The sequence below is a fragment of the Acidovorax sp. SRI_002 genome (genome assembly GCF_057586455.1).
The window spans coordinates 1-56,507 of the sequence record NZ_JBYCZW010000008.1; the positions used below are offsets into that span (position 1 = coordinate 1).

Below are 56,507 nucleotides of genomic sequence, written 5' to 3' on the forward strand. Positions count from 1 at the left end.
ACCACGAGGCAAGTGCTCCAGCTGCAACCCCTGGACGGCAAGAGCGCCCAACATCATGAGATGCTGGGTTTTACCGGAACGCGGCCGGAGCAACACGGGCACACACAGTGCTGCAAGCGCATGTCACATGCACAGCACTACCCATGTGAAGAGACGAGCCCACTGAAGCAGCGCCGAAGATCCCCAACAGGCTTATACGGCCCCGCCCCGATAATCTTGCTCTTATGGCACTTATCACCTTACTGGACGCCCAACTCGCATTTGGGCATGTTGCATTGCTGGACCACGCTGGCTTTTCTCTGGAGACTGCGGAACGTGTCGGGCTAATCGGCCGCAATGGCGCAGGCAAATCCTCGCTTCTCAAAATTCTTGGAGGCCTGGCAAAACCTGACGACGGCTCGCTCCAGGTACAGCAAGGAGTGCGGATTGCATTTGTGGCCCAGGAACCTTCCCTGGACGCTACCGCCACCATCTTCAAGTCGGCATCCGAAGGGTTGCAGCGTGTCATCGCGATCCGCGACCAGTACCTGTCGGGTGCGGAAGGACTGGACCTGGATGCATTGCAGTCGGAGATTGAAGCGTATGACGCCTGGAACTGGGAGCAGCGGGTGGAGGAAACCCTGCAGCGACTGCACCTTGATCCGGACGCGGTGGTCGGCACGCTGTCGGGCGGGACCAAAAAACGCGTGGCCTTGGCACAGGCGTTGGTGGCACGCCCAGACGTACTGTTGCTTGATGAGCCGACCAACCATCTGGATCTTGATTCGATTGAATGGCTGGAGGACCTTCTGCTCGACTTTCCCGGCAGCGTTGTCACCATCACACATGATCGATCGTTCCTGGACCGGGTCGCTACGCGAATTGTGGAACTCGACCGAGGCCAGCTCCGGTCTTACCCCGGAAACTTTGCGCAATACCAGATACAGAAAGAAGAGCAGCTGGCGCAGGAGGCTGTCATCTCAGCCAAAGCCGACAAGCTTTTGGCACAGGAAGAGGTCTGGATACGCCGTGGCGTCGAAGCACGCCGTACCCGCAGCCAGAGCCGCATCAGCCGCCTGGAGCATTTGCGTGCGCGCCGCGAAGCACGTCGCGAGGTGGTCGGCAGCGTTCGCATGGATGTGGCAACCGGTGGTTCCAATGGCTACCAGGGCAAGATCGTCGCTGAACTGGCCGGGGTGGGCAAATCGTTCGGCGACAAGACCATTGTTCGCAACTTCACGGGGACCATCCTGCGCGGCGACAAGGTGGGACTGATTGGCCCCAATGGTGCAGGCAAGACCACGCTCCTCAAGATGATCCTTGGCGAGCTCGCGCCTGACGAGGGCACCATCCGCCAGGGAGCCAACCTGCAAGTTGCGTATTTCGACCAGATGCGCCACGCGGTCAATCTGGATGCCACGCTGGAAGACTTCATCAGCCCGGGCAGCGAATGGATCGAGATTGGCAACCAGCGCAAACACGTGAAAAGCTATCTGAGCGATTTCCTGTTCTCTCCGGCCCGCGCGCACTCTCCGGTTCGCTCGCTATCGGGTGGGGAACGTAACCGCTTGCTGTTGGCGCGGCTGTTCGCCCGTCCTGCCAACGTCCTAGTGCTGGATGAGCCCACCAACGATCTGGACATCGACACGCTGGATCTCCTAGAAGAGCTGCTGGAGAACTATGAAGGTACGGTCTTCCTCGTCAGCCACGACCGAACCTTTCTCGACAACGTCGTCACCAGCACCATCGCATTTGAAGGCGATGGACTGTGGCGAGAGTACGAAGGCGGCGTGCAGGACTGGCTGCTGCAATCCAAGCGCAGCAGGGCTCTCAACGCTTCAGCACCCGCCACCAAAAAGGTTGATGCGGAAATTTTGAGTCAAAATGCCGATCAGCGCTTATCCAGCAAGCCCGAACAGCTATCAAAAAAGAAGCTTAGCTACAAGGAGCAGCGCGAACTGGATCAGCTCCCGGCGCAGATCGCCAGCCTGGAATCCGAACAGCAGGCGCTCCAAGAGGCACTGGCAGATGGGACCCTCTACAGCACCGATCCGGCGCGGGCAGCAGTCATGACCGCGAGGGCGGGCGCGATCGAAGACGAGTTGATGGCCGCACTGGAGCGCTGGACAGCCCTGTCCGCATAGCGTTAGCCGGTCGGGGAACATAGCGCGGCCCGCAGGAAACCATTCAGCCTGCAGCGCTCAAGGGCCGCGTTATTCCATCAGATGCGGTGGTGCAGCCGATCCGTAGCGCCGCGCAGACGGGTGATCAGCGCAGGCGCGATCTGCCCCAGCGGCAGAACCTCATCAGCAGCGCCATGGGCAATGGCCTCACGCGGCATGCCAAAGACAATACAGGTCGCCTCATCCTGCACATAGTTGTAGCTGCCGGCGTCCTTCATTTCGCGCATCGCAGCCGCTCCATCATTACCCATTCCAGTGAGCATGATGCCGAAGGCGTTGCGTCCAACCACTGCGGCGGCAGATTTGAACAGCACTTCCACCGAGGGCTTGTGACGATTCACGGGCGGACCATCATCCACCACCGCCACATAGTTGGCACCACTGCGTGCTACATGGAACTGGGTGCCACCCGGCGCGATGTAGGCATGGCCAGGCAAGATGCGCTCGCCATTGACCGCCTCTTTGACCGTAATCTGACACAAGCCATTCAAGCGGGCAGCAAAGCTGGTGGTGAACCCTGGAGGCATGTGCTGGGTAATGACAATCGCGGGCGAATCCGCCGGCATTTGCACCAGCACCTCCTTGATAGCCTCCGTCCCCCCTGTGGAAGCACCAATGCAGATCAGCTTTTCGGTGGACAGACGGCCCAGGAGAGCCGAGGCTGGGGGCGCAACAGCAGCCCCGGCGCCGCCCCCTGCTGGCGCAGCGTCACGCACGGGTGCACGGCGGACCTGGGCGACCGCAGCCACACGGATCTTGTCCACGATCTGCGCAGCGAGATCATTGAGGCCGCTGGCCAGCCCCACCCGGGGCTTGGCCACAAAATCGACGGCACCCAGTTCGAGCGCTTTCATGGTCACCTCGGCGCCCCGCTCCGTCAGCGTGGAAATCATCACCACTGGCATCGGGCGCAAGCGCATCAGACGCCCCAGAAAATCGATGCCATCCATCCGGGGCATCTCAACATCCAGTGTGATGACATCAGGATTGAGCTCGCGGATCATCTCGCGTGCCACCAAGGGATCGTTGGCCGTGCCAATGCACTCCATGTCCCGCTGCCGGTTGATGATCTCGGACAGCAGACTACGGACCAGCGCCGAATCGTCCACCACGATCACCCGGATTTTCCTGCTCATTAACTCACGCCTTCCTCAAAACAGATCGACAGAACCGCCCGAGGTAGTCTTTGCCACAGTAGCTGCATTGCCACGCACTTCCTGGGCCACCAGGGTTTCGGGATGTGCGTGTGCCAATCGCTTGACCATGGCCTTCCCCGTGATGGGGAAAAAAACCACCTTGCGCGGATAAATATCCAGTACATCCTCGGAGACGATGGGAATCCGCTCCGTGTGCAGGTAGTTCAAAACAAAATTGGTGTTGCGCTCACCGACGTTCATGGTCGTGAAGTTGTGCATGACCTGCGCACCGCCAAATATCTTGGCCTGCATGGTCTCGCGCCGGGCGCCCAGCTTGAGCATCTCGTTGATCAGCAATTCCATCGCGTATGAACCATAGCGGCCCGACGCATCCGCCACGTCACCATCGGGCAGCATGAAATGGTTCATCCCTCCCACATGCGCGCGGCTGTCCCACAAGCAGGCGGCAATACACGACCCCAACACGGTCATGATGATCATGTTCTCGTCGCCCACGAAATACTCACCAGGAAGCACCTTCACAGCGTTGTGCTGGAAATGATGGTCCAGGTAGAAAAAGGATGCCTCCCCAGGCTTGCGGCTGCGCGCTTTGAGATCTTGCAGCGATGATTCCCTTGCAGGACCTGCCCCCGCAGAGTAGATGTCCGCACTCAACGGCGCAATGCGAGGGGCACGGCGCCGCTCGGACGCGCCAGAAGAGGCGGCGGCCGGAGAAAGAGAGGATCCTGATGGAATATTGGTCATGGGCTAGGTGCGAGGCAACATGGCAGGTCAGCGACGCTCGTACACGGTCTTGCCACGCAGCGTAAACAGGTCTCTGGACTCGCTAAAGTTTTCGGCATGCCCCACAAACAGCATGCCCCCGGGTTTCAGGACCCGGTGAATCCTTTCCAGCACGCGTCGCTGCGTGGCGGCGTCAAAGTAGATCATCACATTGCGGCAGAAAACCACATCGAAGGGCTCTTTGAACGGCCAGTCATCCCGGATGAGGTTCACGCTCATAAAGTCAATCGCGCGGCGCAACTCCGGCTTGGCCCGCACCATCCCCAGGTTGCCACCCTTTCCCCGCAGAAAAAACTTTTGCAGGCGCTCCGGGCTCAGCCCCTTGAGACTGTCAAGGCGGTACACCCCTTGCGCCGCCGTCGCCAGCACGCGGGAATCAATGTCACTGGCAGTCAGCTTGAAAGAAGCGTTGGCTCCCAGCGCCTCGAACGCGGTCATGACAATGGAATAAGGCTCTTCTCCGGTGGATGCCGCGTTGCACCAAACCTTCCAGCTGGCAGACGGCTTGCTCCGCAGGTGCGAAGCAAAAATCTCAAAGTGGTGCTGCTCGCGGAAGAACGCAGTGAGGTTGGTGGTCAGGGCATTGATGAACTCCTGCCACTCCGGCCCGTCGTGCGTCTCCAGCCATCCCAGATAGTCGTGAAAGCTGCTGTGGCCCGTGTCCCGCAAGCGGCGTGAAAGGCGGCTATACACCATGGCGTGCTTGCCATCGTGCAAGCTGATCCCGGCCCGTTGATAGATCAAGGCCTGCACCCGCGCAAAATCTGCATTGGTCCAGACGAATTCACGCCCTTGAGCCAGCGGCCCCGACGGCGCTGCAGCAGCGGCAAACGCTGGATCCGCCCTGCCAACGGGAGGCCGGGCTGTTGAAGAGGCACTGGTGGGTTGGGCCATATTGATCGTCCGACGGGAAATCCTGTTCGCTCCTAGAGATCTGCAAGCCACACCTGAAATCTGGCAGGTGCCGGGTCCACCACGTTGGTGACGGAGGAGTCCTACTCGTTGGCAGTCACCAGCCCCATGTCTACGCCGGACATGAGTTTCTCGATGTCCAGCAAAATCAGCATCCGCTCCCCCACCGACCCCAGCCCCAGGATGCAGCTGTTGTCGATGGCGCTTTCGATATCAGGCGCCGAACGGATGCTCTCAGGTGTCAGCTCCATCACATCGCTGACGGAGTCCACCACGATTCCGACCACCCGGTTGCGGAGGTTCAGAATGATGACCACCGTGAAGCTGTTGTAGTCGGCTTGCGCGCAGTTGAACTTGAGCCGCATGTCAACGATGGGCACGATGGTGCCGCGCAAATTGACGACACCCTTGATGAAGTTAGGGGCGTTCGCAATCCGTGTAGGTGGCTCATAGCCACGTATCTCCTGCACCTTCAGGATGTCGATACCGTACTCTTCCTGGTCGAGACGGAAAGTCAGATATTCACGGGTGCCCGTTGGCACCGCCTCTGCTGTTTTACCCATCACACTCATGGTGCTTCTCCTTTCGTGACAGCGCCGTGCCCCTGGGAACGGCCGCTTGAATCTAGTGGCGCGCCCTGCGCACCAAACCGCCTGTGTCCAGAATGAGTGCGACCGTGCCGTCACCCAAAATGGTGGCCCCCGATACGTTGGGAACCTTGCGGTAGTTCGACTCCAGGTTCTTGACCACCACCTGGTGTTGGCCCAGCAACTCATCAACCAACAGCGCCACACGGCTGCCATCCGCCTCGACCACCACCATGATGTTGCTGGATTTGTTGGGATCGAAACGTGGCACCTGGAAAATTTTCTCCAGCGCAATCACCGGCATGTATTCATCGCGCACTTTCACCAGTTGCGAACCTTGGGCCACGGTGCTCACATCGTCTGCATTGACCTGGAAGGACTCCACCACCGAAGACAGCGGAAGAATGTAGACCTCATCACTCACCCCCACGGACATGCCATCCATGATGGCCAGCGTCAGTGGCAGGCGCACAGAAACCTTCATTCCGTAGCCTTCAGCGGAATCGATTTCGACCGAACCATTGAGTGCAGCGATGTTGCGCTTGACGACATCCATTCCCACTCCACGCCCGGACACATCCGTCACCTCGTCAGCCGTGGAGAAGCCGGGCGCGAAGATCAATTGCCAGACCTCCGCGTCGCTCATCTGCTCGGACACTTCAATGCCACGCTCTTGGGCCTTGCTGAGAATCTTTTCGCGCGAGAGCCCACGGCCATCGTCGCGTACCTCAATCACGATCGAGCCGCCTTGGTGAGAGGCAGACAACGTGATGGTCCCGTGCTCGGATTTGCCTTTGGCCAATCGGTCTGCGGGCATCTCAATACCGTGGTCGCAACTGTTGCGCACCAAGTGAGTCAGCGGATCGGTGATCTTTTCCACCAGCCCCTTGTCCAGTTCGGTGGCTTCGCCCAGCGTCACCAGTTCCACCTTCTTGCCCAGCTTGTTGGCCAGGTCCCGGAGCATGCGGGGGAAACGGCTGAAGACAATGGACATCGGAATCATGCGGATCGACATGACCGACTCCTGAAGATCGCGGGTATTGCGATCCAGGTCAGCCAGCCCTGCCAGCAACTGCTGGTACGCCCCAGCATCCAGGCCCCGGCTGTTTTGCGCCAGCATCGCCTGGGTGATCACCAGTTCGCCCACCAGATTGATGAGCTGGTCGACCTTTTTCACATCGACCCGAATGGTCGTGGACTCCATCTGCGCCTGCATGGCAACCTTCGGCTCGCTGGCCTTGGGGGCTGCAGCAACCTTCACAGCTTGGGTTGGGGCCTGCGCTGCGTGAGGTGCATCCGCACGTGGGGCGCCAGGCGCTTCGCTGAAGAAACCGTAGGCCTCACCCCCAGCGGCGCCAGCAGCAAGGACCGTTTCTTCATCCTCGTCAGCGGCAACGCCCGACGCTGGCGCCGCAGCGTCACGGATCAGCACCTGTTCCTTGGCCACATGAAAGGCAAACAGGTCGAGCAGATCGTCGTTGGTGGAGGTGGTTTCCACCGCGAAACTCCGCGTATTGGCCTGTGGACTTTCTATGTCACGGATCGCCCCGAGGCCCGGGATATCCCGAAAAAGCTCCTTGATGGCATCCGCCTGCTCCAGTCGATCCAAGGGACCAATCTGAATCTCCAGGGTCCGCGCCTGTCCGGCCACCGCCGGTGTCACTACCTTCGGTGCCGGCGCTGGTGCTGCAGCCTGTGGAGCCGGAGTTGGAGCAGGTGCGGCCGGCGGCGGGGGCGGAGCGACAGCAGGGGCATCCCCGGGGACCAACCCTGCAGCAAGTTCACTAATGCGACGCACCAGTGAGGTGGTGGAAACAGCTTCGCCCTGCCCACCTGCTTGGTGGCGGGCCAGCAGGCTCCGCGAGGCGTCGGCAGATTCGAGGAGCACATCCACCATCTGCGGAATGGGCTGGAGCTCGTGGCGGCGCAAGCGGTCCAGGAGAGACTCCATCTGGTGGGTCAACTCCGCAACATCCGAGAATCCAAAAGTGGCTGAACCACCCTTGATGGAATGGGCGCACCGGAAGATGCCATTGAGTTCTTCGTCATTGGCGCTACTCAAATCCAGATCCAGAAGCATCTGCTCCATCTGGTCCAGGTTTTCGCCCGCTTCCTCGAAAAAGATCTGATAGAACTGGCTCAGGTCGAAGTCAGCACCTGCACCCGATCCTTCTTGGTAAGTTTCCGCCATCATGGGCTCCTGTGTACTTGGTGATCCCGGACAACCCGACTCAGCGGATCACTTTCTGGATAACTTCAATCAGGCGATTGGGATCGAAGGGCTTGACCAACCAGCCGGTCGCGCCAGCAGTACGTCCCGCCTGCTTCATCTGATCACTGGACTCGGTGGTGAGGATCAGAATGGGAATGGTCTTGAACTTAGGGTTCTCACGCAGTTTCCGAGTGAGCCCGATCCCGTCAAGCCGGGGCATGTTCTGGTCAGCGAGCACAAGATCAATATTGTGGCTCTCGGCCTTTTCCAGGGCATCCTGCCCATCCACCGCCTCCACGACGTGATAGCCGGCACCCGTCAGAGTGAACGACACCATTTTCCGCATGGACGGTGAATCATCTACGGCAAGGATCGATTGCATGTAAGGCTCCAACTGACTTAAATATATAGGTTAACCAGTGATGTAAAGATCAGAACAGGTCCACCGAACCGGCATCCATCTCGCTCTGCGTGACAGGGTTAGGCCGGTCGGGCGCCATCTCCGCAAAGGGCGCCGCTTCTTCGCCATCTTCATTGCCCATGGCTTCGGAAGCCAAACGAAACGCGCATCCTTGAAGCACCTTGGTCGTGTGCCATATCAGCTGGGACGCCATATCCTGGAACTGCAACTCAGTCACTGCACTGCGCAGCGCAGCGCGGGCAGCTACCAGCTCCGGGGAATCTGCAACGGCAGCATCCGTCAGCACCGCGTTTGCCTCCCCAAAGCGTTCCAGCAGGTTATCGGTAGCATGGTTGAGCAGTCCTTCCAGGCGATGCAGGTCATGCATAACGACCAGCAACGAATCCTGCAGTTCTGCCGCCACCATGACGGGAACCTGGACAGCAGGTCCTCCAGACGTTGTTAGCGTAGATTGCATCGTTTCTCCATCGCGGCACGCAGCAGCAAAGCACGCAAAAACACAGAACTACGACACCCGCACAGTGGCCCCAAGCCCGTGTGCACCGTGGTGTCAGCGCCCATTGGACGCTGACGCTGAAACCATCCCAATCGGACAAACACCCTTGTTTGTTCCAATTTGTATCCTATGATAGCGCTCCTATGGTCACCATAGCATCAGACCAGACCCTCAACATCCTGCATCTTGAAGATTCACTGGCAGATCATGAGTTGACCGCATTGACCCTGCGGCGCTCCGGTCTCCACTGCCACCTCCATCGGGTGGATTCGCTCTCCGAATTCCAGCGGCTCACAGATATCCAGCCGTTCGACATCATCTTGGCAGATTACCGGCTGCCCGGCTTCACGGCATTGGACGCGTGGGCACATGTGGTGCAAAAGCCGCAACACCCCCCCTTTATCCTTCTGTCGGGAGCCATCGGCGAGGCAGCAGCTGTAGATGCGATCCGCCTGGGCATTGCCGATTACCTGCTTAAAGACGACCTTCAGCGGCTGCCGCATGTCATTGCACGCGCCCTGGAGGTTCATGAAGCCCGTCAGGCGCGCGAACTGGCTGTCTCGCAACTGGAAGCCTCGGAGCGCCGACTGGCTGACCTGACGGAACATCTGCAAACCTCGATCGAACAGGAACGTGCGTCCATTGCCCGCGAGATCCATGACGATATCGGCGGCGCACTGACCGCCGTCAGGTTCGATGTGGCATGGATCGGACGCCATTGCACCAATACGGAGATGCAAGAGCATGCAGCCTCAGCGGCAGAGATGCTGCAGCATGCCATTGGAGCAAGCCAACGCATCATGATGAACCTGCGCCCCCCGATTCTTGAACAGGGACTGGTGGCAGCGGTGCAATGGCTTGCCGCCGGATTTGAGCGTCGCTCGGGCATTCCCGCCCGGGTTATCAGCAGCAGCGAATCTATCCGGGCCACCGCAGATATTCAGCTGGTTGCCTATCGCACAGCGCAGGAGGCGCTGACCAACATCTCCAAACACGCACATCCCCGCACAGTGCACATTGACCTCTCCGACAAAGAGGATGTCCTGACATTGGAAGTGACTGACGATGGGCAAGGCATTGACCCCTGCATGCTCGAAAAACCAAAAGCCTTTGGGCTCAAAGGCTTGCATGAGCGTGCCCGGACCGTGGGGGGATGGCTGGACATCAGCAGTCGGCCCGGCCAGGGCACGTCGGTGATCCTGTCCATACCGCTAACATCGCACCCAACACCACCAGCTCCAGGAGATGCGCAGTGATTCATGTGGTCCTGTGCGATGACCACGCCGTCTTGCGGCGTGGAATACGCGACACGCTGGCCGACGCGCCCGACATCCAGGTAACTGGCGAGGCCGGAGGATATTCCGAGTTGCGCGAGGTCTTGCGCTCCGCCGCCTGCGACGTATTGCTGCTGGACTTGAATATGCCGGGCCGCAGCGGCTTGGAGGTGCTCACCAGCTTGCGCGAAACCCATTCCGCCATCAAGGTGCTGGTGGTCTCGATGTATCCAGAAGATCAGTACGCCCTGCGCTGCCTGAAAGCTGGCGCGCAAGGATATGCCAACAAGGCAGGGGACCCGGTCGAGCTGATTGCTGCCGTGCGGACCGTCATGCAGGGACGCAAGTACCTCACGGCAGAAGTGGCGCAGATGCTCGCGGACAGCCTGGCACAGCCTACGCCGGAAGCGCCACACACGGCCTTGTCGGAGCGGGAGCTGCAAACGCTGGTCAAAATCGCGTCCGGACGCAGGCTGTCGGACATTGCAGAAGAGCTGATGCTGAGTCCAAAGACAGTGAGTGTCTACCGTTCACGGGTGCTGGAAAAGCTCAAGCTGTCCAACAATGCGGAGCTTACCGTCTACGCCATCCGAAACCAGCTGGTCTGAACCTACCCCCAGCGCCACCTATGACTACCGCTGAGCAGCAAACAGATCGACTGCCTGCTGCATGAGCGCGAGCACGGGTTGCTCCAGTAGCGGCAGTGTGGCCACAATACCCAGCATGCCTACCGTCAACGTCACGGGGAAACCGACCGCATAGATATTCATTTGTGGTGCCACGCGGGAAATGATGCCCAGCGTCAAATTGACAAACAGCAACAGCGCAATCATCGGCAGAGCGATCCAGAGCGCGCTGGCGAACAGCGACGAGCCCAGTTCATAAAGGCGCATCTGCCCGAGCGCATGCAAAAAGTTTCCATCGACAGGAAAGCGGTCAAAGCTTTTCACCACGGCCATCAGGATCAGCAAGTGACCATTGATGACCACAAAAAGCAGCATGGCCATATGCCCAAAAAACCGCGCAACGGCGCTGATCTGCGCATTGGACGACGGATCAAAGAACGACGCGAAATTCAAACCCATCTGCAAACCGATGATTTCACCCGCCAGTTCCACGGCCGCAAACACCAGCCTGACAGAGAAGCCGATCGCAAGGCCCACGGCCACCTGCTGAGCAACAGCACCAAACGCCTCACGACCATTGACGCTGATGACCGGCTGATCACCCAGCACACCCTGCGCGCACAGTGCCACCAGAAACGCCAGTCCAATTTTGACGCGCATGGGAACTGTGCGCATGGAGAACACCGGCGCGACCGAGAACACGGCCAGCACGCGCAAAAAGGGCCACAGAATGGGCGAAAGCCAAGCCATCAGCTGAGCCTCGGTGAAAGTGATCACACGATCCTCAACGGGCTTCGAAGCGGGCGTCTGGAGGACCCGGCTTCAGGAAAAAACCCATAGCTCGCCCTCTCACCGGGCTAGCCAATCATCGAAGGAATCGATTCGATGGTCCGGCGGATAAAGTCCACCAGGGTGCTGAGCATCCAGGGGCCTGCAATGGCAAAAACCACCATCGCAGCAATGAGCTTGGGAACAAACGCAAGCGTCGCTTCGTGGATCTGGGTTACGGCCTGAAAAATGCTCACGAGCAATCCCACCGCCATGACGACCCCGAGCACGGGCATCGAAATCATCAGAAGCAATGTCAGCGCATCACGCCCGATGGTCAGCACCATTTGTGAAGTCATTGGCAGCTCCTTCAGGGTACAAAACTGGCAGCCAGCGAGCCAATCAGCAGGTTCCAGCCGTCCGCAAGCACAAACAGCATGAGTTTGAACGGCAGTGCCACCAGCACCGGAGACAACATCATCATGCCCAAAGACATGAGGATGCTCGACACCACCATGTCGATCACCAGAAACGGAATGAAGATCATGAACCCGATCTGAAACGCCGATTTCAGTTCACTGGTGACAAATGCAGGCACAAGCACCCTGAGGGGTGCAGTTTCTGCGGTCACACTGGAATCCAGTCGCGCCAAGCGGGAAAACAGGGCAAAGTCAGACTGCCGGGTCTGCTTGAGCATGAAACTGCGCATCGGCGCTTCGGCCTTTTCCAGAGCCTGTTCAAAACTGATGGTGTTATTGGTGTAAGGCACATAGGCATCCTGGTACACACGGTCCAGGGTAGGCCCCATGACAAAAAAAGTGAGAAACAGCGACAGCCCGATGATGACCTGGTTGGGCGGCGCGGACTGGGTGCCCAGCGCCTGGCGCAACAGCGACAAAACAATCACGATCCGGGTAAAGCCGGTCATCATGAGCAGCACCGCTGGCAAGAAGGAGAGCGCCGTGAAGAACAACAGTGTCTGAATAGGCACCGAGTAGCTGTTGCCAGACGGACCGCTCCCCACCACCAGCGGCAGGGACCCGGCAGACGCCTGCGCGAAGGCCAGGTCATGCCCCATGAACCCCACAGAAGCGACCGCTCCCAGCAGCGCCACGCGACGGGTGAGCGATACATCAGCCATTGGCGGTGCTTCCTGGGGCGTTCACGGCGGACGCGACTGCCTGCGCGAAAGAAGGCTCCGCTCTGGGTGCCGAATGGGGGGCAGCTGACAGACCAGCAGGAAACACATGCAGACAGCTCACTTGCTGAGCGGTAACGCCCAGCACCAGCCAGGTTCGCGCATGCTCGGGCCCGACTTCCACCGTCACCACGCGCTGATGGGGGCCGACAGCCACTGCGGACAGTACCCGGGACGCGGCTCCCACACCAGCGCTGCCTGCAGCCTGCCGCTGCTGCAACCGGCGGACAAGCCAGGGCAGTAGAGCCATGGCCCCCACAAAAAGGACGACCACGACCAGCGTCTGGGTCATGCTGCCACTATCCACGACTGACCCGCCGCAAACGCTCGGAAGGCGTCACCACGTCCGTGAGGCGAATACCAAACTTGTCATTCACAACCACCACCTCGCCCTGGGCAATGAGATAGCCATTGACCAGAACGTCCATCGGCTCACCCGCGAGGGCATCGAGCTCCACGACCGAGCCTTGCGCGAGCTGAAGGATGTACTTGATGGGTACCTTGGTGCGCCCAAGCTCCACCGATAACTGGACGGGTATGTCCAGCACCATGTTGATGTCGTTGACCGTGCCATCGCCACCACCGGAGAAAGGGCGTACAGGCTCACCAGACAACGGGCCACCTTGCTCCCCGTCGCCAGGCTTGTCGTCGGTGCGCTTTTGCTCTTCAAGCGCCTCGGCCCAACCCGCAAACGGGTCGTCCGCGCCAGCATCCTTGTTATCTTCTTCAGTTGACATCTTTTTCTCCCAGCCAGCTCATGTCGGCATTGCGCAGGCATTCTTCGATACGAATGGCGTACTTGGAATTGTGCGTTCCGTACTGGCACTCAAAAATGGGGACCCCACCAATCGATGCGCGAATGCGGGGTTCTCGGTCCAGCTCGATGAAATCGCCAGGCTTCATGGCCAGCAACTGCTCCACGGTGGCGTCGGCGCGTGCCAATTCGGCCACCAGGGTCACTTCGGCTGCCTGGATTTCCCGGGTCAGCACGCGGACCCAGCGGCGATCCACTTCAATGGAGTCGCCCTGGGTGGACGAATACAACACGTCACGGATCGGCTCCAGCGTCGCGTAGGGCATGCAGATGTGGATGGCGCCCGAAAGGTCCCCGATTTCCAGCTGAAACGCCGTGGATACGACGATTTCGCTGGGGGTGGCAATGTTGGCAAACTGCGGCTGCATCTCAGACCGCTGGTACTCCAGCTCCAGCGGGTAAATGCCCTGCCAGGCCTTTTTGTATTCAGCACAGATCACGTCCACCAGGCGGTTGATGACCCGTTGCTCCGTGGGCGAAAAATCCCGACCTTCAATCCGTGTCTGGAACTTGCCCACGCCGCCGTACAGCGTGTCGATGATGCCGAAAACCAGCGAGGGCTCGCACACGATCAGTCCGCTGCCGCGCAGCGGACGGATGGCCACAATGTTGAAGTTCGTGGGTACCGCCAGCTCGCGCAGAAAGGCGCTGTAACGCTGCACGGATACCGTGCCCACCGAAATTTCAGGACTGCGGCGGATGAAATTGAAGAGCCCGATGCGGAAGTTGCGTGCAAACCGCTCGTTGACGATTTCCATCGTCGGCATACGCCCGCGGACGATGCGCTCCTGGCTGGAAATGTCGTAGTTGCGTACGGAGCCCGCCTCCGCGACCTCCTCGACCGACTTCTGGCTCTCACCAGTAACCCCTTCAAGAAGGGCATCAACTTCTTCCTGGGAAAGAAATGAATCACTCATGACTGGTCCTCGCCCGGGTCATTGGATGATGAAGCTGGAAAAAAGCACACGGTGCACCGGGTTGCGCTCTGTGCGCCGACGCGAAGGCCGGTCCTCCGCATCCTCTTCCTTGTCGGCCGCCGCAGCGCGTGCACGCTCCGTAGGAACCGTGTAACCCAGGGGGCGGGAGACTTCCCGCAGGATGTCTGCAGCCAGCTTTTCCTTGCCTTCCCGCTGCAGCAGTTCAGTGGAAGTCCGCTGGGAAACCAGCATCAGGATGCCGCTGCGTATGGAGGGCAAATACAGCTTCACCTGCTCTGCTGTCTTGGCATCTTCCAACTCCAGGGTGATACCAATCTGGGCAAACCGGTCACCGCCAGGGTCTGCCAGGTTCACCACCATGTTCTCCATGGGCAGGAACGTGGGGGCCACCTTGGGGGCCTCCTTGCGGACTGGTGCAGCCCCATCTTCTTCGTCGGCATGGGAGCGGCTGGAAATGAACCAAGCCGCCGCGCCGCCACCAATCACCAGCACCGCCACCACAACGCCGATGATGATGATGATGAGCATCTTCTTGCTTTTGGCCGGGGCCGCTGCGGGAGTATTGGCTGACACGTTGCGGATTCCTTGCGGTGGGAGACGGGCCGGGCCCGCGCAATCCATGGGCGAGCAAAACCGGATGGCCCATTATTGGGCGGGGCTGCAACCAATAATAGCCAGAATAAAAGCCCAAAACCATGGCATTCACTGCGCTATGGACTCTGCACGCAAGCACCGGAACGGCGTTCGGTCGCGCTGCAGCGGCAAGACCTGATGGAATGCAGGAGTAGCCACCGCTGCAAAGCAACCTATCAGAAATGCTCTGGGGTAGGGAGTAACACGGTACTCGCGTACCGCCAGCAGCAGCGTAAAGACGCCGCGCGAGCGAGTTCCTGACCGGGGGGGTGACGCGGGCGGCAGGCGGGTAGCCCCGTCTGCCCGCCGGGCTCACACAAAGACGTCTACTGCGCGATCCGGGGCGCCACCGCGCAGCAGTGAAGCCGTGCCAGTGGGCGCTGCAGCGACCACCTTCGCCTGGCGAGCGCCATCGCGCTGGCCCTGCCGCTCAGCCCCACCCGCATCGTCACGCTGCCCCGCCGAGGTGCCAACCGACATACCCGACAGCACGAGGCCCTCACTGCGCAACAGCTCACTCAATTGCGCCATGCTGCGGTCCAGCAGCTCACGGGTCTGCGGCTGGTCGCTGCGGAACGTCACGTGGGCCTCATTGCCCGACAGTGACACCGACACCTCTACCGGCTGCCCGTCGCGGTTGAGCGTCAGTTCCGCATTCTGTGTTTTCTGGTTGACCCAATAAGCCACCTGCTCGGCGACCTGCTCCTCAACACCTGCCTGTGCGGGGTCGGCAAACACCGTTGCCCCATCCAGGGAGCCCGGCTCCACCGGCGCAGAACCGCTGCCGCTATCCAACCAAGCCCCGGCGCTGGAACGCCCCTCGCCAGAGCGGCCTCCAGCGTCCGCACCCTCCCCACCTCGCGCGGACGCTACCGGAGACAGCAACCCCTCTGCAACGGAGGCGACCACAGCGCCACCCGCCGGGTCCACCATGCCCCCAGGACTGCGATCCGATGCGCCAGCAACTGGCATCCCCACCATTCGCTCGCTGGCCATCTGCACCGCAGCCAGGGCCACGCCTTGATGGCCCGGCAACTGCTGCGCAGCGCCTCCTCCGAGGGAGCGACCTGTAGACATTTCCACTGCATCTGCCTTCTGGGCCAAGGCACTTTGCATGCGGGAGAAAATCCGACCCTGCGCCATCCCGCCGACCGGCGGGAGCCCTTCCTGCAAGTCTGCCGAAGTGTCGAGCCTGGCTGTTTCAGCCACGATGCCTTGCGAAAGACCGTCCGTTCCAGGAAGGATTCCCGCCAGGGACGCCAGCCCCCCTTGGGCGCTACCACCCTGCGCTTCCAGCCCCAATACCGCTCCGGTCTGCGCTCCGGCACTCAAAATGCTGCCGCCCTGCCCGCGCTCTGCCGCAGCAGCATCAACCCGCCCATTGGCGCCGGGCACCAGCAAACCCTGCCAGGCCGCCATGGCGGAGGCCTCCATGGCCGCCTTTGCAGCGTCCGACAAAGCCACATCGGAAGGAGCGGCACCCGAGGCCGCCAGATCCAGCGGAGCGCCATCGCCTCCGCCCATCGCCCCATCGCCCAAAGCTGCCAGCAGCGCCAGAAAGCCGCCAGCGCCCGGTTCGTTAGCGTCCGGGGTCTGCGCTGTGGAGCGGTGCCGAGCGGCATGGGCGGACTGGGTGCCCTGGGGAGAAGAAATTTTGGTGGGTTCCATGGTCAATACTCCCGGCCCTCAGAGCCCTGAATCGCACTGCGGTACTGCAACGCAGCCCGCTCATCGGTTTGTTTCTGATCTCTTCGCATTTCGGCCAACTCCAGGTCGTGGCGCCGCTTTTCCATGACCTTGCGCAGGCTTGCCAGACGCAATTCCGCCTCCAGCAAGGCGCGCCTGGCGGCCTCCACCCGATGGGCGTGGTCTCCCACCACACCATTCTGGACACCCGCCGCGTGGCCCAGGCGGTCCATGAACTGGTAGTGGTGGTACATCACCTCGGGCTTCATCGTGGTATCGGCCTTCATGCCCCAACGCGCCTGGGTCTCTCGGGCGTAATCTTCCAGCTGGTCGAGCTGGGCACGCGCCGCCTGCTGCGCAGCCAACATGTCCTGCAGCGCCTGGCGCGCGTCGTCCCGCTTGCGGGAGGCGACTTCCACAGCGACGGCGAGCGAGTTCAGGCTGGACATGGCTGACTACCCCAGGTGTTCAATGGTCCAACACCGCTGCCATGCCCGCCACGCTCTGGTCCATCGAGGCGGCCTCGAACATGTCCTGCTGCAAGAAGGCGGCCATCTGCGGCTGCAGGCGAATGGCTTCGTCCAGGGCGGGATCGGAGCCGCTCATGTACGCACCGACCTGCACCAGATCCCGGCTCTTCTGGTAGCGCGAATACACCGCCCGAAAGCGTCGCGCCAGATCAAAATGCCCGCGCGACACCACGTTGTGCATCACGCGGGATGCAGACTGCTCAATGTCGATGGCGGGGAAATGCCCCGTCTCGGCCAAAGCCCGCGACAGCACGATGTGCCCATCCAGAATCGCACGCGCCGCGTCAGCGATCGGGTCTTGCTGGTCATCGCCCTCAGACAGCACCGTGTAGAAAGCCGTGATCGAGCCAACCCCGTGCAGCCCATTGCCACTGCGCTCCACCAGTTGCGGTAGCTTGGCAAAGCAGGAGGGCGGATAGCCCTTGGTGGCGGGAGGCTCACCGATGGCCAGCGCAATTTCGCGCTGCGCCATGGCATAGCGGGTGAGCGAATCCATGAGCAGCAGCACATGCTTGCCCTTGTCCCGAAAGTGCTCGGCAACCGCCGTGGCATATGCAGCCCCCTGCATGCGCAAGAGCGGCGGCGCATCAGCAGGCGCCGCCACCACCACCGATCGCGCACGGCCATCCTCACCCAAAATGTCTTCCACGAATTCCTTGACCTCGCGCCCCCGCTCGCCAATAAGCCCCACCACGATCACATCTGCCTGTGTGTAGCGGGCCATCATGCCCAGCAAGACGCTTTTGCCCACCCCTGAACCGGCAAACAAACCCAGGCGCTGCCCACGCCCCACGGTAAGCAGGGCATTGATGGCGCGCACGCCCGTGTCCAGCGATTCGCGCACAGGGTCCCGGTCCATGGCATTGATCTGGCGGCGCCCCATGGGCTCAGACACCACGTCCTGCACGGGCCCGCCATGGTCCAGCGGCAGTCCCTGCGCATCCACCACCCGGCCCAGCAGGCCTTCGCCCATCGGCAAGCGCAGTACACCCGCACGCTGGATGGCCCGCGCGGGCTCGCCGAGACGGGGGATGGGGATGTAGGGCGCAGCGGGCACCACACTGGCACCACTGGAGAGTCCGTGGATATCTCCCGCAGGCATCAGAAAAGCGCGGTCCGCAGAAAAACCCACCACTTCTGCCAGCACGGGGGCATGCCCCGGCATCTGGACCATGCACTGCGAACCCACGGGCACGCGGATGCCCACAGCCTCCAGCACCAGGCCCGTCAGCCGGGTCAGCGTGCCGCGCGTCTCCAGCGGCGCGCCTTCAGCGACGCGCGCACGCGCGTCGTCCATCAGGCGTGTCCAGGCAGAAGGAGATTCAACGGCCATCACTGCCCTCTTCTTCCTCTTGCCATGGCGACTGGAGCCCCAGTGCGGCAATGGCCCGCTGCCAGCGTTTGTCAAGGCTGCCGTCCACCGCCGTACCGGCTGATTCCACCAGGCAGCCGCCCGGCGGCACCGCAGCATCCGCCATCCACTGCACACCGGGGGCATCGATTTCTTCGCGCAGAGGCTGGGCCATCGCCTCCATATCTGCAGGGTTCAGGCGGACCATGGCAGGTCGCCCCTCGGTCACCAGCATGCCTACCGCCTCCCTCACCACGGGCTGCAAGGCGTTGGGGTTGACGGACAGTTCCTGGCGCACCACCTGGCGCGCAATGTCACAGGCCAGCTCCAGCAGTTGCTGGGCCATCTGCTGCTGCATGTCGATCAGGCTTGCATCGAGGGTCTGCACCACGCTCTGCAGCCGCTGCGCCGTTTCATGCCCTTGCTGGGCAATGTATTCGTCCATGCGCCGCTGCCATTCCAGCGCCGTTTGGGCCTGCCCCTGGGCAAAGCCCTCAGCGTAGGCGTCATCACATGCCTGCTGAATCAGTGCCTGCTGCGCAGCCTCATCAATTTCAGCCGGAATCTCGGCCACAGGCTCTGGCTCCACGGGCTCAACCAGGTCGGAGCCGTCCACCGCTCCAAACTTCCACTGCGTGAAATCGCCCACTTCCTCGCTGGGAATGAAGCGCGAATAAGAGCGCTGGCTAGACGAAGGCATCATCACCGCCGGATCCAATCACGATTTGACCCTCGTCGGACAAGCGACGCACGGTCTTCAGGATTTCCTTCTGCTGAGCCTCGACCTCGGACAACCGCATCGGGCCGCGCGATTCGAGGTCTTCGCGCAATGCCTCGGAGGCACGCGAGGACATGTTCGACAGGAACTTCTCGCGCAGCTCGGGCACTGCTCCCTTGAGTGCCACGATGAGCGTTTCGGACGCCACCTCCTTGAGCACAGTCTGGATCGCCTTGTCGTCGAGCTTGAGCACGTCTTCGAACACGAACATCTTGTCCATGATCTTCTGGGCCAGATCGGGGTCGTAACCCCGGATGGATTCGAGCACCACGGCATCCATGTTGCCGCCCAGCAGATTGATGATCTCGGCCGCAGCCTTGACGCCGCCCAGCGAGCTCTTGCGGATCTTGTCGCCACCCGCCAACACCTTGAACAGCACCTCGTTCAGGTCCTTGAGCGCCGTCGGCTGAATACCTTCCAGCGTGGCCACGCGCAGCAAAATTTCACTGCGCTGACGGTCAGTGAGGTGCATCAGGATGCCCGACGCCTGGTCGCTGTCCAGGTGCACCAGGATGGCTGCGACGATCTGGGGATGTTCGTTGCGCAGCAGTTCAGCCACCGACAGTGGGTCCATCCACTTGAGGCTCTCGATGCCCGACACGTCGCCGCCCTGCAGGATGCGGTCGATGAGCAGGCCCGCCTTGTCGTCGCCCAGCGCGCGGCGCAGCACGGCGCGCACGTAATTACCGGTGTCGGACACCAGCAGGCTCTGCGCAGCAGCGGCGCCGGAGAACTTGTTGATGACCTCGTCCACTTTCTCGCGCGATACCGAGCGCATGCGCGCAATGGTTTCGCCGAGTTTCTGCACTTCCTTGGGCGAGAAGTGCTTGAACACTTCGGCAGCCTCTTCCTCGCCGAGGGACATCAGCATGATCGCGGCGTCGTTGAGTCCTTGGTCGTCCATGGTCGTCGTCCGTGGTGTCGGTGATTAGACCGGCTCGCCGTTCAGCCAGGTCTTCAGGATATTGGCCACAGCCACAGGGTTCTCCTTGGCCAGCACGCGCGCCTCTTCCAGACGCAATTGCTCCGGCGTGGCAGGAAGCACCTCGTTTTTCTTGGCGGGCGCAGGCAGCGCCGGGCGTTCGGGCGTTTCGGACTCCACGGCATCCAGCTGGCCACCGGCCACCGGGATGGCACGGGGCTTGGCCGCCGCGCCAGTGCCCTTGAGGGCCGGACGCACCAAGCCCATCAGCACCAGGGCCGCAAACAGCACTGCACCCACCGGCAAGGCAAACGACTTGGCCAGATCGATCACTTCAGGCTGCTTCCACAGAGGAATGTCGCTGGTTGGCGTTGCGGTCACCTGGAACGGTGTGTTCATGAGGTTGACGGAGTCGCCGCGATCCCGGTTGAAGCCAATGGTCTCGCGCACCAGCGCCGTCATCTGCTCCAGTTGCTCGGGTGTGAGCGCCTTCGACACGGTCTTGCCCTTGTCTTCCGTGGACTGGTAGTTGACCACCACCGCTGCACTCACCCGCTTGAGGGCACCACTGCCGCCGCGCGTGACGCGCACCGTCTTGTCAACCTCGTAATTGGTGATGGATTCGCGCTTGCTACCCACAGCCTGGGCGCCCTGAGCCTGCTGGCCGGCTGCGGTGGGCGGCGGGTTGGCGCCATTGATGGGCGCGGCAGACGGTGCAGGGGGCTGATTGGTCGTGGCGCCCGGCACGCCAGTGGGCAGCGGATTGCCTTGGGGACCTGTGCTTTCCACCACCTGCTGGCTGCGGATGGCGCTGGCATCGGTGGCCAGGTTGGGCCGGTGCTGCTCGGAGGTGGATTCGGTCTGGGTGAAATCCACCTCGGCCGTCACCTGCGCCTTGACGTTGTCGCGGCCCACCACGGGCTCCAGGATGTCCAGGATGCGGCGGGTGTACTGCTGTTCGATCTGTTGTACATACAGCAGTTGCTGCGCATCCACACCGTTTCCAGCGGCGGTATCGGGCGACTGGGACAGCAGCTTGCCTGTATCGTCCAGCACGCTCACGGCGGACGGAGACAGCTCTGGCACGCTGGAAGCCACCAGGTGCACGATGCCCGCCAGCTGCGCCCGGTCCAGAATACGGCCCGGGTGCAGGCTCACCAGCACCGACGCCGAAGGCTTTTGCTGCTCCCTGAAAAATCCGTTCTGGTTGGGAAGCGCCAGATGCACCCGCGCACCTTGCACCGACGACAGCGCCTGGATGGAGCGCGTGAGTTCGCCCTCCAGGCCCCGCTGGAAGTTCAGACGCTCCTGGAACTGGGTCATCCCAAATTTGCTGGATTCCATCAGTTCGAAACCCGCCACCGAACCCTTGGGCAGGCCCTGGGTGGCCAGGCGCAGGCGCACGTCGTGCACGCGGTCTGCTGGGATCAGGATGGCACCACCGCCATCAGCGTGCTTGTAAGGCACATTCATCTGCGACAACTGGGCCACGATGGCACCGCCATCTTTGTCGTTCAGATTGGCAAACAGCACGCGGTAGTCAGGCTGGCGCCCCAGCACGATGGCCGCAATGGCCACCGCCACCAGCAGCGCCGCGCCCACACCCAGCCGCATGCGCTGCGCCCTGTCGAGGGCAGACAGCCGCTGCAGCCAGTTCGGGCTGGCAGGGGGGGTGAGAGGAATTTCAGCAACTGCAGACATCTTGCTTTCCAGTAGGGTGGCCCGGCAAGGACCAAAGCGTGGGGTCGATTATTCGGTCACGCCTCCAAAATGTTCGCTGGATAAGCCGCGCGTTTGGCCATCAATTCAGAGCGATGGGTCCCGGCGCGATGGCTAGGATACGCAGCATACCGCCATTCCCACGGATACAGCCATGGACCTTCGCATCTCAAGCTCTACCGCCCCGCTCACGGGCGCTGGCGTGGCGCGCCGTGCTGCAGCGCCGCAAAACGACGCCAATGACGTGGGTTTCTCGGGGGCGCTCAAAGGCGCACTGCAGTCGGTCAGCGCCGCACAAAACCGCTCTTCGAACCTGCAAACCGAGGTGCAGATGGAAAACCCCTCTGTCAGCCTCGAAGAAACCATGGTGGCCATCCAGAAGGCCCAGATCGGCTTTCAAGCCACGCTGCATGTGCGCAACCGGATGGTGCAAGCCTATACCGACATCATGAACATGCAGGTGTGATAGAGACGCCCCCCCTGAGGCGCTGCGCGCCTTCCCCCAGCTCTCGCAACGCTGGGCGTTTCGGGCAGGGAGACGATGCCCTCGCTGCGGGGCGGCCCTTGCAGGGCATCCCTCGCGTGGGGCGCGCCGGTATCGGTCGGTAGGGGCCCTTCTTTCACTCCTATTTTTGTAGCATTTGCGCTTTGTAGGCAAGCGCTATGGGCACTTTTTATCCCCAAAGACACGCCACGCTCTTGGTACCAGGGGCTGAGCGATGCATCGCTGGCCGCGGCGAGGTGGATGCCAAGCGCCAGGAACCGTTCGCTCTCAATTTAATAGCTGCCTGCGCTTGATAGATAAGCGGCATAGCCCTATTCGCCCATGAAAAAGCCGACCTCGTGGGGTCGGCTTTTTTGCGGCTCAGCGCACGCCTCAGTGCATCATCTGCGGCTGGCCCTCGAACAGGTGTTCAAACTGCGCCAGCCAGGGCTCAGCGAGGCAGCGAATCTGGGCATCGTTGCGCAGGATGCGCTGCATGATGCGGGTCTTCTCGCGTTTGTGCTCGGGCAGCAGTTCGTGCTCTTGCGACTTGAAGCGCAGCTGCTCGATCAGCACGGCGCAGGCGCCTTCGTAGCGCACCACCCCATCCCAGTCCTTGAGCTTGGCGGCCTCCAGCATCTTGGCGCTGCTGTCTTCAATCGCCTTGTAATAGTCAATCAGCATGTGTGACATGGTTATGCCTCCACCAGCACAGGCTGGCCAGTGGCGGCGGGCGCATCGGACGAAGCCGCGGTGCCGGTTTTCTTGATTTCGTTCCAGCCTTGGGCCACGGGCTCAATCAGGCGCATGACTTCTTGCATGATGGCGTCGTCGTTGCGGGCGTTGGCCAAGATCAGGCGGCGCATGCAGTAGTCGTACAGCGCACCCAGGTTTTCGGCCAGTTCGCCCCCATCGACTTTGTCGAGCGAGGTGCTCAGGCCCTCCTCCAGAATGCGCACGGCCTTGGAGATGGCATTGACTTTGGCCAGCACATCACCACGTGCCAGGGCGCCACGTGCCGTGGCGATGGCATTGAGGACACCTTCATACAGCAGGCTGACCAGCTGGTGCTGGTCCATCGTGTGCATGCTGGTTTCCACATTGATACGCTGGTAAGCGTTGGCTGCACGGGGGCTGTAGGCGCTGAACATGCTGACAATCCTTCCGAGGTATTACTTAAGTTATCGGCATGTGCCAGAAAAACTGAAGCCCCTGATTAACCAGTCGATTTGTTCCAGGCAGTGACCTGCTGTGAGATATACGCGTTCAGGCCATTGAGGCTGCTCAGCTGGGTATCGAGTGCGTTATACCGCTGTGTGATGCGCTTTTCAAATGCCTCGACCTTCTCATTCACCCGCGTCTGGTCCTGGCTGTTGCGCTTGAGGCTCAGCTGCAGGGTGGCATCCTTGGATTTGAAGAACCCGTCGTTGGAGAGCAGGTTGGTGGTCAACGCCTTCAGCTGGACGGCAATGCCATCGGCAGCGCCGCCGCCGGTATTGCGGAACAGGTTTTTCACGTCGTCGGGGTTCTCGGACAGCGCCTTGGTGAGCTTGGAGGAATCAACCGCCAGGTCTCCGCCCAGCTGCTGGGTAATGCCAATGTCCGCCAACCGCTGGAAAGCACCGCCCCCTGTAGTGACCGACTGGATGGCATTGCGCAGGGAGTTTTGCAGCGCTACGGCCGTCGAGTCACCTTGCAGCAAACCGGCCGACTTGGTAGCGGCGTCGTACTTGGTGGCGTCCTGCAGCAACTGGTTGATGGCGTTGTAGGCCTTCACGAATCCATCAATGTTGGACTGGATCGCGGAGTTGTCCTTGCTCACGGTGATATCAATGGGAGCCGTCGTCACTTGCTCGGCCTTGAAAGTCACGCCCGAAATCGTGGAGGCAAACGTATTGGTGGCTGAAGACACCGCGATCCCGTTGACCGTGGCCTTGGCATCGGCGGCAGCCTGCGTGACCGTGGCACCGTTGACGAGGCGGGACAAGCCTGTTGCGTCGGTGTTGCCCGCGCTCTGCGGGTCGGTGTCGCCGTCCTCCATCACACTCAGGCGAAACCCGAACTCCTCGCCGGTGCTCTTGCTGCGCAGCAGCAAGCGCTCGCCCGACGCATCACTGAGTACAGACGCCGTTACCCCTGCATTGGCACCATTGATCTTGCTGGCCACGTCCGACAGCTTGTCGCTCGCACTGATAGTGATATCTACGGGCTGACCGCTGCCAGGTGTGAACGACGCGGGTGCAACACTCCACTTGCCCAGTTCGAGGCGCAGCGTACCGGATCCGAGCGCACCACCCACGGGCAGCAAAGCGGCGGACGCAGTGGCCTGCGCCTTGGCAAGGCTCTGGACCTCGACACTGAACGTGGTGGGAAGCGTGCCCCCTACGGCGGTGGCGGAAACAAATTTGGAGTCGGACGACGTGGTAGCCACGCCATTCCAACCGGTCACGCTGGTGAGCTTGCCCGCTGCATCCTGCAGCGTGGACACCAGCGACTTGATCTGTCCAAAGGCAGAAATCTTGGTATTGACCGTGGCCGCTTGTAATTTCAGCGTGTCCAGGGGCCTCTTTTCCAGGGTGACCAACTGGGAAATGATGCTCTTGACATCAAGTCCGTTCGTGCCGACGCCTGGGGATGAAATGGTTGCCATACAAACCTCCTGAACTGGTCCAACGGAAATTATGGCGCCGAACGGCGATCAAGAACGTCCGTAAACACGCCAGGAAACCCGTCTTATCCAGCGGTCCTGGCACCCGCCTTCCAAAAAGCCAAAGGGCGGCGACAGAAATCTGCCGCCGCCTGGGGTCCACCAGGGCGCTGCAACGCCCTGGCTGCCATGCCCGCCGCTTAACGCAGCAGGGCCAACACACCTTGGGGCAGCTGGTTGGCCTGGGCCACCATTGCCGTACCGGCCTGTTGCAGGATCTGGGCACGCGACAGGTTGGCCGTTTCTGCGGCGAAGTCGGCATCCAGAATACGCGAACGCGAGGAAGAAAGGTTTTCCGACGTCACTTGCAGGTTGCTGATCGACGTTTCAAAGCGCGATTGCAGAGCACCGAGCTTGGCACGCTCACCGTTGATGAAGGCCAGCGCAGAGTCCACCGTCTTCAGGGCGTTGGTCGCGTTGCTGAACGTGGTCACATCCAGGTTGGCCACGGTTTGCAGGGCAGAGCCACCGTTGTCCAGCTGGTTGCTGGCCGAGGTCACAGCGAAGGACTTTTCCGAGTCCAGTGTGATGTAGCCGCCCGTGTTCACGTTCTCCACGTTGGCATCGGCAGCCAAGGTGCGAGCAGTGCCGTTGCTGGCACCTGCGGCGTCGTAGCCGGTCACCGTCACTGCAGCAGCATTGGCGTTGGTCGTATCGCCCACCACAATGTTGTTGCCAGTGGCATTGGTCAAAACGATCTGGCTACCATCAGAGCTCAGCGAGGCGTTGATGCCAGTCTTGGCGGCTTGGTCGTTGATGGCGGACACAGCTGCCGACAGGCGATCGGTACCTGTGGCCGAGGTCAGCGTGAACGACACGGTGCGTGGCGCGCCCACATTGTCGCCTTCCAGCGTCAGCGAATAGGAACCCGCTGCAGCCATGCCGCCCAGACGCACTTCCGTGCGGGCCGTGGCCGTCACACCGGTGTCGGCTTTCAGTGCGTTGATCTGGTCGGCCGTGGCCTTGGCGGTGGCGCTCACAGCCACCGTCAGCGTGCCGGTGCCCAGGTAGCCGCTAATGGCCACGGAACCGGTGGTCACACCGTTGGTGCCTGCGGTGGCCTGGGTGGCCGAGGCGCCGATACCCGAGCCATTGGAAGCCACGTTCTGGTTGTTGCCATACACGCTGGTGCGCAGGTTGCCCGTGGCAGCCACGATGGTCTGGTTGGCGTTGGCACCCACTTGGAACTGTTGCGTACCGAAGCTGCCGTCCAGCAGCTTGGAGCCGTTGAATTCCGTGGTTTGCGAGATACGGTCCAGCTCCGACACCAGTTGGCCGACTTCCTGTTGCAGGGCCTGGCGGTCGCCAGCGCTGTTGGAAGCGTTGGCCGACTGCACAGCCAGCTCACGCACACGTTGCAGGATGTCGCCCGAAGCCTTCAGCGCGCCTTCAGCGGTCTGCGCCAGGGAAATACCGTCGTTCGCATTGCGAACTGCCTGGTTCAGGCCGCGGATCTGGCTGGTGAAGCGCTCGGAAATCGCCAGGCCGGCGGCGTCGTCCTTGGCGCTGTTGATACGCAGGCCGGACGAGAGGCGCTGGATGGACGTGTTCAGCGAAGTCTGGCTCATGCCCAGATTGCGCTGAGCGGTCAGCGAGCTGATGTTGGTATTGATGGTGGAAGCCATTGCAAATCTCCAGAAAAGAACTGACTGAATATGGCGTTGCCGCCAGCCGGGGCGCCAGCACCGCGCTGGCCTCCTGGGTTCCCAGCGCTGCAGGCCATCTGGTGAACGGCGGGCCGCTTACGGACCGTTGCAATTGTTTTCGGGTCGCCGCCGGAAAACTTGAGGGGCAAACGCACAAGTTGTACGACTTTTTTGCCGCTTATCTCCTAAACACCCAAAAGCAGCGTCTCCACAATTCATCCATCGTTCCCCCATTGACAGCCGGACGGGTGCGCTTGAACCGGCAAACAGATCCGTCTAGCGACGTTAAGGAGTTTCGCCATGGCAGCAACCATCAATACCAACATCAGCTCGCTGACCGCCCAGCGCAACCTGGGCACCAGCCAGATGTCGCTGAATACAGCCATCCAGCGCCTGTCGTCCGGCTTGCGTATCAACAGCGCCAAGGACGACGCCGCCGGCCTGGCGATTTCCGAGCGCTTCACCAGCCAGATCCGCGGCCTGAACCAGGCTGTTCGCAATGCGAACGACGGGATTTCTCTGGCGCAGGTGGCTGAAGGTGCAATGGGGTCGGCTGGCAACATTTTGCAGCGGGTCCGTGAACTGGCGGTACAGTCGGCCAACGCCTCCAACAGCGCTGGCGACCGCCAGGCCCTGCAGCAGGAAGTCGGCCAATTGGTAGCGGAACTGGACCGGATTTCGCAAACCACCGAATTCAACGGCCAGAAGTTGCTGGACGGCACCTTTGGTACGCAGCAGTTCCAAGTGGGTGCAAACGCCAACCAGACCATTGTGGCGGCCACAGCCAACCTGCGTACCAGCGTGTACGGCAACAACCAGAACGTCGCCTCCAACGGCTCGGGCATTGGCGCATCGGCCACCCAAGCCACCGCAGGCACCAACGGTGTGACCACCGGCTCGGTAGCCGTCAGCGGCTACCTGGGCACCGGCACCCTGACGGTGGCTGCAAGTGCTACCGCCAAAGCCACCGCCGACCAGATCAATGCCTTACAGGCCACCACTGGCGTGACCGCCACAGCACGCACCGAAGTGCACCTGGGTGGCATGGCGGCGGCCGGGTCCTATTCGTTGACGCTGGAAGGTGACAACGTCGGCAGTCCCCGCACCATTTCATTCACGCTGGTTGCAGGCACGGGGACCGACCGCCTCTCCCCTGCCGTGTCGGCCATCAATGAACAAGCGGCCAAGACCGGCATCAATGCCTCGCTCAACTCCGACGGCACGCAGATCATTCTGACCAACGCCACCGGCAACAACATCGTGATCGGCGACACGGTGAACGCCAACGCGGGTGCGGTGACCGTCACCGGCTATGACGCGGCAGGTGCCAGCAACGGCGCGACCCGGACGCTGGCCGCCGACGCGAACGTGGAGTTCATCAACACCGGCGGTTACATCACGCTGGACTCCGAAAAGTCCTTCGCAGTGACCTCGGCCAGCAACCAGCTGGACAACGGGGGCTCCTCGCTGCACACCGTGGCCAACCTGGACGTGACCACCTTCACCAACGCCACCGACGCGCTCAAGACCGTAGATTCGGCCCTGGCCTTCATCAACGGTGAACGTGCCAAGCTCGGCGCCCTGCAATCGCGCTTCGAAACCAGCATCTCCAGCTTGCAGATCACGTCTGAGAACCTGTCCGCATCGCGTTCGCGCATCCAGGACGCAGACTTCGCGGCCGAAACAGCCAACCTGTCGCGTGCCCAGATCCTGCAACAGGCCGGTACGGCGATGGTGGCCCAGGCCAACCAGATCCCGCAGGGCGTGCTGTCTCTGCTCAAGTAACCTGACCAAACCACACGCTGCGCAGTGAAACAGCAACACCAAAGGGGCCCATCGGGCCCCTTTGTACATGGCACACTGCCTGCACATCCCGCTCCTTTGCTCGTAGATCGGCGCCACCGTGCACACCAAACACACCGACCAGGACGCGTCCCGCCTGCAGGCCGCACTTGCTGCCTCCGACTGGCCCCTTCTCACCCGCTTGTGCCGCCAGGTCCTGCGCAAGAACAGTCGCCACCTCAGCGCGCATCGGCTGCTGGGCTTCTCACTGAACAAGCAGCGCGAGTTCGATGCCGCCCTCAAGGCTTACCGACAGGCCTATGTGTACTGGCCTGAAGACACCGAGCTACTCGTCAACTATGCCAACGTGCTCATTGAGCAAGCACGCAATATCGACGCCCTGCCCCTGCTGGAAAAAGTGTGCGAACTGCGCCCCCAGCAGGCCATTGGCTGGATCAAGCTGGCCGAATGCTGCTACCTGCTGACGCAACACGACAAAGGTTTTGACGCCAGCCAGAGGGCCGCCGCCCTGGCCGAGACACTGCACGACCGCGTCGCCGCACTCATGCAAAGCGCCATCCACCGGCGCGAGCTGGGCCAGGTGCGCGAGGCTGTCAAGGACTGCGAGACAGCCATCGCCCTGCGCTACAACGACCCTGGCAACTACACCAACAAGCTGTTGTTCATGCTGGCCGATCCCCAGGTGGACGCCGCGCAGCTGTCGGCGGCCGCACGGCAGTACGGCGCTGTGTTCGAGCCGCCGCTGCGCCCAGAGTGGCCCGATTTCCAGGAGCACCGGGGCTCTCCATGGCGACGCCTGAAGATCGGCTTCCTCTCCCCCGACTTCCGGGTGCACTCGGTGATGTACTTTGTGGAGGGTCTGCTGGCGCAACTGGATCGGCGGCAGTTTGAGGTTTTCGCTTTCTATCTGTTCCCGCGGGACGATCACGTCACCGAGCGCGTACAGCGCCATGCCGACCATTTTGTGCCCCTGGCCGGTTTCAGCCCGCAGCAGCAGGCCGAGGCCATTCGCGCGCAGGGCATCGACATCCTGATCGACCTGGCGGGCCACACCGGCAACAACGGCCTGCTGACGCTGGCCCACAAGGCGGCCCCGGTGCAGGTGTCCTGGCTGGGGTTCCCGGCCACCACCGGGCTCACGGCCGTGGACTACAAGTTCACCGACGAAATTACCGACCCGCCCGGCGCAGAGGCGCAGTACACCGAGCAGCTCTACCGCTTGCCCACGCTGTTCGCGTGCTACCGCCCCATGAGCCGCAACCCGCTGTGGCGCTACCAGCCGCGCTACCAGGTGCGCCCCACGCCCGCGCTCGCCAACGGTTTCATCACCTTCGGCTCGTGCAACAACCTGGGCAAGCTGACCGACGAGGTGCTGGCCCTGTGGGGCCGGGTGCTGGCCGCCGTGCCGGGCTCGCGCCTGCTCATCGAGGGCAAGAACCTGGACCGGCCGGACTTTGCCAGCGCCTACCGCCAGCGCTGCGAGCGCCTGGGCCTGCCTCCGGCGCAAGTAGACCTGGTGGCGCAGCGCACCGACAACCAGTACCTCACCTACCACCGCATCGACATCGCGCTCGACCCCTTCCCGCTGACGGGCGGCACCACCACCTTCGACGTGCTATGGATGGGCCTGCCCATCGTGTCGATGGTGGGCGAAAGCTTCAAGAGCCGCATGGGCGTGGGCCTGCTGGCCTACCTGGGCCGCACCGAATGGCTGGCCGAAACGCCCGAGGACTATGTGCGCATCGCCACCGGCCTGGCGGCCGATGCGCAGGCGCTGAACACCCTGCGGCAGGGGCTGCGCGCCGAGGTGGAGGCCTCTGCACTGATGCGCGAGGACATCTTCAACCACCACTTTGCCGAAGGCCTGCGCGTGATGTGGCTACAGTGGCTGGCCCGGGCCGAACACCCGGACGATCCCGCCGCCCAGGCCCAGGCGATCCAGGACTGGCTGCCCCAGCTGCCAGAGGCCTGGACCCAGCCGCCCGTGCCCGGCGTGGGCCTGAAGCCCGGCCAGCGCGTGAGTCTGCACGAGGCGCACCAGCGCCTGCAGGACCTGGTGGACAAGGCCAAGGCCGCCCCGCCGCCCACACCCGCCACCGGCGCGGACACCAGCGCGGGCCCGGCTCTCAAGGACCGCCACTGGATCGCCGTGACCGAGCTGGCCGAAACCGTGCTCAGCGCTATGCCTCACGACCCGGTGGCCCTGGCCTGCCTGGCCGAGGTGGAACACGCCCACGGCCACACCGAATTTGCCGTGACCTACCTGCGGCACGCCACGCAGGCGATGGGCCTGGACATGGGGGCGAGCCCTGCTGCGTGATGCCCTGACGCCTTGGCGCTCAGTTACAGGGGCAGGGCTGCGTCGCGCAAAATGCTATAAATAATATAGCAACAAACACATACCCACCGCTCGCAAGGCGGCATTTTTCCCCATATTTTCTGCGCCCATCACCCCTTGCGTCGCAGAAACCCGTGCGGCGCCACCGTGACCTGCAGGCGCTGCTCCATCTCGGCATCCACTTCGAACTCGGCGTGCCCGACCAGCCACTGGTGCACCGCCGTCTTGGGGTTGTTGCCCACGTCCCAGGGTCGGTCGGCAAAGAACTTCGGCGGCATGTCTTCCACAAAGGTGTCGAACACCACGCAGTAGCTGCCGGGCGTCACCAAGGGCGCGTAGGCGTTGAGCTCGCCCAGCACATGGTCGTGCGTGTGCATGGAGTCCAGGCACACCAGCACACGCTGGTAGCCCTGGGCAAAGTCGCGCACCTGCTGCACCACCTCGGGCGCCACGGCCGATCCCTGAATCATCGCGATGCGGCTGGCCATGGGGTGGGATTCGATGGCAGCGCGGTTGTGGGTGCGGATGTCGATGTCTACGCCCAGCACCTTGCGGCGCGAGGCGCGCGGGTCCATCGTGGTGCCCGCCTCGATGGCGTCGCTCATGTCGAGCAGCGCCAGCAGCGAGGCGCTGAGCACCAGCGATCCGCCGTGGGCGATGCCGGTCTCGATGATCAGATCGGGCCGCACGCGCCACACCAGCTCCTGCATGGCCACCATGTCCTGCGGGTACTGGATGATGGGCCGCCCCATCCAGTCGAAGTTGTAGACGTACTGCCGCTGCATCGAAGCCTGCAGCCAGTCGCGCGACAGGGTCTGGAACGCGGTGTCCTGGGCATAGCCCGCAAGGCGGTCGCGGCGTTCCTGGGCAAATTGGTCAACGGGGTTCATGGCGGGGTACTCCAACAAGGTCGTTCGACGGCAGAAAGGGCAAGAGGTCATCGGCCAGCACGGCGCGGGGCTCCACGCCCCATTCACCCTGCAGGCGCTGCACATTGATGGGGGGAAACGCCTGCAGCGGTGCCTGGGCATCCACCTCCACGGTACAGCCCGTGCGCGCCTGCAACCAGGCCAGCCACTGGGCATGGAGGGTCTGTCGGCCGCTGGCCACGTTGTAGGTGGCAGCGCGGCCCGCCAGCGCAATGCGCGGCAGCCAGTCCAGCAGGTCGCCCACATGCACATAGTCCTTGGCGGACTGCGGATCGGAGCGCAGCACGATGCGGCCCGCCCGGGCCTGGCCCACTAGGTCGGCCACCAGGTTGCCGGAGGCCGCGTCCATGCCCGGTCCGACCACGTTGGACAGGCGCGCCACGCGCACCCCGGGGCGCCCGCAGGCATGGCACAGCGATTCGCCGGTGAGCTTGGTGAGGTTGTACAGGTATGACGGGTCGCCCGGCAGCACGGACAGCGGGGCGTCCTCGTGCGTGGAGGCCGCCCCCATGTAGACGCGGGTGGATGACAGGTAAAGCAGCGAATCGAACTGCGCGCACCGCAGCACCTCGGCCAGCAGGCCCACATGGGCGTCCACGGTGTCGAACGGGCGCGTGCGGAAGTCGGCGGTGAGCCCCACGCAATAGATCACATGGCCCAGCGGGCGGGTGAACACCTCGGCATCGCCGCGCGGTGGCGCCCACACGGTGTGGCCCTGGGCCCGCAGGTGCGCCACCAGGCGGCTGCCGATGTAGCCCGAGGCGCCCAGCACCGTAAACGTCGAAGGGGGCAGGTCCGTCACCGGCGCTCCCCCACGGCCGCCAGCGGCTGGCCCGCATACACGGTGTACGCCAGCAACTCACCGCGCACGATGGAGCCCGCGCCCACCACGCAGCCGCGCCGCAGCACTGCGCCGTCCAGCAGCACGCAGTTGGCGCCGATCCATACGTCGTCCTCGATCACGATGCCGCCCTTGCTGGGCAGAAAACCCTGCTCGCGGATCAAGCGGCTGCGGTCGGCATAGGCATGGTTGACCGGCGCAAAGGTGCAGTTGGCGGCAATCGCCACGTAATTACCGATGTGGATGCCGTTGCCGGTGTAGAGCACGCAGCCCGCGTTGATGACCACATGCTCACCCACCACCAGGTCGCCGCTGCCGCCCGCAGGCTTGACCTTGACGAAGCTGTCGATCACCGAATGCGCGCCCACCACGATGCGCGTTCCGCGCACCGAGTCTTCGATATCGGCCAGGTGCGAGAGCTTCGCGGTGGGATGGATCTCGATCACCTAGAACACCTCCAGCCGGGGCACGGCCACCACCATCTGCGCGCCCCAGCTGCGCGTGTAGTCGAGTTGCTCGGCCACCTCGCTGCGCAGGTTCCAGGGCAGGATCAGGATGCGCTGGGGCTTGTGGGCGCGCAGGTGCGCCTCGCTCACGACCGGGATGTGGCTGCCGGGCAGGGATTGCCCCTGCTTGGCAGGGTTCTTGTCCACCACATAGGGCAGCAAATCGGGCCGCACGCCTGCAAAGTTGAGCAGTGTGTTGCCTTTGGCCGCCGCGCCGTAGGCGCCCACGGTGACTCCCTCGGCCTGGCATTGCAGCAAAAACGTGAGCAGCTCGCGCTTGACCCTTGTGGCCTGGGCCTGGAAGTCGCTGTAAAAACCGGCACCCAGCATGCCCGCCGCTGTCTCGTTGGCCAGCAGTTGCTGCACGCGGGTGGTGCCTTCAGCCGTTACCTGGAGGTGGCCCACGGTATCGGCGCGGGCGGCAAACACCCGCAGGCTGCCGCCGTGGGTGGGCAGCTCCTGCACATCGATCACCACCAAGCCGTTGGCCGCAAAAATGCGCTGCACTGCCGTGAGCGACAAATACGAGTAGTGCTCGTGGTACGCCGTGTCGAACTGGCAACCCTGCACCATGCGCAGCAGGTGCGGAAACTCGAACGTCGCCACGCCGTGGGGCTTGAGCAGCCGCGTGAAGCCGCCCACAAAATCGTTGATGTCGGGCACATGGGCCAGCACGTTGTTGGCGGCGATCAGGTCGGCCTGGCGGTCGGCAGCGGCCAGCTCGTCGGCCAGCGCCACGCCAAAGAAGCGATCCACCACCGCTATGCCCTTGGCGCGGGCCGCCGCCGCCGTGCTGGCGGTGGGCTCCACGCCGTAGCAAGGAATGCCAGCCGCCTGCACATACTGCAGCAGGTAGCCGTCGTTGGACGCGACCTCGACCACGCGGCTGGCGGCGGTGAGGCCCAGGCGCTCACGCATCGCCTCGACATAGGCCTGGGCATGGGCCAGCCACGACGAGGAGAACGAACTGAAATACGCGTAGTCGTCGGTGAACAGCGCCTCGCGCCCGGCGTGGTCTTCGGTCTGCACCAGCCAGCAGGTTTCGCACACCAAGAGGCGCAGGGGGAACCAGGTTTCGGGCGCGCGCAACGCGGCCTCGCTCAGGTAGGCATTGGACGGGGGCGCGCTGCCCAGGTCCAGGAACGGCAGTCGCAGCGGGTTGCCGCAGTGTCGGCACTTCACAGGCGCACTCCTTCGAATTCTTCGGTCATCCCGGGCTGGCCTGCGTCGCGGGGCGACATTTGCCCCACCGGCAGGGGCCAAGCCACGGCCAGGCGCGGGTCCAGCGGGTGCAGCCCCGCTTCGGCGGCAGGCGCATAGGCCGCAGAGTGGCAATACAGCAGCTCGGCATGGTCGGTCAGCGCCTGGAAGCCGTGGGCAAAACCGGGCGGCATCAGCAGCGCGTTGCCGTTGTCTGCGGATAAATGCTCGGCATGCCACTGCAAAAAGGTGGGCGAGCCCTGGCGCAGGTCCACGGCCACATCCCAGACCTCGCCACGCAGGCAGGTCACCAATTTCATCTCGGCGTGCGGCGGCTTTTGGTAGTGCATGCCACGCACGGAGCCTTGGAGGGCTGTGTAGCTCTGGTTGATCTGGGCGATGGGCGCCGTCCAGCCCGCGCCCGCTAATTCCTCGGCGCAGAACAGGCGCGCAAAAAAGCCGCGCTCGTCCACCAGCGGCTGGCGCTGAACACGGAAAAGCCCAGCCAGCGGCAGTGGCGCCAGGGCCAGTCGGCTCATGGGCGCGCCTCCCAGGCGTCGATGTCGGCCAGGCACAGCGCGCGAGCGTCGGCGCCACCGTGTTGCTGGCGGTACCAGTTCATGGTGCGGGCCACAGCGGTATTCAGCGACCAGTGCGGGGCCACGCCCAGCACCTGGCGGGCATGGGCGGTTTCGAGCGCGAGCCAGCCGGCTTCGTGCGGGCCTTCGCTCTCGTTTTCATAGCTGGTAGCGCTTGCTGGATAGGCGGTGGAGGCCAATTCAATGACATTTTTGACCGTGGCCGCCTCGTGGGGCAGCGGGCCAAAGTTGTAGGCACCGGCCAAGGCGGGAGATTCCCACAGGCGCTGGGCCAGACGCAGGTAGGCGGCCAGCGGCTCCAGCACATGCTGCCAGGGGCGCGTGGCCTGGGGGCGGCGGATGTGCAAGGTTGCACCCTTTTCCCAGGCGCGCACGGCGTCGGGCAGCAGGCGGTCTTGGGCCCAGTCGCCGCCGCCGATCACGTTGCCCGCGCGGGCGGTGGCCACGGCGATGCCCTGTGCGGCCAGGAACGAATCGCGGTAGCTGGCGGTGACCAGCTCGGTGGCGGCCTTGCTGGCGCTGTAGGGGTCGTGCCCGCCCAGGGCGTCGTCCTCGCGGTAGGGGTAGGCCCATTCGCGGTTGCGGTAGACCTTGTCGGTGGTGACCACCACGGCCACGCGCACGCCAGCCAGCCCGCGCAGGGCATCGAGCAAATGCGCCGTGCCCATCACGTTGGTGGAAAAGGTATCCAGCGGCGCTGCATAGCCGGGCCGCACCAGCGCCTGCGCGGCCAAGTGCAGCACCACCTCGGGCCGGGCGGCGCGCACACGCATGGCCAGGGCCTGGGGGCTGCGGATGTCGCAAAAATGGCTTTCGATGCCCGGGCCGCCCTGCCCCAGCTGGGCCAGGGTGAACAGGTTGGGGTCGGTGGCAGGGGGCAGCGCCACGCCGGTCACCTGCGCGCCCAGGCGCTGCAGCCACAGGGCCAGCCAGGCACCTTTGAAGCCGGTGTGGCCAGTGAGCAACACGCGCTTGCCGCGCCAGAAGTCGGGATCAGGGCGCATCGTGGTTTACCAGCACTTCCAGGGCGCGCGGCCCGATTGCCACAGGTCTTCGAGAAGGTTCTTCTCGCGCAGCGTGTCCATCGGCTGCCAGAAGCCCGTGTGTTCAAAGGCGCGCAGCTGGCCGCTGGTGGCCAGGCGGGCCATGGGTTCCAGCTCCCAGCTGGTGGCGTCGCCGTCGATGTAGTCGATGACCTCGGGCTGCAGCACAAAAAAGCCGCCGTTGATCCAGCCGCCGTCGCCACGCGGTTTTTCCTCGAACCCAGCCACGGTGTCGCCGTCACGCACCAGCGCGCCGTAGCGCCCCGGGGGCTGCACGGCCGTCACCGTGGCTTGGCGGCCATGGGCGCGGTGGAAGGCAAACTGCGCGGTCATGTCCAGGTCGGCCACGCCGTCGCCATAGGTAAAGCAGAAGGGCTCGCCTTCGGGCAGGTATTCCTGCACCCTGCGCAGGCGCCCGCCCGTCATGGTGCTTTCGCCGGTGTCCACCAGCGTCACGCGCCAAGGCTCGGCGTGGCGGTGGTGAACTTCCATGCGGTTGTTGGCCATGTCAAAGGTCACGTCCGACATGTGCAGGAAGTAGTTGGCGAAATACTCTTTGATCACGTAGCCCCGGTAGCCCAGGCAGATGATGAAATCGTTGACGCCATGGGCGGCGTACATCTTCATGATGTGCCAAAGGATGGGCCGCCCACCGATCTCGATCATGGGCTTGGGACGCAGGTGCGACTCTTCCGAGATGCGGGTTCCCAGCCCCCCCGCGAGCAGTACGGCTTTCATGCCCGCAGCATAGTGCAGCCCCTGCGCCACCAAAAGGCCCTGTCACTGTGGAAATACGGGCCAAATGCAGGGATTGGCACCGCGCGCCGATGGAGAGGGGTGCAAACAATTGGAATATCGCTATATTTTATATAGCAACAAACCTTCTACCACCAAGCGACAGAGGCTTTTTTTTACATAACCCGCGCCCCAGGACAACCGTCAAAACTCCGGCAAAAGAGGCAAAGGTGTGGCGCTGGCGCCATTTCCCGAAGAAGGCCTGTGTTGATGGCGCTCTTGAGTGCATTCCACACTCATCAATCCGATACATTTACAGTAACCTTCGGTAAGCCGCGTTGCCAGCGGCTCCGCCCGCCCACTTGTTTAGCCCCGGCTGCCGCCCAACACGTCTACAGCATGTTCGTCATCATTGGTTACGTTGTCTGCCTAGGCTGCATCTTCGGCGTGTACATCGTGCACGGGGGGAACATCAGTGTGATCCTGAAGGCCCTCCCCTTCGAGATCGTCACCATTCTGGGCGGCGCACTGGGCGCCTTCGTGGTGAACAACCAACCCAAGGTGATCAAGGCCACCCTGGCGGCCATTCCGATGGCACTCAAGGGCTCCAAGTACACCAAGGCCCGTTACATGGAGCTGATGGCCATGCTCTATGACATCCTGCAAAAGGCCCGCAAGGAAGGGCTGATGGCCATCGAAAAGGATGTGGAAGCGCCCCACGAGTCCGAGATCTTCAAGAAGTACCCCACCGTGGGCAGCGACCACCATGTGATCGAGTTCACCACCGACTACCTGCGCATGATGGTGTCGGGCAACCTCAACTCCCACGAGATCGAAGCGCTGATGGACAGCGAGATCGACACCCACCACCAGGAAGCCCACGCCCCCGTGGCCGCGCTGGCCCGCCTGGCCGGTGCCCTGCCTGCCTTCGGGATCGTGGCCGCCGTGCTGGGCGTGGTGAACACCATGGGCTCGGTGGGCCAGCCGCCCTCGGTGCTGGGCGGCATGATCGGCTCGGCGCTGGTGGGCACGTTCCTCGGGATTCTGCTGGCCTACGGTGTGGTCGAACCCCTGGGCGGCCTGGTCGAGCAAAAGACTGAAGACGCTGCCAAGGAATTGCAGTGCATCAAGTCCACCCTGCTAGCCAGCATGCAGGGCTACAACCCCGCCACGGCCATCGAATTTGGCCGCAAGGTGCTTTTCTCCAGCGTCCGCCCCAGCTTTACCGAGCTGGAGGGGCATGTGAAAGGCAAGAAGTAGCGACGTCCGCGCCGCGAAACCCCAAACGCCATGGCAGAAAAAAAACTCCAACCCATCATCATCAAGCGCATCAAGAAAGGCGGTCATGCGGTGCATGGCGGCGCCTGGAAGATCGCTTATGCCGACTTCGTGACGGCGATGATGGCGTTCTTCCTGCTGATGTGGCTGCTGGGCTCCACGGCCAAGGGCGAACTGCAGGGGATCGCCGCGTATTTCGCGTCGCCGCTCAAGGTGGCCATGACTGGCGGCGACGGCGCGGGCAACAGCTCCAGTGTGATTCCGGGCGGGGGCAACGATCTCTCGAAGGTGCACGGACAAGTGCGGCGCTCTGACGTGGAAGAGGCCAAGCAGCGCCGCATGAGCATTGATGCCGCCCGCGCCGAGCGCGCCAAGCAGGACCTGGACCGCATCAAGGCCCTGGAGGCCAAGATCGACGCGCTCATCACCGAAAACCCGCGCCTGAACGAGTACAAGTCGCAGATCCGCATCGACATCACCCCCGACGGCCTGCAGATCCAGATCATCGACGACCAGAACCGCCCCATGTTCGACAGCGGCAGCGCGTTGGTGAAACCCTACATGCGCGACATCCTGCGCGAGATCGGGGCAGCGCTGGGCGGGGTGGAAAACCGCATCAGCCTGGCCGGGCACACCGACGCCGTGCCTTACGGAAACAGCGACCGGGGCTACAGCAACTGGGAGCTGTCGGCCGACCGCGCCAATGCCTCACGCCGCGAGTTGGTGTCGGCCGGCATGCCAGACGCTAAACTGGGACGTGTGGTGGGCTTGGCGGCCAGCGATCTGCTGGAGCCAAACAACCCGCGCGCACCCGCCAACCGGCGCATCACCATCACGGTGCTGACCCGCGAGGCCGAAGAACGACTCATGGGCAAAGGGATTCCCGAAATCACTTCCACAGAACTGCTGAATGAAAAGCGGGAAAATCCCCCCCCAAGCAGGTAACAGTTACGACTTGTCACCAAACCTGCCACCCATGACAATGCCCACAGTAATTCTCGACCGAAAGGGTCCCAAGTGACCACAGCCCTTCGTTTTTTGATCGTTGACGACTTCTCCACCATGCGGCGCATCGTGCGCAATCTGCTCAAGGAAAGCGGCTTTGCCGATGCCGACGAGGCCGAAGATGGCGTGGCCGCCCTGAACAAGCTGCGCAACAGCAAGTTCGACTTCGTGGTGACGGACATCAACATGCCCAACATGAACGGTTTTCAGCTGCTGGCTGAAATCAAGAAGGACGACAAGCTCAAGCACTTGCCCGTCCTCATGGTCACAGCCGAAGCCCGCAAGGAAGACATCGTGGCAGCCGCCCAGGGTGGCGCAGCGGGTTACATCGTCAAACCCTTCACCAAGGCCACGCTGGAAGAAAAAGTGACCTTGATCCTGAAAAAGATGGGGCTATGACACCATGGACGACACACCGGACAACAGCCAGCCGCCTGCCGATGTACACCACAAGATTGGCCAGCTGACGCGCCAGCTGCACGACTCGCTCAACGAACTGGGCTATGCCGACAAACTGCGCGGCTCCATGGGCGAACTGCCCGACGCGCAAAGCCGCCTGTCCTACATCGCGCGGTTGACGGGGGAAGCGGCCGAGAAGGTGCTCAACCGCGTCGAACAGGCCAAAGCCCAGCATGACTACATCGCGGCGGAAACGCGCCGGGTCGTCAACTCGCTGGTGGCCGACCCGGTGGCGGCCGTGGCCAAGGGCGAGATCTTCAACTTCCTGACCGATGTGGAGCGCGTGACCAAGGAAGCCGACACGCACCTCACCGAAATCATGATGGCACAGGACTTTCACGACCTCACGGGGCAGGTGATTGCCCGCGTGGTCAACCTGGCGGCCACCATTGAAGACCAGCTGGTCCAGCTGTTGATTCAAACGGCCCCACCCAACGCACAGGTGCCCGTCGAGCCACCCCGCCCTCAGCATCTGCAGGGCCCCGTGGTGGACCCCGAGCACACCCCCGACGTGGTCACCGACCAGTCCCAGGTGGACGACCTGCTGGCCAGCCTCGGGTTCTGAGCCCGTCCGGGGCTTTTTGCGGTCAAAATGGCTGCTAGCGCTTGTCCATCAAGCGCTAGCAGCTATCTTTTTTAGTATTCCATCCCGGCACCACCCACCCTTTGTCGGGTGAGGCCACGCAGGCAAGGCCCCTTCGGCCCGCATGGAAAAGAGGGGGCTGCAGCCCCCTTATCCAGCTTTAGATTTCCGGGCTGCTCACGACAATGGCATGACACCAGCCGTCATGCCACCATGGAATCCAGCCAAGAAAAAAGCCTACCCGCGTCAGAGCGCAAGCTGCAGAAAACGCGCGAAGACGGCCAGGGAGCACGCTCGCGCGATCTCTCCCACCTGGCGATTCTGGGTGCCGGGGCCGCCTGCCTGCTGGTGCTGGCGCCCCAGCTGATGGACCACATGCAGCGGGCCATGAGCCAGCAACTGGCGTTTGACGCCGCCACCGTCATGGCGCCAGGCACCATGCTCAAGCGCCTGCAGGACATGGTGGTGGTGGGCCTGGTGGCCAGTGCAGTGTTTGCCATCCTCACCAGCGCCGCCGCCCTGATCAGCGCCATTGGCGCTGGCGGCTGGATCCTGAGCCTCAAGCCCATCACGCCGCAGTTCAACCGGCTCAACCCGATCTCGGGCCTGGCCAACCTGTTCTCCAAGCAGCAGATGGCCAACGTGGCCAAGATGGTGCTGATGACCGCGATCCTGAGCTATGTGGCCTGGAAGTTCATGGGCAACAGCATCGACACCGTGGCCATGCTAGTGCTGCAGCCCTCCCCCATGGCCATTCGCCAGCTGGCTGACTGGCTGACTTCGGGCATGAGCCTGCTGCTGCTGGTCGTGTTCCTGGCCGCGCTGGTGGACGTGCCGCTGCAGGCCTACTTCTTCAAGTCGCGCCTGAAGATGTCGCACGAGGAAGTCAAGCAAGAGCACAAGGAATCCGACGGCAACCCCCACACCAAGGGCCGCATCCGCCAGAAGCAGCGCGAGATTGCCGACCGCGCCAGCGTGGGCGCAGTTCCCAAGGCCGATTTCGTGGTGATGAACCCCACCCACTATGCGGTGGCACTCAAGTACGACGAAAAGACCATGAGTGCCCCCCAAGTGATATCGCGCGGCACCGACCTCATCGCTCTCAAGATCCGCGACGTGGCCAAGGCGCACGACGTGCCCGTGCTGCAGTCGCCCATGCTGGCCCGGGCGTTGTATGCGCATGCCGAACTGGACCAGGCCATTCCCGCCACGCTCTACACCGCCGTGGCCCAGGTGCTGGCCTATGTCTACCGCCTCAAGGCCGCCCTGCGTGGCGAAGGCCGCATGCCCGACAGCCTGGTGGAGCCCTTCGTTCCGCCTGAACTTGATCCGCTGAACCGCACTCCCGTGCAAGGCGCCGCCGTATGAACACCTCAGTAACGTCTCTTCGACAATGGGCGGGCACCAATGCAGGCGCCCTGCAGGGCCTGTCGGCACCACTGCTGGTGGTGGCGATCCTGGCGCTCATGGTGTTGCCCATCCCGCCCTGGCTGCTCGACGCGTTTTTCACGCTCAACATCGCCGTGGCCCTGATGGTGATGATGGTGGCGGCCTACATGCTGCGGCCGCTCGATTTCGCAGCCTTCCCCTCGGTGCTGCTGCTAACCACCCTCATGCGCCTGTCGCTGAACGTGGCCTCCACGCGCGTGGTGCTGCTCGAAGGCCACACCGGCCCCGGCGCCGCCGGTGCGGTGATCGAGGCCTTTGGTCACTTCTTGATCGGCGGCAACTTTGCCGTGGGGCTGATCGTGTTCGCCATCCTGGTGGTGATCAACTTTGTGGTGATCACCAAGGGCGCCGAGCGCATTGCAGAAGTGTCGGCACGCTTTACCCTGGACGCCATGCCCGGCAAGCAGATGGCCGTGGACGCCGACCTGAACGCGGGCCTGATCGACGAAAAAGAAGCCAAGCGCCGCCGCGCCGAAGTGGCGGAAGAAGCCAACTTCTTTGGCTCCATGGACGGTGCCTCCAAGTTCGTGCGCGGCGATGCGGTCGCCGGCATCCTGATTTTGCTCATCAACATCATCGGTGGCTTTGCCATCGGGGTTTTGCAGCACGACCTCTCGGCCAAGCAGGCGGCTGATAGCTACATCCTGCTGGCCATTGGTGATGCGCTGGTGGCACAGATTCCTGGGCTGCTGATCTCGGTGGCTGCGGCCATGGTGATCTCGCGCGTGGGCAAGGACCATGACATGGGCCGCCAGATCGTGCAGCAGCTCTTCATGTCGCCCCGCGTGCTGGGCGTGACCGCCGGCATCCTGCTGCTGCTGGGCGTGATCCCCGGCATGCCCCACATGGTGTTCCTGACCATGGGTGGCCTCTTGGGCTACGCCGCCTGGGTGCTGTACGAACGCCAGAAAGTGCCGCCCGAAGTCGAAGCACCGCCCGCCCCGGTCAGCGATGGCGAAGCCACCTGGGACGACCTGCAACCCATAGACCTGCTGGGCCTGGAGCTGGGCTACCGCCTGATCAGCCTGGTGGACAAGAGCCGCCAGGGCGACCTGCTCACCCGCATCAAGGGCGTGCGCCGCAAGTTTGCGCAGGAGGTGGGCTTCCTGCCCCCCGCCGTGCACGTGCGCGACAACCTCGAACTCAAGCCCAGCGGCTACCGCATCACGCTGCGTGGCGTGGTGGTGGGCGAAGGCGAGGCCTTCCCTGGCATGTTCCTGGCCATCAACCCCGGCGGTATCACCACGCCCCTGATTGGCACCCCCACCACCGACCCCGCTTTTGGCCTGCCAGCCCACTGGATCGACGAACGGCAGAAGGAAGCCGCACAAATGGCGGGTTTTACCGTCGTTGATTCCGAAACCGTGATGGCCACCCATTTGTCACACTTGATGCAAGTGCAAGCCGCCAAGCTTCTGAGTCGCACAGAAACCCAGCAACTGGTGGAGCACGTGGCCAAGCTGGCCCCCAAGCTCATCGAAGAAGTGGTCCCCAAAATGGTCTCTATCGCAACGTTCCAGAAGGTCCTCCAGCTGCTGCTGGAAGAGTCTGTGCACATCCGCGATATCCGGACCATCATCGAAACGCTGGCCGAGCACGCTGGTGGCATCACAGACCCGGTCGAGCTGGCCCGCCGCGTGCGCATTGCGCTGTCGCCCGCCATCGTCCAGCAGATTTACGGCCCCACCCGCGAACTCAACGTCATTGCCATCGAGCCGGGCCTGGAACGCCTGCTGGTGCAAGCCCTGGGCAACGCAGCAGGACCGGCTCTGGACCCCGGCGTGGCCGACATCCTCACGCAAAAGGCCGCCGAGGTGGCCCTCAAGCAGGAAGAGATGGGCCTGCCAGCCTGCCTGCTGGTTCCCGACCAGATCCGCAACGCCATCTCCCGCCTGGTGCGCCGTGTGGCGCCCCGGCTGCAGGTGCTTGCGCACAGTGAAATTCCAGAGACCCACACCATCCGCATTGGGCCGATCCTTAGAGGTGCATCAGCATGAACATCAAACGCTTTACCGCCCCCACCTCCCGCGAGGCATTGGCCAAGGCGCGCATGGCCTTTGGAGAGGGCACCCTCATCCTGTCCAACCGCCCCACGGCCAACGGCGTCGAGGTTGTGGCCACGGCCGAAGACACGCTGTCGGCCCTGGATGGAAGTGCAGGCGCGTCCAGCAACCCGCCCTTGCTGGCCCCCACACCGGCGCGCAGCGCCCCCCAGCGCGCCAGCCAGGCCGCCGCAGTCAGCACCCTGGGCCGCAACGCAGTCGAGGAAGACACCGAGCAGCTGGCGATGAGCACGCTGTCGTTCCAGGACTACGTGCGCGAGCGCATGCTGCGCCGCCGCCACGAGGCGCTCAACGGCCCGGCCGAACCACAAACCTTGTCGGAGCGCAGCCGCGACCAGGAGCCCGAGCGCGAACGCATGCCAGCACCCGCCGTGGTGCGCCACAACCCGCTGCGCAGCATCCCCATGGACATTCCACCGGAGCCTCCACGCCGCCGGCAGGAAGCCGCCAGCGCCCACCTGGCCCAGTCGAACAACAACCAGCAAAGCGTGATGAATGAACTCCATGCCATGAGGGAGTTGATCGAAGACCGCTTTAACACCATGGCCTGGCTAGGCCAGGCGCGCCAGAACCCGATCCAGTCCAACCTCATGCTCAAGATGATCCGTGCAGGCTACTCTCCATCTTTGGCCCGCGCCGTGCTCGAGCGCATGCCCGAAGACCTGTCGGCCGCCGAGTCGGTGCGCTGGCTGATGGAAGTGCTGGAGCGCAACCTCAAGACCGATCTGGCCGAGCCTCCGCTGTATGAGCAAGGCGGCATCTTCGCGATGGTGGGATCCACCGGCGTGGGCAAGACCACGACCACGGCCAAGCTGGCCGCGCTGTGTGCGCGCATCCATGGCCCGGGCAGCGTGGGCCTGATCACGCTGGACACCTACCGCGTGGGCGCGCACGAGCAGTTGCGCAGCTACGGCCGCATGCTGGGCATCGTGGCCCATCTGGCGCACGACCGCGCCGCGCTGCAAGACCTGCTGGGCCTGCTCAGCGGCAAGAAGATGGTGCTGATCGACACCACCGGTGTGGCCCCCCGCGACCCGCGCAAGCGCGACATGCTGGACGTGCTGGATCTGCCCCACGTCAACCGCCTGCTGGTGCTCAACGCGGGCTGCCATGGCGACACGCTCGATGACGTGCTCACTGCATTCAAGACCGAAGGTTCCCAGCAAGCCATCTTGTCCAAGGTGGACGAGGCCGTGAAGCTGGGCCCCGCCATCGACGCACTGATCCGCCACCAGATGGTGCTGCGCGGCGTGACCAACGGCCAGCGTGTGCCGGAAGACTGGGAACGTGCCGATGCGCACAAGCTCATCAGCACCTCCATGCGCGCGCCTGCCAAGTCGGCCTTCGACCCCAAGGCGACCGACCTGAATTTCTTCTTCTCGCATTCGCCCGACACCATGAACGAACGGGGGCTGGTCGATGCTTGATATCGCCTTTCATCAGGCAGCCGGCCTGCACAGCTTCACTCCGCAGTCAGAGCTGCGCGTGGTGGCTGTTGCCAGCCAGGACAACGCGGGCACCGGGCTGGAGACGCTCTGGCAGATCTGCGCCAGCCTGCAGCGCCTGGGCTACCCGGTCGTGGTGCTCGACGGCACAGCGCAGGAGACGGATGAGTACCCGGGTTTGCTGCACCTGCTGCAACAAGCGCCGTGGAACGAGGGCGTCAGCCTCAACATGGGGGCCATGGCCTCATCGCTGGCAGTGATTCCCGCAGCCAAAGGCCTGCAGCGCATCAGCCGCGAGGCCAGCCGCAACGAGACCGCACCCCTGCCCTGTCTGCTGCCCTATTTCCGAACCTACGGGCTGATCGTGCTGCACGCGCCTGCGGCCACGCTGGGGCCGCTGCTGACGCACACCGCCACCGTACCGCTGGTGGTGATGGGCGACGGCTCGGCTGGTGTGCTGACCAGTTACAAGAGCCTCAAACAGATCGCGGTGCACACAGGACTGCCCTGTATGGTGGCGGCTTTGCTGCGCGGCACCACGCCCGCAGAACGGCGCAAGACCCAGCATGCACTGATGACCTTGCAGGACTGCGCGGAACGCCATCTGGGCGGCCCCGTCCGCACGACCACCATCGCCACACAGAACCCTCAGGACCTCCAGCGCCTGGCCTTGCAACTGCTGGAAAATGCGGGCACTATCAGTGAGTCGCTGACAGCGCTGCCACCCAGCAACTTGGCAGCCATGCCTGCGCATTTTGTCCGGAGCCATTGATCTGATTTGTCCGGAGCCGTTGACTAGAGCGTGTTATGCACTTTTACGTACCCACGTTGACCCCAGAGGCTGGTGATCGCAAGGCGCAGTGCGCAGCCAAGGCCGGGGCCTTGACAAGTGCTGCAACGCGGCGAGTGCCTGCCTCTGGGGTCAACCCGGAGGGAAAGCCGGGGCAAGGCCCGGCCACGTCGTTGCAGGCCGCTGGCAGTATTGATACTGCGGCGCGTCCTGCGTCTCGTTGCCGGGCCTTGCCCCGGCTTTCGTGGGCACGTAAAAGTGCATAACACGCTCTCTATGTACACCGCCAAAGGCCAGCTCGATCGTGATGCGATGATCCGCCAGCACGTCCCGCTGGTGCGAAGAATCGCGCACCACATGATCGCCAAGCTGCCTCCCAACGTGGAGCTGGACGACCTGATCCAGGTTGGCATGATGGGCTTGGCGGAAGCCCTGTCGCGCTACGAAGTGGCCCAGGGTGTGCAGTTCGAGACCTTTGCCACCCAGCGCATCCGGGGCGCCATGCTGGACGAACTGCGCGAGGGCGACTGGATGAGCCGCAGCTCCCGCAAGAGCCAGAAAGACATCGAACACGCCGTGCACCGGCTGGAGCAGAAGCTGGGCCGCAGCCCGCTGGAGTCTGAAATTGCCAGCGAGATGGGCATGAGCTTGGTCGAATACCAAAGCCTGCTCGGCAAGGTTCGGGGTACACAACTGGTGTATCTGGAGGACATGACGCATGGCAACGAGGACGATGACGGCTTTCTGGACCGCCATGTGGCAGACGCCGACGCAGACCCTCTGGAATTGCTGCGCGACCAGCGGCTCAAGATGTCGCTGGTGAATGCCATCAAGACCCTGCCCGAACGCGAGCAGCACATCATGGGCATGTACTACGAGCACGACATGAATCTCAAGGAGATCGCGGCCGTGCTGGGGGTGACCGAATCTCGGGTGTGCCAGCTGCACAGCCAGTCCATCGCACGCCTGCGGGCCAAGATGCGGGCGCATTGACTACCCCCTGAGTCGCCTTCGGCGCCTTCCCCCTGAAGGGAGACGCCACCAGTGGTCTGGCGGAGCCAGTTCCACGGTGGCACTGGTCGGGGGCTGCGACCGTTTCAGGGGTAACCGCGCCGAGCAGACATCGAAGTTCAATCCTCCGGCCTTCACTGGTAACGGTCAAAACAATAGATGCTTGCACTTGTAATCCGTGGCTTTGAGAGGTTTTTCCTCTCAAAGCCAACAGGGACAAGCGCCAGCAGCTATCTTTTTTTGGCTCAACCAGCCGATTTGTAGATACGGGCCACGCCGGGCTTGCCGGCCTGTGCGCCCCGACCGTCGCCGTAGGTGGAGGGTGTGCCCGCCTGCGGCACCAAGCCTGCCACCTGGCGATCGGCATTCACGGCCAGGCGCGCCAGGCTTTCGCGGTGCACGGCAAGCATGTCGTCAATGGCCCGGGCTCGTTTTTGCAGCTGTGCAGGCACGGGCAGACCCCTGGCTGCAGTCTGCTCAAGAACACGCGCGAACTGGGCCGCTGCATCCCGCAGGGCCACACTGTTCTTTTCCAGGGATTGGGGGTCTGCCGCGAGAAGGGCGGCGGAGACTTTTTCGATCAGCTGTTCAACAGCCGAGAGGGATTCTTCCAGGGACATGGCGCATTGTGAGGTGGATAGCGCCTGCCTGCCAAGTCTGTCAATAAAGGTGCGTGCGGGACGCTGAGGAATCAACCGCGCGAGCGGGCCAGGATTTCCTGGGCGTTGGAGAGCATCTTGTCGGCAATGGCTTCGGCGTCCACCGAGAAAGTGCCTTTTTCGATGGCCGCCCGCACCGCCTTGACCTTGCTCGCATCAAAATCACCTGTGGAACGGGATGTCTGGTCCAGCGCGCGGGCAGCGGTGGAGACGGTGACGGGCACACCGGCGGTTGACACAGCCGCAGCGTCTTTGGCGGCTCCTTCAGCAGCGCTGGCAGGACTTTTGGCTTGCTTGGCAAGCCCCGTCTGCGCCAAGGCGCCCGGGAGTTCCGGTTTTTGACCAATCTTCATCGCTCTCTCCACCACCCCGTTTGATGTGGGGCACAGTAGCAATGTTTTCGACCCATTTGGCCCGGACTTTAGCCATTTATCACCGCCCCGTCATCAAAGAGCGACGACCACCGTCCCAACCTCATTCACAGTTCCACTGACTATCCTGCCATTATCCATACGTATGCGAACAATCTGCCCCGCAGCGCCTGCCGACATGGCCTGCCCTGCGGAGGTGACTGCATAGCCAGGGCCCTGGGCAATCACCTTGACCTGGGCGCCTGCGCGAAAGAGCTGGGGGGGCCGCACCATGGTCTGGCGCAATGCCTGGCCGGCCACCAGCTGGCGCGCGGCGACCTGCCCGACCCACATTTCCGGGTTGGCCATCACGGCTGCCGACTCTTCGGCCCAGTCCACTTCCGCCTCGGTGGCGTCATTGGCGGTCAGCACCGTCCCCGGAGCCACCGGGCCGGTCAGCACCCAAGCCGGGCCAAATGCCTTGACGGTCACCGGCAGGTAAACGTTCCATGCGGTTTGCCCCTCGACACAGCGCAGCCCCAGGCGGGTGCGGCCCCACAGCCGGGCGCCGACCGGCAGGTAGGGTTCGACCCGCGCGCACGGCGCCAGCCGCAGCCGCGAGTCGAGTGAGCCAACGCTCACTTCCATGCGCAGCGGCAAGCCGGAGGCCTGGTTGCGCGACATCGCGTCATCCAGCCAGCGTTGGGTCAGCGGGCCCAGGTCGGCACTGGGGTCGGCTGCCGCCTGGGCCAGCGCGGCCCCGCTGCTGCCAGCCACTGCAGTCAACCCCAGCACCACCGCCAGAGCGTGCCGAGCCACAGCACGCCGCCCGGCGATCGCCAGAGCGCCAGCGCGAACCAAAGGGGACACGAAGGGGAAAACGAAGATCGATGGCATGGGGCCTCCTGGGCATCGCAGGTCAACAGGTCTGACCGCGCGGGGCGGCAAAGACTCTTTCACGACTGGAACTATAGGCAGGCGAGCCCTGCGCAAAACCCGAAACTGCGCACCCATTTCCGCGTTCTTCGCGCTTTAGAAAAAAGCGGCGGCTTTCACAATCGAACCACGCCGGAAACCCCCAACCGGCTCCTATTGCAACCCAGGGTGTGAGGCAACCATGCTTGACAAGATGACCAACCGGCTGGACTTTCTCGGCAACGCACTCGTGGTGCGTGCCGAGCGCCAGCGCGCCATCGCCAGCAACATCGCCAACGCTGACACCCCGGGCTACGTGGCACGCGATTTCAGCTTTGGCGATGCGATGCGCGAAGCCACGGGCTTGGGCTCGGGCGTGACCCGCCTGGCCACGGGTGGCTCGGTGGGCACCACGGGCAACCTGGGGGCCAAGGGCGCCACAGACCCCCGCCACATTCCGCTGCCAGCGGCCAGCACGGGCACCGGCGCACCCGGCACGCTGGGTTATTCCGTGCAGACCCAGCCCAGCCTGGACAACAACACGGTGGACCTGGACCGCGAGCGCGCCAACTTTGTCGACAACGCCGTGCGCTACGAAGCCACGCTGCGTTTCATCAACGGCAACGCCAAAACCATGCTCAGCGCGATCCAGGGCCAATAAGCCATCCGCAGTGCAGCGCAGAAAGCGAATCTCCCCATGTCCATGTTCTCCATCTTCAGCGTCTCGGGCAGCGCCGTCAGCGCGCAGTCGCAGCGGCTCAATGTGGTGGCCAGCAACCTGGCCAATGTCGATGCCGTGGCAGGCCCCGACGGCCAGGCCTACAAGGCGCGCCAGGTGGTATTCCAGACCGCCCCCATGGGCGCGGACAGCTCGGCCGGTGTGCGCGTGAGCTCCATCAACGAAAGCAACGTTCCCGGCCGCCGTGTGCACGACCCCAGCCACCCGTCGGCAGACGCGGAAGGCTATGTGACGCACTCCAACGTCAACGCCGTGGAGGAAATGGTCAACATGATCTCCGCCTCCCGCTCTTACCAGAACAACGTCGAGGTCATGAACACGGCCAAGTCGCTGCTCCTCAAGACCCTGCAGATGGGCCAGTAACTCTAGGACGCCACCATGATCCTCAACTCCGCCACCAGCGCGCCCACGGTCACCGATGCGACCGGCACCAAGGCCAACGCCGCCACCGACCCTGCAGCCGCGCAGGACCGCTTCCTGAAACTGCTGGTTGCACAGCTGAACAACCAGGACCCGATGAACCCGCTGGACAACGCCCAGATGACCTCGCAGATTGCGCAGATCAACACGGTGACCGGCATCCAGCAGCTCAACCAGACGATGGAGAGCATGTCGGCGCAGTTCAACTCGCTGCAGGTGATGCAGGGCACGGCCCTGATTGGCCGCAACGTGATGACCGAAGGCTCGACGCTGGCCGTGGCCGACAAGGCCGGCAAGGGTGGCTTTGAGCTGGCCTCGGCCGCCACCAAGGTGAAGGTCGAGGTGATGACCGCTGGCGGCCAGGTGATCGAGACCATGGATCTGGGTGCCAAGGCTGCAGGGCGCCACACCTTCGAGTGGGATGCCAGCAAGTACACCGGCTCCAGCGAGGGACTGCAGTTCCGCGTCAGTGCCGTCAATGGTTCGACCAAGATCGACAGCACGTCGCTGGCCCTGTCCAAGGTCACGGCCGCAGGTGCCGAGGACGGCCAGCTGGTGCTGACCCTGGCCAACGGCAAAACCATCAACTACAGCCAGATCAAGGCCCTGGTCTAACCCGGCCGATTCAGTGATAGCCCCCATCAGGAGAACACCATGAGTTTTCAGCAAGGCCTCTCTGGCTTGAACGCCGCCAGCAAGAACCTCGACGTCATCGGACACAACATCGCCAACTCCAACACCGTCGGGTTCAAGGCCTCGCGGGCCGAGTTTGCCGAAATGGTGGCGTCCGCCATCGGCTCGTCCGGCGGCACCAATGCGGGCATTGGCGTCGAAGTGGGCGCGGTCTCCCAGCAGTTCACACAGGGCAATCTCACGATCACGGGCAACAGCCTGGATGTCGCCATCAACGGCAACGGCTTTTTCACGCTCACGCTGCCCGATGGCACACCCGCCTACACCCGCTCCGGCAACTTCAAGCTGGACAAGGAGGGCAACATGATCACCAACGACAACGCCAACGTGATGGGCTACCCCGTGGACCCGGTCACCGGCCTGCGTTCGGGCACCGACCCCATCCCGATGGTGTTCCCCACCTCCGAGCCCATCCCTGCCAAGCAGACCACCACGATCACGGCAGCATTCAACCTGCCGGCCACGGCCACCGATGCGGCCGGCGACCCTGCCGCCACGCCGCCCATCCCGGCCACACCGCGCGCCACCTACGGCACGTCGATCAACGTGTTCGACAGCCAGGGCGTGGCCAAGCCAGTGAGCCTGTACTTCCAGAAGACCGCTACCGACAACACCTGGGACGTGTACGACCAGCTGGACGACCCCACGGCAGTGCCTCCCGTGGTGGCAACTCCTATAGGCCAGATCACGTTTGACAACAATGGCGCCATCACGGCCCCCGTGGCCACGCCCCCCGCCACGGGCTTCGCGCTCACGCTGAACGTGAACCCGACCCCGCCCAACCCCAACAACCTGCCCGCGTTTGATGTGGCGGTGAGCCTGGACAAAGTCTCACAGAGCGGCAACAAGTTCTCGGTCTCCAACCTGAGCCAGGACGGCTACACCACGGGCGAGCTCACGGGCATCAACATCGAGAACAACGGGATGATCATGACCCGTTACTCGAACGGCGTGACCCGTGCGGAAGGCCAGCTGGCGCTGTCAAGCTTCCGCAATACGCAGGGCCTGGCTTCGGTAGGCGGCAACAACTGGGTCGCCACCTTTGAATCCGGCCAGCCGGTGGCTGGCACGGCCACCGACGGCAACTTTGGGTCGCTGCGCTCGGGCGCGCTGGAAGACTCCAACGTGGACCTGACCGCCGAGCTGGTGAACATGATGACCGCACAGCGCGCGTACCAGGCCAACGCCCAGACCATCAAGACGCAAGACCAGGTGATGTCCACCCTGGTGAACTTGCGTTGATCGGGAACGGTTCGTAAGAACTCTGCACTGAAACAGCCCTGGACAACGGAGAGCCCCCATGGACCGCATCATTTACACCGCGATGACGGGCGCCAACGCGGCCGCCCACCGGCAGGCCGTGTTGTCCAACAACCTCGCCAACGCCTCCACCCAGGGGTTTCGTGCGGAGATGTCCACCTTCCGCTCGGTCCCGATCCAGGGCGATGGCTCCAAAACCCGTGTGTTTGCGCTGGAGGCCACCTCGGGCCACGTGAGCACGCCCGGCCCGGTGCAGCGTACCGGCCGCAACCTCGACGCCATGGCCGTGGGCAATGCCTGGTTTGCCGTGCAGGGACTTGACGGTACCGAGGCCTACACCCGCGCCGGCACCTTTGAGGTGTCGGCCACGGGCCAGCTGCTCACCCCCACCGGACTGCCCGTGCTGTCCGATGGCGGCGCGCCCATTGATGTCCCGCCGGGCGCCGAAGTCACGCTGGGCTCGGATGGAACGGTCACTGCCAAGGCAGCGGGCCAGCCCGCGCAGGCCATTGGCCGCCTCAAGCTGGCCACTCCCACCCCGGAAGACCCGCTCAAGCGCGGCGACGACGGGCTGTTTCGCACCACGTCCGGCGACCCGATTGCCAATGACGCCAACGCCCGCATGCTGGCAGGCGCAGTGGAAGGCTCGAACGTGAATCCGGTCGAAAGCATGGTCGGGATGATTGCCGCATCGCGTCAGTTCGAACAGCAGATGCGCCTGCTGCAGTCCGCCGAAACCAACGACAAAACCGCCAGCCAGTTGCTGAGCATGAACGGCTGAGGTCGCGCCCCGCGCCGCCACGCCAAAAGGAAGCACCATGATCAACTCCCTCTGGATCGCCAAGACCGGCATGTCTGCCCAGCAGACCCAGCTCGACGTCATCTCGCACAACCTGGCCAACGTCTCCACCACCGGCTACAAGCGCAACAACGCGGTGTTCGAGGACCTGATCTACCAGAACCTGCGCCAGGTGGGTGCCAACACCACCGAGCAGAACCAGCTGCCCACCGGCCTGCACCTGGGCCTGGGCGTGCGCACGGTGGCCACCAGCCGCAACTTCGTGCAGGGCAGCCTGCAGGAGTCCAAGAACAACCTGGACGTGGCCATCAACGGCAATGGTTTTCTGGAAGTGACCATGCCCGACGGCACCATCGGCTACACGCGCGACGGCTCGTTCCAGGTCGATTCGCAAGGCCGCCTGGTCAACTCCAGCGGCCTGCCTGTGGCCAACGGCATCACGGTGCCCGCCAACGCCACGAGCGTGACCATCAGCGCCGACGGCGTGGTGTCGGCCACCGTACAGGGCAACACCCAGCCCCAGCCCTTGGGCAACCTGGCGATGTCGGCCTTCATCAACCCGGCCGGCCTCGAGCCCATTGGCCAGAACCTGTTCAAGGAATCGGCCGCCTCGGGCCAGCCCCAGCAGGGCACGCCCGGCACCAACGGGCTGGGTATTCTCAAGCAGGGGTTTCTGGAAGCCTCCAACGTCAACGTGGTGGAAGAGCTGGTCACCATGATCCAGGCACAGCGTGCCTATGAGATGAATTCCAAGGCCATCCAGACTTCGGACCAGATGCTGGCCAAGCTCAGCCAGCTGTGATCCCGATGCCGACACCAGGAGCTTCCGCCATGCTGCCGTTCACACGCCTTTTTGCCCTGCCCGCCGCCGTGGGCGCGCTGCTGCTCACGGGCTGCGCCGCCACCCTGTCGCCGCCGCCGCCGGTGGACATCCTGCCGACCACACCACCACCACTGGCCGCAGCGCACCGTGCACCACCGCCCGTGACCGGGGGCCTGTTCCACAACGCCAGCTACCGCCCCGCGTTCGAAGACCGCCGCGCACGGCTGGTGGGCGACAACGTCACGATCATGATCGTCGAGAACGTGACGGCCAGCCAGAAATCCTCGTCCACCGTGGACCGTACCTCGGAGGCCTCGGCCGGCATCACCAACCTGCCTTTCGTGAAAAAGTCGCTGGCCGACCGCACCACGCTCGGCGCCGGTTCGGAAAGCACCTTCTCGGGCAAGGGCGGCACCGAAAGCGCCAACACCTTCACCGGGTCGATCACCGCCACCGTGGTGGACGTGCTGCCCAACGGCCACCTGGTCGTGACGGGCGAGAAGCAGATCGGCGTGAACCAGAACGTGGATGTGCTGCGCTTCTCGGGCACCATCGATCCGCGCGCGCTGCAGCCGGGCAGCATTGTCAACTCGACCCAGGTGGCCAATGTGCGAGTGGAATCCCGTGGCCGTGGCGCACAGAACGAAGCCCAGGCCTTGGGCTGGATGAACCGGGTCTTCAACACGATCACGCCGTTTTAGGGTTTCACCCCCTGAGGCGCTGCGCGCCTTCCCCCTCTCTCTACGCGCTGCGCGCTACGGGAGGGGGACGCCGCCAGCGCGGCGGGGCGGCCCTTGCGCGGCGGCCCGCGCTTTGGCCGCGCCAGTTTTGACGAGCACTGGGCCGTGGGATGGCTGCGATTGTGTAGTCGATCTCAAAATCGCTATCTTATTTATAGCTATTTACGCTTATCTATTAAGCGACAGCGGCCATTTTTATTCATATTTCACCTTGCAGCTTGACCCGGACCAACCGCCCGGGCGCACGGTACGCCACCGCCATTTCCCATCCGCTCGGGAACCCATGCAATAGGCCGGTGAACCCGCTTCTTTTTGGGTTTTAGTTCCTGGCGGGGCCGCCCACAATCGGTGTCATGAAAGCCTTGTCCCACTCCCTCTTGTCACGCCCCGTGCGCGCGCTGTGGCTGTTGCTGGCCCTCGTGGCCGCCGGTGTGGCGGTGCCCGCCCATGCGTTGCGCATCAAGGAAGTGGCGGCGGTGCAGGGCGTGCGCAGCAACCAGTTGACGGGCTATGGCCTGGTGGTGGGGCTGGACGGCACGGGCGACCAGACCACGCAGATGCCTTACACCACGCAGGCCATGTCCAACTACCTGCAGCAGATGGGCATCAGCCTGCCGCCTGGCACGGCGAACCAGTTGCAGCTCAAGAACGTGGCGGCGGTGATCGTCACGGCACAGCTACCGGCCTTTGCCCAGCCCGGGCAGATGATCGACATCAACGTGTCCTCCATGGGCAACGCCAAGTCGCTCAAGGGCGGAACGCTCATCGTCACGCCCCTGCGCGGCGCCGACGGCGAGATCTACGCCCTGGCCCAAGGCAATGTGGTGGTGGGAGGCGCGGGCGCCTCGGCGGGCGGCAGCAAGGTGCAGATCAACCATCTGAGTGCAGGCCGGGTTCCGCAAGGCGCACAGGTCGAACGCGCCGTGCCCACACCCCTCAACGAGGGCGACACCATCAACCTGGGGCTCAATGCCTCGGACTTCCAGACCGCACGCCGCGTGGCGCAGGCCATCAACACCAAACTGGGTAGCGGCCTGGCCACGGCGCTCGACGGGCGCACCGTGCAAGTGCGCGCACCGCTGGACCCCGGCGCCCGCGTGGGCTTCATCGCCGACCTGGAAGAACTGCCCCTCGAGGCGTCCACTCCCTCGGCCAAGGTCGTCATCAATGCACGCACCGGCTCGGTGGTGCTGAACCAGGCCGTGACGCTGGGCCCCTGCGCCATTGCACACGGCAACCTGTCGATCACCATCAGCTCCACGCCCGTCATCAGCCAGCCCGCTCCACTCTCGCAAGGGCAGACCGTGGTGGCGCAGCAAAGCGACATCCGCATCAACCAGGAACCGGGCAACATCATCCAGATGCCGGCTTCACCCCAGCTGGCGGACGTGGTCAAGGCGCTCAACACGCTGGGGGCCACGCCGGGCGACCTGCTGGCCATCCTGCAGGCCATCAAGGCCGCCGGCGCCCTCAACGCCGAGCTGGAAGTGATCTGACCCCGGGGAGCAACCATGGCCCTCACCCTGCCCTCGTCCAGCACCACCAGCAGCACCTCCAATGCGCTGGCGGTGGACATCCGCTCGCTCAATTCGCTCAAGTACGACGCGGGCACGGCCAACAACGCCCAGACCACGCGCGAGGTCGCCAAGCAGTTCGAGTCGCTGTTCATGCGCGAGCTGATCAAGAGCATGCGCGACGCCACGATGAAATCCGGCCTCATGGAAGGCGAGCAGGCCAACCTGGGCCAGGACATGCTGGACCAGCAGCTGTCGGTCAGCATGTCGGGCCAGCAGGGCGGGCTGTCTGAAGCGATTGCACGCCAGCTCTCGCGGCAGATGGGCGGGGCCGACGCCAATTTCTCCGTGCCTTCCACACTGAGCCTGCCGCAGGCGCTGCCCCGCACAGCGTCCTCGGCCACCGGCACACCGGCCGAGGCCACTGGACCCGCGCCCAAGGGCCGCGATGGTTTTGTGCAGCACCTCTCGGGCACCGCCGAGCGCGTGGCCCAGGAGAGCGGCATTCCGGCCAGCTTCATGCTGGGCCAGGCTGGCCACGAAACCGGCTGGGGCAAAAGCGAGATCAAACACAAGGACGGCTCCAACTCGTTCAACCTGTTCGGCATCAAGGCCGGCAAGGGCTGGACAGGCAAGGTGGCCGAGATCACCACCACCGAATACATCAACGGCAAGGCCCAGAAGGTGACGGCGAAGTTCCGCGCCTACGACTCG

58 protein-coding genes (1 of these 58 running past the window's edge) are annotated in these 56,507 nt (G+C 63.3%); 24 read left to right on the forward strand and 34 right to left on the reverse strand.

Annotated elements, in window-relative coordinates; all coding sequences use genetic code 11:
- The first annotated feature begins 224 nt into the window (after positions 1-224).
- Complete coding sequence (locus AC2YJX_RS20895; protein ID WP_487257176.1) at positions 225-2,123, forward strand: ATP-binding cassette domain-containing protein; 1,899 nt, start codon at positions 225-227, stop codon at positions 2,121-2,123.
- A gap of 77 nt (positions 2,124-2,200) precedes the next feature.
- Here the strand turns inward: AC2YJX_RS20895 and AC2YJX_RS20900 are convergent, their stop codons facing one another.
- From AC2YJX_RS20900 to AC2YJX_RS20930, 7 genes are all read right to left on the reverse strand, one after another.
- Positions 2,201-3,298: a protein-glutamate methylesterase/protein-glutamine glutaminase gene (locus AC2YJX_RS20900; RefSeq protein WP_055398272.1), complete on the reverse strand. Its 1,098-nt coding sequence runs from the start codon at positions 3,296-3,298 to the stop codon at positions 2,201-2,203.
- 15 nt (positions 3,299-3,313) lie between these two features.
- Entirely contained in the window at positions 3,314-4,063 is a 750-nt protein-coding gene (cheD, locus tag AC2YJX_RS20905) for a chemoreceptor glutamine deamidase CheD (RefSeq protein ID WP_055398273.1), read from the reverse strand.
- A gap of 27 nt (positions 4,064-4,090) precedes the next feature.
- Entirely contained in the window at positions 4,091-4,996 is a 906-nt protein-coding gene (locus AC2YJX_RS20910) for a CheR family methyltransferase (RefSeq protein ID WP_121421273.1), read from the reverse strand.
- 101 nt (positions 4,997-5,097) lie between these two features.
- Positions 5,098-5,586, reverse strand: a complete 489-nt coding sequence (locus tag AC2YJX_RS20915; RefSeq protein ID WP_010466005.1) for a chemotaxis protein CheW — start codon at positions 5,584-5,586, stop codon at positions 5,098-5,100.
- A 52-nt stretch (positions 5,587-5,638) separates the two neighbouring features.
- Positions 5,639-7,792, reverse strand: coding sequence for a chemotaxis protein CheW (locus tag AC2YJX_RS20920; protein ID WP_487257177.1), 2,154 nt, complete (start codon positions 7,790-7,792; stop codon positions 5,639-5,641).
- Positions 7,793-7,832: 40 nt separating this feature from the next.
- Positions 7,833-8,195, reverse strand: coding sequence for a response regulator (locus AC2YJX_RS20925; protein ID WP_010466008.1), 363 nt, complete (start codon positions 8,193-8,195; stop codon positions 7,833-7,835).
- A 49-nt stretch (positions 8,196-8,244) separates the two neighbouring features.
- Entirely contained in the window at positions 8,245-8,691 is a 447-nt protein-coding gene (locus tag AC2YJX_RS20930; protein ID WP_010466010.1) for a hypothetical protein, read from the reverse strand.
- A 182-nt stretch (positions 8,692-8,873) separates the two neighbouring features.
- Here AC2YJX_RS20930 and AC2YJX_RS20935 point away from each other — a divergent pair, with 182 nt between their 5' ends.
- Both AC2YJX_RS20935 and AC2YJX_RS20940 read left to right on the forward strand, forming a co-directional pair.
- Entirely contained in the window at positions 8,874-9,986 is a 1,113-nt protein-coding gene (locus AC2YJX_RS20935) for a hybrid sensor histidine kinase/response regulator (RefSeq protein ID WP_487257178.1), read from the forward strand.
- Positions 9,983-10,612, forward strand: a complete 630-nt coding sequence (locus tag AC2YJX_RS20940; protein ID WP_121421275.1) for a response regulator — start codon at positions 9,983-9,985, stop codon at positions 10,610-10,612. The genes AC2YJX_RS20935 and AC2YJX_RS20940 overlap by 4 nt, the downstream gene beginning before the upstream one ends.
- 24 nt (positions 10,613-10,636) lie before the next feature.
- Here AC2YJX_RS20940 and fliR read toward each other — a convergent pair whose 3' ends face one another.
- From fliR to fliF, 13 genes are all read right to left on the reverse strand, one after another.
- Positions 10,637-11,407, reverse strand: coding sequence for a flagellar biosynthetic protein FliR (fliR, locus tag AC2YJX_RS20945; protein ID WP_228898924.1), 771 nt, complete (start codon positions 11,405-11,407; stop codon positions 10,637-10,639).
- 80 nt (positions 11,408-11,487) lie between these two features.
- Complete coding sequence (gene fliQ / locus AC2YJX_RS20950; protein WP_015015801.1) at positions 11,488-11,757, reverse strand: flagellar biosynthesis protein FliQ; 270 nt, start codon at positions 11,755-11,757, stop codon at positions 11,488-11,490.
- Between the two features lie 11 nt (positions 11,758-11,768).
- Positions 11,769-12,476: a flagellar type III secretion system pore protein FliP gene (gene fliP, locus AC2YJX_RS20955; RefSeq protein ID WP_121422887.1), complete on the reverse strand. Its 708-nt coding sequence runs from the start codon at positions 12,474-12,476 to the stop codon at positions 11,769-11,771.
- A 55-nt stretch (positions 12,477-12,531) separates the two neighbouring features.
- Positions 12,532-12,888 (reverse strand): FliO/MopB family protein, encoded by a 357-nt coding sequence (locus AC2YJX_RS20960; RefSeq protein ID WP_121508462.1) that lies wholly within the window; start codon positions 12,886-12,888, stop codon positions 12,532-12,534.
- A gap of 7 nt (positions 12,889-12,895) precedes the next feature.
- Positions 12,896-13,333 (reverse strand): flagellar motor switch protein FliN, encoded by a 438-nt coding sequence (fliN, locus tag AC2YJX_RS20965; RefSeq protein ID WP_055398281.1) that lies wholly within the window; start codon positions 13,331-13,333, stop codon positions 12,896-12,898.
- Positions 13,323-14,327, reverse strand: a complete 1,005-nt coding sequence (gene fliM, locus AC2YJX_RS20970; RefSeq protein WP_010466026.1) for a flagellar motor switch protein FliM — start codon at positions 14,325-14,327, stop codon at positions 13,323-13,325. The genes fliN and fliM overlap by 11 nt, the downstream gene beginning before the upstream one ends.
- 18 nt (positions 14,328-14,345) lie before the next feature.
- Positions 14,346-14,921, reverse strand: coding sequence for a flagellar basal body-associated FliL family protein (locus AC2YJX_RS20975; protein WP_431150846.1), 576 nt, complete (start codon positions 14,919-14,921; stop codon positions 14,346-14,348).
- A gap of 372 nt (positions 14,922-15,293) precedes the next feature.
- Entirely contained in the window at positions 15,294-16,649 is a 1,356-nt protein-coding gene (locus AC2YJX_RS20980; RefSeq protein ID WP_431150847.1) for a flagellar hook-length control protein FliK, read from the reverse strand.
- A 2-nt stretch (positions 16,650-16,651) separates the two neighbouring features.
- Complete coding sequence (gene fliJ / locus AC2YJX_RS20985; protein ID WP_055398283.1) at positions 16,652-17,116, reverse strand: flagellar export protein FliJ; 465 nt, start codon at positions 17,114-17,116, stop codon at positions 16,652-16,654.
- 19 nt (positions 17,117-17,135) lie between these two features.
- Complete coding sequence (gene fliI / locus AC2YJX_RS20990) at positions 17,136-18,530, reverse strand: flagellar protein export ATPase FliI (protein WP_121508460.1); 1,395 nt, start codon at positions 18,528-18,530, stop codon at positions 17,136-17,138.
- Positions 18,520-19,251: a FliH/SctL family protein gene (locus AC2YJX_RS20995; protein WP_487257179.1), complete on the reverse strand. Its 732-nt coding sequence runs from the start codon at positions 19,249-19,251 to the stop codon at positions 18,520-18,522. The genes fliI and AC2YJX_RS20995 overlap by 11 nt, the downstream gene beginning before the upstream one ends.
- Positions 19,235-20,230: a flagellar motor switch protein FliG gene (gene fliG / locus AC2YJX_RS21000; RefSeq protein ID WP_055398286.1), complete on the reverse strand. Its 996-nt coding sequence runs from the start codon at positions 20,228-20,230 to the stop codon at positions 19,235-19,237. The genes AC2YJX_RS20995 and fliG overlap by 17 nt, the downstream gene beginning before the upstream one ends.
- Positions 20,231-20,254: 24 nt before the next feature.
- Positions 20,255-21,949 carry a flagellar basal-body MS-ring/collar protein FliF gene (gene fliF, locus AC2YJX_RS21005; protein ID WP_487257180.1) on the reverse strand — a complete coding sequence of 565 codons (1,695 nt, stop codon included), beginning with the start codon at positions 21,947-21,949 and terminating at the stop codon, positions 20,255-20,257.
- A 172-nt stretch (positions 21,950-22,121) separates the two neighbouring features.
- On the opposite strand from fliF, the gene fliE reads away from it, so the two are divergent.
- On the forward strand, positions 22,122-22,433 hold the full coding sequence (gene fliE / locus AC2YJX_RS21010) for a flagellar hook-basal body complex protein FliE (protein WP_055398288.1): 312 nt from the start codon (positions 22,122-22,124) through the stop codon (positions 22,431-22,433).
- Between the two features lie 411 nt (positions 22,434-22,844).
- Here fliE and AC2YJX_RS21015 read toward each other — a convergent pair whose 3' ends face one another.
- The 4 genes from AC2YJX_RS21015 to AC2YJX_RS21030 form a co-directional block, all read right to left on the reverse strand.
- Positions 22,845-23,144, reverse strand: coding sequence for a flagellar protein FliT (locus AC2YJX_RS21015; protein WP_010466046.1), 300 nt, complete (start codon positions 23,142-23,144; stop codon positions 22,845-22,847).
- Between the two features lie 2 nt (positions 23,145-23,146).
- Complete coding sequence (gene fliS / locus AC2YJX_RS21020; RefSeq protein ID WP_055398289.1) at positions 23,147-23,602, reverse strand: flagellar export chaperone FliS; 456 nt, start codon at positions 23,600-23,602, stop codon at positions 23,147-23,149.
- A 65-nt stretch (positions 23,603-23,667) separates the two neighbouring features.
- Positions 23,668-25,101, reverse strand: a complete 1,434-nt coding sequence (gene fliD / locus AC2YJX_RS21025; RefSeq protein WP_218301584.1) for a flagellar filament capping protein FliD — start codon at positions 25,099-25,101, stop codon at positions 23,668-23,670.
- Positions 25,102-25,298: 197 nt separating this feature from the next.
- Positions 25,299-26,783, reverse strand: coding sequence for a flagellin N-terminal helical domain-containing protein (locus AC2YJX_RS21030; RefSeq protein WP_431150852.1), 1,485 nt, complete (start codon positions 26,781-26,783; stop codon positions 25,299-25,301).
- Between the two features lie 321 nt (positions 26,784-27,104).
- Here AC2YJX_RS21030 and AC2YJX_RS21035 point away from each other — a divergent pair, with 321 nt between their 5' ends.
- Together AC2YJX_RS21035 and AC2YJX_RS21040 are read left to right on the forward strand one after the other, a co-directional pair.
- Complete coding sequence (locus AC2YJX_RS21035) at positions 27,105-28,589, forward strand: flagellin N-terminal helical domain-containing protein (protein ID WP_487257181.1); 1,485 nt, start codon at positions 27,105-27,107, stop codon at positions 28,587-28,589.
- Between the two features lie 118 nt (positions 28,590-28,707).
- Positions 28,708-30,927: an O-linked N-acetylglucosamine transferase, SPINDLY family protein gene (locus AC2YJX_RS21040; protein ID WP_487257182.1), complete on the forward strand. Its 2,220-nt coding sequence runs from the start codon at positions 28,708-28,710 to the stop codon at positions 30,925-30,927.
- Between the two features lie 128 nt (positions 30,928-31,055).
- Here the strand turns inward: AC2YJX_RS21040 and AC2YJX_RS21045 are convergent, their stop codons facing one another.
- From AC2YJX_RS21045 to rfbF, 7 genes are read right to left on the reverse strand one after another with little or no spacing between them, the layout of a single operon-like run.
- Positions 31,056-31,835 carry a cephalosporin hydroxylase family protein gene (locus tag AC2YJX_RS21045; protein ID WP_487257183.1) on the reverse strand — a complete coding sequence of 260 codons (780 nt, stop codon included), beginning with the start codon at positions 31,833-31,835 and terminating at the stop codon, positions 31,056-31,058.
- Positions 31,822-32,676, reverse strand: coding sequence for an NAD-dependent epimerase/dehydratase family protein (locus AC2YJX_RS21050; RefSeq protein ID WP_487257184.1), 855 nt, complete (start codon positions 32,674-32,676; stop codon positions 31,822-31,824). The genes AC2YJX_RS21045 and AC2YJX_RS21050 overlap by 14 nt, the downstream gene beginning before the upstream one ends.
- Positions 32,673-33,161 (reverse strand): acyltransferase, encoded by a 489-nt coding sequence (locus AC2YJX_RS21055; protein ID WP_487257185.1) that lies wholly within the window; start codon positions 33,159-33,161, stop codon positions 32,673-32,675. The genes AC2YJX_RS21050 and AC2YJX_RS21055 overlap by 4 nt, the downstream gene beginning before the upstream one ends.
- Positions 33,162-34,403 carry a class I SAM-dependent methyltransferase gene (locus AC2YJX_RS21060; protein WP_487257186.1) on the reverse strand — a complete coding sequence of 414 codons (1,242 nt, stop codon included), beginning with the start codon at positions 34,401-34,403 and terminating at the stop codon, positions 33,162-33,164.
- Positions 34,400-34,960, reverse strand: a complete 561-nt coding sequence (locus AC2YJX_RS21065; RefSeq protein WP_487257187.1) for a dTDP-4-dehydrorhamnose 3,5-epimerase family protein — start codon at positions 34,958-34,960, stop codon at positions 34,400-34,402. Before AC2YJX_RS21065 ends, AC2YJX_RS21060 begins: the two co-directional genes overlap by 4 nt.
- Entirely contained in the window at positions 34,957-36,024 is a 1,068-nt protein-coding gene (gene rfbG, locus AC2YJX_RS21070) for a CDP-glucose 4,6-dehydratase (RefSeq protein ID WP_487257188.1), read from the reverse strand. The genes AC2YJX_RS21065 and rfbG overlap by 4 nt, the downstream gene beginning before the upstream one ends.
- Positions 36,025-36,030: 6 nt before the next feature.
- On the reverse strand, positions 36,031-36,801 hold the full coding sequence (gene rfbF, locus AC2YJX_RS21075) for a glucose-1-phosphate cytidylyltransferase (RefSeq protein ID WP_487257189.1): 771 nt from the start codon (positions 36,799-36,801) through the stop codon (positions 36,031-36,033).
- A 396-nt stretch (positions 36,802-37,197) separates the two neighbouring features.
- On the opposite strand from rfbF, the gene motA reads away from it, so the two are divergent.
- The 9 genes from motA to AC2YJX_RS21120 all read left to right on the forward strand — a co-directional run bounded on the left by motA (position 37,198) and on the right by AC2YJX_RS21120 (position 46,863).
- Positions 37,198-38,058, forward strand: coding sequence for a flagellar motor stator protein MotA (gene motA / locus AC2YJX_RS21080; RefSeq protein WP_055398297.1), 861 nt, complete (start codon positions 37,198-37,200; stop codon positions 38,056-38,058).
- 30 nt (positions 38,059-38,088) lie between these two features.
- A complete protein-coding gene (motB, locus tag AC2YJX_RS21085) occupies positions 38,089-39,021 on the forward strand; it encodes a flagellar motor protein MotB (protein WP_055398298.1) in 933 nt (310 codons plus the stop codon).
- 72 nt (positions 39,022-39,093) lie between these two features.
- A complete protein-coding gene (gene cheY, locus AC2YJX_RS21090) occupies positions 39,094-39,480 on the forward strand; it encodes a chemotaxis response regulator CheY (RefSeq protein WP_010466076.1) in 387 nt (128 codons plus the stop codon).
- Positions 39,481-39,484: 4 nt separating this feature from the next.
- Positions 39,485-40,105: a protein phosphatase CheZ gene (locus AC2YJX_RS21095; RefSeq protein WP_055398299.1), complete on the forward strand. Its 621-nt coding sequence runs from the start codon at positions 39,485-39,487 to the stop codon at positions 40,103-40,105.
- Positions 40,106-40,336: 231 nt separating this feature from the next.
- Positions 40,337-41,491 (forward strand): EscU/YscU/HrcU family type III secretion system export apparatus switch protein, encoded by a 1,155-nt coding sequence (locus tag AC2YJX_RS21100; RefSeq protein WP_228898963.1) that lies wholly within the window; start codon positions 40,337-40,339, stop codon positions 41,489-41,491.
- Entirely contained in the window at positions 41,488-43,569 is a 2,082-nt protein-coding gene (gene flhA / locus AC2YJX_RS21105) for a flagellar biosynthesis protein FlhA (protein ID WP_121421290.1), read from the forward strand. The genes AC2YJX_RS21100 and flhA overlap by 4 nt, the downstream gene beginning before the upstream one ends.
- Positions 43,566-45,062, forward strand: a complete 1,497-nt coding sequence (flhF, locus tag AC2YJX_RS21110) for a flagellar biosynthesis GTPase FlhF (RefSeq protein WP_218301573.1) — start codon at positions 43,566-43,568, stop codon at positions 45,060-45,062. The genes flhA and flhF overlap by 4 nt, the downstream gene beginning before the upstream one ends.
- Positions 45,055-45,852: a hypothetical protein gene (locus AC2YJX_RS21115; protein WP_121421292.1), complete on the forward strand. Its 798-nt coding sequence runs from the start codon at positions 45,055-45,057 to the stop codon at positions 45,850-45,852. The genes flhF and AC2YJX_RS21115 overlap by 8 nt, the downstream gene beginning before the upstream one ends.
- Before the next feature lie 294 nt (positions 45,853-46,146).
- Positions 46,147-46,863, forward strand: coding sequence for an RNA polymerase sigma factor FliA (locus AC2YJX_RS21120; RefSeq protein ID WP_121421293.1), 717 nt, complete (start codon positions 46,147-46,149; stop codon positions 46,861-46,863).
- Positions 46,864-47,126: 263 nt separating this feature from the next.
- On the opposite strand, the gene AC2YJX_RS21125 is transcribed toward AC2YJX_RS21120, so the two are convergent.
- The 3 genes from AC2YJX_RS21125 to flgA form a co-directional block, all read right to left on the reverse strand.
- The gene (locus AC2YJX_RS21125) at positions 47,127-47,501 is read right to left on the reverse strand and encodes a hypothetical protein (protein ID WP_121508443.1); all 375 of its coding nucleotides are present in this window, start codon (positions 47,499-47,501) and stop codon (positions 47,127-47,129) included.
- A gap of 71 nt (positions 47,502-47,572) precedes the next feature.
- Positions 47,573-47,893: a flagellar biosynthesis anti-sigma factor FlgM gene (gene flgM / locus AC2YJX_RS21130; protein ID WP_121508442.1), complete on the reverse strand. Its 321-nt coding sequence runs from the start codon at positions 47,891-47,893 to the stop codon at positions 47,573-47,575.
- Between the two features lie 93 nt (positions 47,894-47,986).
- Positions 47,987-48,787: a flagellar basal body P-ring formation chaperone FlgA gene (gene flgA, locus AC2YJX_RS21135; protein ID WP_228898966.1), complete on the reverse strand. Its 801-nt coding sequence runs from the start codon at positions 48,785-48,787 to the stop codon at positions 47,987-47,989.
- Positions 48,788-49,007: 220 nt separating this feature from the next.
- On the opposite strand from flgA, the gene flgB reads away from it, so the two are divergent.
- The 9 genes from flgB to flgJ all read left to right on the forward strand — a co-directional run.
- Positions 49,008-49,466, forward strand: coding sequence for a flagellar basal body rod protein FlgB (gene flgB / locus AC2YJX_RS21140; protein WP_431150866.1), 459 nt, complete (start codon positions 49,008-49,010; stop codon positions 49,464-49,466).
- A gap of 36 nt (positions 49,467-49,502) precedes the next feature.
- Positions 49,503-49,907, forward strand: coding sequence for a flagellar basal body rod protein FlgC (flgC, locus tag AC2YJX_RS21145; RefSeq protein ID WP_121421298.1), 405 nt, complete (start codon positions 49,503-49,505; stop codon positions 49,905-49,907).
- A gap of 15 nt (positions 49,908-49,922) precedes the next feature.
- Complete coding sequence (locus AC2YJX_RS21150) at positions 49,923-50,579, forward strand: flagellar hook assembly protein FlgD (RefSeq protein WP_431150867.1); 657 nt, start codon at positions 49,923-49,925, stop codon at positions 50,577-50,579.
- Positions 50,580-50,618: 39 nt separating this feature from the next.
- Positions 50,619-51,899: a flagellar hook protein FlgE gene (flgE, locus tag AC2YJX_RS21155; RefSeq protein WP_121421300.1), complete on the forward strand. Its 1,281-nt coding sequence runs from the start codon at positions 50,619-50,621 to the stop codon at positions 51,897-51,899.
- Between the two features lie 58 nt (positions 51,900-51,957).
- A complete protein-coding gene (flgF, locus tag AC2YJX_RS21160; protein WP_121421301.1) occupies positions 51,958-52,698 on the forward strand; it encodes a flagellar basal-body rod protein FlgF in 741 nt (246 codons plus the stop codon).
- Positions 52,699-52,735: 37 nt separating this feature from the next.
- Positions 52,736-53,518 carry a flagellar basal-body rod protein FlgG gene (flgG, locus tag AC2YJX_RS21165; RefSeq protein ID WP_121421302.1) on the forward strand — a complete coding sequence of 261 codons (783 nt, stop codon included), beginning with the start codon at positions 52,736-52,738 and terminating at the stop codon, positions 53,516-53,518.
- A 29-nt stretch (positions 53,519-53,547) separates the two neighbouring features.
- Complete coding sequence (locus AC2YJX_RS21170; protein ID WP_431150868.1) at positions 53,548-54,240, forward strand: flagellar basal body L-ring protein FlgH; 693 nt, start codon at positions 53,548-53,550, stop codon at positions 54,238-54,240.
- Positions 54,241-54,623: 383 nt separating this feature from the next.
- On the forward strand, positions 54,624-55,775 hold the full coding sequence (locus tag AC2YJX_RS21175; RefSeq protein WP_121421304.1) for a flagellar basal body P-ring protein FlgI: 1,152 nt from the start codon (positions 54,624-54,626) through the stop codon (positions 55,773-55,775).
- A gap of 15 nt (positions 55,776-55,790) precedes the next feature.
- On the forward strand, positions 55,791-56,507 hold the 5' portion of the coding sequence (gene flgJ / locus AC2YJX_RS21180) for a flagellar assembly peptidoglycan hydrolase FlgJ (RefSeq protein WP_121421305.1). The gene runs 204 nt beyond the window's last position; only the first 717 of its 921 coding nucleotides appear in the window; it begins with the start codon at positions 55,791-55,793; the stop codon falls past the right edge of the window.

Bases quoted from the DNA above. Each gene is read 5' to 3' on its own strand.
- AC2YJX_RS20895 (WP_487257176.1), top strand. From the start codon at position 225: ATGGCACTTATCACCTTACTGGACGCCCAACTCGCATTTGGGCATGTT.
- AC2YJX_RS20900 (WP_055398272.1), bottom strand. From the start codon at position 3,298: ATGAGCAGGAAAATCCGGGTGATCGTGGTGGACGATTCGGCGCTGGTC.
- cheD (WP_055398273.1), bottom strand. From the start codon at position 4,063: ATGACCAATATTCCATCAGGATCCTCTCTTTCTCCGGCCGCCGCCTCT.
- AC2YJX_RS20910 (WP_121421273.1), bottom strand. From the start codon at position 4,996: ATGGCCCAACCCACCAGTGCCTCTTCAACAGCCCGGCCTCCCGTTGGC.
- AC2YJX_RS20915 (WP_010466005.1), bottom strand. From the start codon at position 5,586: ATGAGTGTGATGGGTAAAACAGCAGAGGCGGTGCCAACGGGCACCCGT.
- AC2YJX_RS20920 (WP_487257177.1), bottom strand. From the start codon at position 7,792: ATGGCGGAAACTTACCAAGAAGGATCGGGTGCAGGTGCTGACTTCGAC.
- AC2YJX_RS20925 (WP_010466008.1), bottom strand. From the start codon at position 8,195: ATGCAATCGATCCTTGCCGTAGATGATTCACCGTCCATGCGGAAAATG.
- AC2YJX_RS20930 (WP_010466010.1), bottom strand. From the start codon at position 8,691: ATGCAATCTACGCTAACAACGTCTGGAGGACCTGCTGTCCAGGTTCCC.
- AC2YJX_RS20935 (WP_487257178.1), top strand. From the start codon at position 8,874: ATGGTCACCATAGCATCAGACCAGACCCTCAACATCCTGCATCTTGAA.
- fliQ (WP_015015801.1), bottom strand. From the start codon at position 11,757: ATGACTTCACAAATGGTGCTGACCATCGGGCGTGATGCGCTGACATTG.
- fliP (WP_121422887.1), bottom strand. From the start codon at position 12,476: ATGGGGCATGACCTGGCCTTCGCGCAGGCGTCTGCCGGGTCCCTGCCG.
- AC2YJX_RS20960 (WP_121508462.1), bottom strand. From the start codon at position 12,888: ATGACCCAGACGCTGGTCGTGGTCGTCCTTTTTGTGGGGGCCATGGCT.
- fliN (WP_055398281.1), bottom strand. From the start codon at position 13,333: ATGTCAACTGAAGAAGATAACAAGGATGCTGGCGCGGACGACCCGTTT.
- fliM (WP_010466026.1), bottom strand. From the start codon at position 14,327: ATGAGTGATTCATTTCTTTCCCAGGAAGAAGTTGATGCCCTTCTTGAA.
- AC2YJX_RS20980 (WP_431150847.1), bottom strand. From the start codon at position 16,649: ATGGAACCCACCAAAATTTCTTCTCCCCAGGGCACCCAGTCCGCCCAT.
- fliJ (WP_055398283.1), bottom strand. From the start codon at position 17,116: ATGTCCAGCCTGAACTCGCTCGCCGTCGCTGTGGAAGTCGCCTCCCGC.
- fliI (WP_121508460.1), bottom strand. From the start codon at position 18,530: ATGGCCGTTGAATCTCCTTCTGCCTGGACACGCCTGATGGACGACGCG.
- AC2YJX_RS20995 (WP_487257179.1), bottom strand. From the start codon at position 19,251: ATGATGCCTTCGTCTAGCCAGCGCTCTTATTCGCGCTTCATTCCCAGC.
- fliG (WP_055398286.1), bottom strand. From the start codon at position 20,230: ATGGACGACCAAGGACTCAACGACGCCGCGATCATGCTGATGTCCCTC.
- fliF (WP_487257180.1), bottom strand. From the start codon at position 21,949: ATGTCTGCAGTTGCTGAAATTCCTCTCACCCCCCCTGCCAGCCCGAAC.
- fliE (WP_055398288.1), top strand. From the start codon at position 22,122: ATGGACCTTCGCATCTCAAGCTCTACCGCCCCGCTCACGGGCGCTGGC.
- AC2YJX_RS21015 (WP_010466046.1), bottom strand. From the start codon at position 23,144: ATGTCACACATGCTGATTGACTATTACAAGGCGATTGAAGACAGCAGC.
- fliS (WP_055398289.1), bottom strand. From the start codon at position 23,602: ATGTTCAGCGCCTACAGCCCCCGTGCAGCCAACGCTTACCAGCGTATC.
- fliD (WP_218301584.1), bottom strand. From the start codon at position 25,101: ATGGCAACCATTTCATCCCCAGGCGTCGGCACGAACGGACTTGATGTC.
- AC2YJX_RS21030 (WP_431150852.1), bottom strand. From the start codon at position 26,783: ATGGCTTCCACCATCAATACCAACATCAGCTCGCTGACCGCTCAGCGC.
- AC2YJX_RS21035 (WP_487257181.1), top strand. From the start codon at position 27,105: ATGGCAGCAACCATCAATACCAACATCAGCTCGCTGACCGCCCAGCGC.
- AC2YJX_RS21045 (WP_487257183.1), bottom strand. From the start codon at position 31,835: ATGAACCCCGTTGACCAATTTGCCCAGGAACGCCGCGACCGCCTTGCG.
- AC2YJX_RS21065 (WP_487257187.1), bottom strand. From the start codon at position 34,960: ATGAGCCGACTGGCCCTGGCGCCACTGCCGCTGGCTGGGCTTTTCCGT.
- rfbG (WP_487257188.1), bottom strand. From the start codon at position 36,024: ATGCGCCCTGATCCCGACTTCTGGCGCGGCAAGCGCGTGTTGCTCACT.
- rfbF (WP_487257189.1), bottom strand. From the start codon at position 36,801: ATGAAAGCCGTACTGCTCGCGGGGGGGCTGGGAACCCGCATCTCGGAA.
- motA (WP_055398297.1), top strand. From the start codon at position 37,198: ATGTTCGTCATCATTGGTTACGTTGTCTGCCTAGGCTGCATCTTCGGC.
- motB (WP_055398298.1), top strand. From the start codon at position 38,089: ATGGCAGAAAAAAAACTCCAACCCATCATCATCAAGCGCATCAAGAAA.
- AC2YJX_RS21095 (WP_055398299.1), top strand. From the start codon at position 39,485: ATGGACGACACACCGGACAACAGCCAGCCGCCTGCCGATGTACACCAC.
- AC2YJX_RS21100 (WP_228898963.1), top strand. From the start codon at position 40,337: ATGGAATCCAGCCAAGAAAAAAGCCTACCCGCGTCAGAGCGCAAGCTG.
- flhA (WP_121421290.1), top strand. From the start codon at position 41,488: ATGAACACCTCAGTAACGTCTCTTCGACAATGGGCGGGCACCAATGCA.
- flhF (WP_218301573.1), top strand. From the start codon at position 43,566: ATGAACATCAAACGCTTTACCGCCCCCACCTCCCGCGAGGCATTGGCC.
- AC2YJX_RS21115 (WP_121421292.1), top strand. From the start codon at position 45,055: ATGCTTGATATCGCCTTTCATCAGGCAGCCGGCCTGCACAGCTTCACT.
- AC2YJX_RS21120 (WP_121421293.1), top strand. From the start codon at position 46,147: ATGTACACCGCCAAAGGCCAGCTCGATCGTGATGCGATGATCCGCCAG.
- AC2YJX_RS21125 (WP_121508443.1), bottom strand. From the start codon at position 47,501: ATGTCCCTGGAAGAATCCCTCTCGGCTGTTGAACAGCTGATCGAAAAA.
- flgM (WP_121508442.1), bottom strand. From the start codon at position 47,893: ATGAAGATTGGTCAAAAACCGGAACTCCCGGGCGCCTTGGCGCAGACG.
- flgA (WP_228898966.1), bottom strand. From the start codon at position 48,787: ATGCCATCGATCTTCGTTTTCCCCTTCGTGTCCCCTTTGGTTCGCGCT.
- flgB (WP_431150866.1), top strand. From the start codon at position 49,008: ATGCTTGACAAGATGACCAACCGGCTGGACTTTCTCGGCAACGCACTC.
- flgC (WP_121421298.1), top strand. From the start codon at position 49,503: ATGTCCATGTTCTCCATCTTCAGCGTCTCGGGCAGCGCCGTCAGCGCG.
- AC2YJX_RS21150 (WP_431150867.1), top strand. From the start codon at position 49,923: ATGATCCTCAACTCCGCCACCAGCGCGCCCACGGTCACCGATGCGACC.
- flgE (WP_121421300.1), top strand. From the start codon at position 50,619: ATGAGTTTTCAGCAAGGCCTCTCTGGCTTGAACGCCGCCAGCAAGAAC.
- flgF (WP_121421301.1), top strand. From the start codon at position 51,958: ATGGACCGCATCATTTACACCGCGATGACGGGCGCCAACGCGGCCGCC.
- flgG (WP_121421302.1), top strand. From the start codon at position 52,736: ATGATCAACTCCCTCTGGATCGCCAAGACCGGCATGTCTGCCCAGCAG.
- AC2YJX_RS21170 (WP_431150868.1), top strand. From the start codon at position 53,548: ATGCTGCCGTTCACACGCCTTTTTGCCCTGCCCGCCGCCGTGGGCGCG.